57 protein-coding genes and 1 rRNA gene (1 of these 58 running past the window's edge) are annotated in these 57,671 nt (G+C 41.4%); 31 read left to right on the top strand and 27 right to left on the bottom strand.

The genetic code is table 11. The features are described from left to right. Positions 1–113: ribosomal RNA gene (locus AAEU31_RS18985) — 16S ribosomal RNA — on the bottom strand; the annotation flags it as partial. Positions 114–647: 534 nt separating this feature from the next. Between AAEU31_RS18985 and AAEU31_RS18990 the strand changes: the two genes are divergently transcribed. After that, positions 648–1,181, top strand: a complete 534-nt coding sequence (locus AAEU31_RS18990) for a gamma carbonic anhydrase family protein (protein WP_058583694.1) — start codon at positions 648–650, stop codon at positions 1,179–1,181. Here AAEU31_RS18990 and AAEU31_RS18995 read toward each other — a convergent pair. Further along, the gene (locus AAEU31_RS18995) at positions 1,178–1,432 is read right to left on the bottom strand and encodes a DUF1488 family protein (protein ID WP_175080899.1); all 255 of its coding nucleotides are present in this window, start codon (positions 1,430–1,432) and stop codon (positions 1,178–1,180) included. The genes AAEU31_RS18990 and AAEU31_RS18995 overlap by 4 nt on opposite strands. Beyond that, complete coding sequence (gene aroE / locus AAEU31_RS19000; RefSeq protein ID WP_421968035.1) at positions 1,429–2,253, bottom strand: shikimate dehydrogenase; 825 nt, start codon at positions 2,251–2,253, stop codon at positions 1,429–1,431. The genes AAEU31_RS18995 and aroE overlap by 4 nt, the downstream gene beginning before the upstream one ends. 41 nt (positions 2,254–2,294) lie before the next feature. Between aroE and AAEU31_RS19005 the strand changes: the two genes are divergently transcribed. From AAEU31_RS19005 to AAEU31_RS19015, 3 genes are all read left to right on the top strand, one after another. Beyond that, on the top strand, positions 2,295–2,726 hold the full coding sequence (locus AAEU31_RS19005) for a group II truncated hemoglobin (protein ID WP_054554758.1): 432 nt from the start codon (positions 2,295–2,297) through the stop codon (positions 2,724–2,726). 81 nt (positions 2,727–2,807) lie between these two features. Beyond that, a complete protein-coding gene (locus tag AAEU31_RS19010; protein ID WP_135923109.1) occupies positions 2,808–4,403 on the top strand; it encodes a methyl-accepting chemotaxis protein in 1,596 nt (531 codons plus the stop codon). A gap of 66 nt (positions 4,404–4,469) precedes the next feature. Next, positions 4,470–4,922 (top strand): hypothetical protein, encoded by a 453-nt coding sequence (locus AAEU31_RS19015; RefSeq protein WP_421968036.1) that lies wholly within the window; start codon positions 4,470–4,472, stop codon positions 4,920–4,922. Here the strand turns inward: AAEU31_RS19015 and hemF are convergent. The 6 genes from hemF to AAEU31_RS19045 all read right to left on the bottom strand — a co-directional run bounded on the left by hemF (position 4,919) and on the right by AAEU31_RS19045 (position 9,826). After that, on the bottom strand, positions 4,919–5,869 hold the full coding sequence (gene hemF, locus AAEU31_RS19020) for an oxygen-dependent coproporphyrinogen oxidase (RefSeq protein WP_135923108.1): 951 nt from the start codon (positions 5,867–5,869) through the stop codon (positions 4,919–4,921). The genes AAEU31_RS19015 and hemF overlap by 4 nt on opposite strands. Before the next feature lie 2 nt (positions 5,870–5,871). After that, a complete protein-coding gene (gene tsaC, locus AAEU31_RS19025; RefSeq protein WP_135923107.1) occupies positions 5,872–6,438 on the bottom strand; it encodes an L-threonylcarbamoyladenylate synthase type 1 TsaC in 567 nt (188 codons plus the stop codon). 34 nt (positions 6,439–6,472) lie between these two features. Further along, a complete protein-coding gene (locus AAEU31_RS19030; protein WP_135923106.1) occupies positions 6,473–7,042 on the bottom strand; it encodes a DNA topoisomerase family protein in 570 nt (189 codons plus the stop codon). A gap of 71 nt (positions 7,043–7,113) precedes the next feature. Beyond that, positions 7,114–7,587, bottom strand: a complete 474-nt coding sequence (locus AAEU31_RS19035) for a DUF494 family protein (RefSeq protein WP_054563780.1) — start codon at positions 7,585–7,587, stop codon at positions 7,114–7,116. Further along, positions 7,580–8,677: a DNA-processing protein DprA gene (gene dprA, locus AAEU31_RS19040; protein WP_421968037.1), complete on the bottom strand. Its 1,098-nt coding sequence runs from the start codon at positions 8,675–8,677 to the stop codon at positions 7,580–7,582. Before dprA ends, AAEU31_RS19035 begins: the two co-directional genes overlap by 8 nt. Before the next feature lie 30 nt (positions 8,678–8,707). Then, the gene (locus tag AAEU31_RS19045) at positions 8,708–9,826 is read right to left on the bottom strand and encodes a LysM peptidoglycan-binding domain-containing protein (RefSeq protein ID WP_135923104.1); all 1,119 of its coding nucleotides are present in this window, start codon (positions 9,824–9,826) and stop codon (positions 8,708–8,710) included. A 118-nt stretch (positions 9,827–9,944) separates the two neighbouring features. On the opposite strand from AAEU31_RS19045, the gene def reads away from it, so the two are divergent. From def to trkA, 4 genes are read left to right on the top strand one after another with little or no spacing between them, the layout of a single operon-like run. Continuing rightward, entirely contained in the window at positions 9,945–10,454 is a 510-nt protein-coding gene (def, locus tag AAEU31_RS19050; protein WP_135923103.1) for a peptide deformylase, read from the top strand. Positions 10,455–10,474: 20 nt separating this feature from the next. Further along, positions 10,475–11,428 (top strand): methionyl-tRNA formyltransferase, encoded by a 954-nt coding sequence (fmt, locus tag AAEU31_RS19055; protein WP_421968038.1) that lies wholly within the window; start codon positions 10,475–10,477, stop codon positions 11,426–11,428. After that, complete coding sequence (gene rsmB, locus AAEU31_RS19060; RefSeq protein WP_421968039.1) at positions 11,421–12,707, top strand: 16S rRNA (cytosine(967)-C(5))-methyltransferase RsmB; 1,287 nt, start codon at positions 11,421–11,423, stop codon at positions 12,705–12,707. The genes fmt and rsmB overlap by 8 nt, the downstream gene beginning before the upstream one ends. A 12-nt stretch (positions 12,708–12,719) precedes the next feature. Beyond that, positions 12,720–14,096, top strand: a complete 1,377-nt coding sequence (gene trkA, locus AAEU31_RS19065) for a Trk system potassium transporter TrkA (RefSeq protein WP_054563775.1) — start codon at positions 12,720–12,722, stop codon at positions 14,094–14,096. A gap of 84 nt (positions 14,097–14,180) precedes the next feature. Here the strand turns inward: trkA and AAEU31_RS19070 are convergent, their stop codons facing one another. The 9 genes from AAEU31_RS19070 to AAEU31_RS19110 form a co-directional block, all read right to left on the bottom strand. Beyond that, positions 14,181–14,399 carry an EF-hand domain-containing protein gene (locus AAEU31_RS19070; RefSeq protein ID WP_421968040.1) on the bottom strand — a complete coding sequence of 73 codons (219 nt, stop codon included), beginning with the start codon at positions 14,397–14,399 and terminating at the stop codon, positions 14,181–14,183. A 102-nt stretch (positions 14,400–14,501) separates the two neighbouring features. Next, complete coding sequence (locus AAEU31_RS19075) at positions 14,502–14,717, bottom strand: EF-hand domain-containing protein (RefSeq protein WP_421968041.1); 216 nt, start codon at positions 14,715–14,717, stop codon at positions 14,502–14,504. Positions 14,718–14,852: 135 nt separating this feature from the next. Beyond that, a complete protein-coding gene (locus AAEU31_RS19080) occupies positions 14,853–15,065 on the bottom strand; it encodes an EF-hand domain-containing protein (protein WP_135923098.1) in 213 nt (70 codons plus the stop codon). 67 nt (positions 15,066–15,132) lie between these two features. Continuing rightward, positions 15,133–15,342, bottom strand: a complete 210-nt coding sequence (locus AAEU31_RS19085) for an EF-hand domain-containing protein (protein WP_421968042.1) — start codon at positions 15,340–15,342, stop codon at positions 15,133–15,135. Between the two features lie 467 nt (positions 15,343–15,809). After that, positions 15,810–16,466 carry a flagellar brake domain-containing protein gene (locus tag AAEU31_RS19090; protein WP_135923096.1) on the bottom strand — a complete coding sequence of 219 codons (657 nt, stop codon included), beginning with the start codon at positions 16,464–16,466 and terminating at the stop codon, positions 15,810–15,812. Between the two features lie 37 nt (positions 16,467–16,503). Continuing rightward, positions 16,504–17,955, bottom strand: coding sequence for a TrkH family potassium uptake protein (locus tag AAEU31_RS19095; RefSeq protein WP_135923095.1), 1,452 nt, complete (start codon positions 17,953–17,955; stop codon positions 16,504–16,506). Positions 17,956–18,052: 97 nt separating this feature from the next. After that, positions 18,053–18,670, bottom strand: coding sequence for a YigZ family protein (locus tag AAEU31_RS19100; protein ID WP_135923094.1), 618 nt, complete (start codon positions 18,668–18,670; stop codon positions 18,053–18,055). Between the two features lie 58 nt (positions 18,671–18,728). After that, positions 18,729–20,051, bottom strand: coding sequence for a Xaa-Pro dipeptidase (gene pepQ, locus AAEU31_RS19105; RefSeq protein ID WP_135923093.1), 1,323 nt, complete (start codon positions 20,049–20,051; stop codon positions 18,729–18,731). Positions 20,052–20,141: 90 nt separating this feature from the next. After that, the gene (locus AAEU31_RS19110; RefSeq protein WP_199526970.1) at positions 20,142–22,028 is read right to left on the bottom strand and encodes a transglycosylase SLT domain-containing protein; all 1,887 of its coding nucleotides are present in this window, start codon (positions 22,026–22,028) and stop codon (positions 20,142–20,144) included. 195 nt (positions 22,029–22,223) lie between these two features. On the opposite strand from AAEU31_RS19110, the gene fadB reads away from it, so the two are divergent. From fadB to tusA, 3 genes are all read left to right on the top strand, one after another. Next, on the top strand, positions 22,224–24,383 hold the full coding sequence (gene fadB / locus AAEU31_RS19115; protein WP_421968043.1) for a fatty acid oxidation complex subunit alpha FadB: 2,160 nt from the start codon (positions 22,224–22,226) through the stop codon (positions 24,381–24,383). A gap of 5 nt (positions 24,384–24,388) precedes the next feature. Next, a complete protein-coding gene (fadA, locus tag AAEU31_RS19120; RefSeq protein WP_138557619.1) occupies positions 24,389–25,555 on the top strand; it encodes an acetyl-CoA C-acyltransferase FadA in 1,167 nt (388 codons plus the stop codon). 153 nt (positions 25,556–25,708) lie between these two features. Next, positions 25,709–25,948 (top strand): sulfurtransferase TusA, encoded by a 240-nt coding sequence (tusA, locus tag AAEU31_RS19125; protein ID WP_054554785.1) that lies wholly within the window; start codon positions 25,709–25,711, stop codon positions 25,946–25,948. Between the two features lie 173 nt (positions 25,949–26,121). On the opposite strand, the gene AAEU31_RS19130 is transcribed toward tusA, so the two are convergent. The 7 genes from AAEU31_RS19130 to dnaA all read right to left on the bottom strand — a co-directional run bounded on the left by AAEU31_RS19130 (position 26,122) and on the right by dnaA (position 35,810). Next, a complete protein-coding gene (locus AAEU31_RS19130) occupies positions 26,122–26,571 on the bottom strand; it encodes an early set domain-containing protein (RefSeq protein ID WP_295510837.1) in 450 nt (149 codons plus the stop codon). Between the two features lie 61 nt (positions 26,572–26,632). Next, complete coding sequence (gene glyS, locus AAEU31_RS19135; protein WP_421968044.1) at positions 26,633–28,702, bottom strand: glycine--tRNA ligase subunit beta; 2,070 nt, start codon at positions 28,700–28,702, stop codon at positions 26,633–26,635. 8 nt (positions 28,703–28,710) lie between these two features. Next, on the bottom strand, positions 28,711–29,610 hold the full coding sequence (gene glyQ / locus AAEU31_RS19140) for a glycine--tRNA ligase subunit alpha (protein ID WP_054554789.1): 900 nt from the start codon (positions 29,608–29,610) through the stop codon (positions 28,711–28,713). Positions 29,611–29,753: 143 nt separating this feature from the next. Then, a complete protein-coding gene (gyrB, locus tag AAEU31_RS19145) occupies positions 29,754–32,180 on the bottom strand; it encodes a DNA topoisomerase (ATP-hydrolyzing) subunit B (RefSeq protein WP_199526834.1) in 2,427 nt (808 codons plus the stop codon). A 12-nt stretch (positions 32,181–32,192) separates the two neighbouring features. Continuing rightward, positions 32,193–33,287: a DNA replication/repair protein RecF gene (gene recF / locus AAEU31_RS19150; protein WP_199526835.1), complete on the bottom strand. Its 1,095-nt coding sequence runs from the start codon at positions 33,285–33,287 to the stop codon at positions 32,193–32,195. 5 nt (positions 33,288–33,292) lie between these two features. Beyond that, a complete protein-coding gene (gene dnaN / locus AAEU31_RS19155; protein ID WP_199526836.1) occupies positions 33,293–34,396 on the bottom strand; it encodes a DNA polymerase III subunit beta in 1,104 nt (367 codons plus the stop codon). Between the two features lie 13 nt (positions 34,397–34,409). Further along, positions 34,410–35,810, bottom strand: coding sequence for a chromosomal replication initiator protein DnaA (dnaA, locus tag AAEU31_RS19160; RefSeq protein ID WP_135923085.1), 1,401 nt, complete (start codon positions 35,808–35,810; stop codon positions 34,410–34,412). A gap of 506 nt (positions 35,811–36,316) precedes the next feature. Here dnaA and rpmH point away from each other — a divergent pair. The 4 genes from rpmH (at position 36,317) to yidC (ending at position 38,922) form a co-directional block, all read left to right on the top strand. Then, positions 36,317–36,451 (top strand): 50S ribosomal protein L34, encoded by a 135-nt coding sequence (rpmH, locus tag AAEU31_RS19165; protein ID WP_008488847.1) that lies wholly within the window; start codon positions 36,317–36,319, stop codon positions 36,449–36,451. Positions 36,452–36,458: 7 nt separating this feature from the next. Next, positions 36,459–36,881, top strand: a complete 423-nt coding sequence (gene rnpA, locus AAEU31_RS19170; protein WP_138557625.1) for a ribonuclease P protein component — start codon at positions 36,459–36,461, stop codon at positions 36,879–36,881. Positions 36,882–37,009: 128 nt separating this feature from the next. Next, a complete protein-coding gene (gene yidD, locus AAEU31_RS19175; RefSeq protein WP_054563758.1) occupies positions 37,010–37,282 on the top strand; it encodes a membrane protein insertion efficiency factor YidD in 273 nt (90 codons plus the stop codon). 8 nt (positions 37,283–37,290) lie between these two features. Continuing rightward, on the top strand, positions 37,291–38,922 hold the full coding sequence (gene yidC / locus AAEU31_RS19180; RefSeq protein ID WP_421968045.1) for a membrane protein insertase YidC: 1,632 nt from the start codon (positions 37,291–37,293) through the stop codon (positions 38,920–38,922). A 57-nt stretch (positions 38,923–38,979) separates the two neighbouring features. On the opposite strand, the gene AAEU31_RS19185 is transcribed toward yidC, so the two are convergent. Together AAEU31_RS19185 and AAEU31_RS19190 are read right to left on the bottom strand one after the other, a co-directional pair. Then, positions 38,980–40,185: a PepSY-associated TM helix domain-containing protein gene (locus AAEU31_RS19185; RefSeq protein ID WP_421968046.1), complete on the bottom strand. Its 1,206-nt coding sequence runs from the start codon at positions 40,183–40,185 to the stop codon at positions 38,980–38,982. Positions 40,186–40,194: 9 nt separating this feature from the next. Continuing rightward, complete coding sequence (locus AAEU31_RS19190; RefSeq protein WP_421968047.1) at positions 40,195–42,339, bottom strand: TonB-dependent siderophore receptor; 2,145 nt, start codon at positions 42,337–42,339, stop codon at positions 40,195–40,197. 209 nt (positions 42,340–42,548) lie between these two features. Here AAEU31_RS19190 and mnmE point away from each other — a divergent pair, with 209 nt between their 5' ends. The 16 genes from mnmE to AAEU31_RS19270 form a co-directional block, all read left to right on the top strand. Next, positions 42,549–43,913 carry a tRNA uridine-5-carboxymethylaminomethyl(34) synthesis GTPase MnmE gene (mnmE, locus tag AAEU31_RS19195; RefSeq protein ID WP_421968048.1) on the top strand — a complete coding sequence of 455 codons (1,365 nt, stop codon included), beginning with the start codon at positions 42,549–42,551 and terminating at the stop codon, positions 43,911–43,913. 337 nt (positions 43,914–44,250) lie between these two features. After that, positions 44,251–44,991, top strand: a complete 741-nt coding sequence (locus AAEU31_RS19200) for an isocitrate lyase/PEP mutase family protein (RefSeq protein WP_421968049.1) — start codon at positions 44,251–44,253, stop codon at positions 44,989–44,991. Between the two features lie 586 nt (positions 44,992–45,577). Beyond that, positions 45,578–46,027 carry an FMN-binding protein MioC gene (gene mioC / locus AAEU31_RS19205; RefSeq protein WP_199526843.1) on the top strand — a complete coding sequence of 150 codons (450 nt, stop codon included), beginning with the start codon at positions 45,578–45,580 and terminating at the stop codon, positions 46,025–46,027. Between the two features lie 428 nt (positions 46,028–46,455). Next, positions 46,456–48,345, top strand: coding sequence for a tRNA uridine-5-carboxymethylaminomethyl(34) synthesis enzyme MnmG (gene mnmG, locus AAEU31_RS19210; protein WP_138557631.1), 1,890 nt, complete (start codon positions 46,456–46,458; stop codon positions 48,343–48,345). A gap of 15 nt (positions 48,346–48,360) precedes the next feature. Continuing rightward, entirely contained in the window at positions 48,361–48,981 is a 621-nt protein-coding gene (rsmG, locus tag AAEU31_RS19215; RefSeq protein ID WP_421968050.1) for a 16S rRNA (guanine(527)-N(7))-methyltransferase RsmG, read from the top strand. A gap of 13 nt (positions 48,982–48,994) precedes the next feature. Then, a complete protein-coding gene (locus AAEU31_RS19220; RefSeq protein ID WP_063701404.1) occupies positions 48,995–49,780 on the top strand; it encodes a ParA family protein in 786 nt (261 codons plus the stop codon). A 20-nt stretch (positions 49,781–49,800) separates the two neighbouring features. Next, positions 49,801–50,712, top strand: coding sequence for a ParB/RepB/Spo0J family partition protein (locus AAEU31_RS19225; protein ID WP_135923076.1), 912 nt, complete (start codon positions 49,801–49,803; stop codon positions 50,710–50,712). A gap of 160 nt (positions 50,713–50,872) precedes the next feature. Beyond that, complete coding sequence (locus AAEU31_RS19230) at positions 50,873–51,253, top strand: ATP synthase subunit I (RefSeq protein WP_135923075.1); 381 nt, start codon at positions 50,873–50,875, stop codon at positions 51,251–51,253. Between the two features lie 15 nt (positions 51,254–51,268). Next, positions 51,269–52,126: a F0F1 ATP synthase subunit A gene (atpB, locus tag AAEU31_RS19235; RefSeq protein ID WP_054554806.1), complete on the top strand. Its 858-nt coding sequence runs from the start codon at positions 51,269–51,271 to the stop codon at positions 52,124–52,126. Between the two features lie 56 nt (positions 52,127–52,182). Beyond that, positions 52,183–52,416 (top strand): F0F1 ATP synthase subunit C, encoded by a 234-nt coding sequence (gene atpE / locus AAEU31_RS19240; RefSeq protein WP_010561330.1) that lies wholly within the window; start codon positions 52,183–52,185, stop codon positions 52,414–52,416. 42 nt (positions 52,417–52,458) lie between these two features. Beyond that, positions 52,459–52,929 carry a F0F1 ATP synthase subunit B gene (gene atpF, locus AAEU31_RS19245; RefSeq protein ID WP_054554807.1) on the top strand — a complete coding sequence of 157 codons (471 nt, stop codon included), beginning with the start codon at positions 52,459–52,461 and terminating at the stop codon, positions 52,927–52,929. A 16-nt stretch (positions 52,930–52,945) separates the two neighbouring features. Beyond that, positions 52,946–53,479 (top strand): F0F1 ATP synthase subunit delta, encoded by a 534-nt coding sequence (atpH, locus tag AAEU31_RS19250; RefSeq protein ID WP_135923074.1) that lies wholly within the window; start codon positions 52,946–52,948, stop codon positions 53,477–53,479. A 14-nt stretch (positions 53,480–53,493) separates the two neighbouring features. Continuing rightward, entirely contained in the window at positions 53,494–55,035 is a 1,542-nt protein-coding gene (atpA, locus tag AAEU31_RS19255; protein ID WP_421968051.1) for a F0F1 ATP synthase subunit alpha, read from the top strand. 59 nt (positions 55,036–55,094) lie between these two features. After that, a complete protein-coding gene (gene atpG / locus AAEU31_RS19260) occupies positions 55,095–55,955 on the top strand; it encodes a F0F1 ATP synthase subunit gamma (protein WP_235384038.1) in 861 nt (286 codons plus the stop codon). Between the two features lie 32 nt (positions 55,956–55,987). Beyond that, entirely contained in the window at positions 55,988–57,373 is a 1,386-nt protein-coding gene (gene atpD, locus AAEU31_RS19265; RefSeq protein ID WP_036973717.1) for a F0F1 ATP synthase subunit beta, read from the top strand. A 13-nt stretch (positions 57,374–57,386) separates the two neighbouring features. Continuing rightward, on the top strand, positions 57,387–57,671 hold the 5' portion of the coding sequence (locus AAEU31_RS19270; protein ID WP_135923073.1) for a F0F1 ATP synthase subunit epsilon. 138 nt of this gene lie beyond the right edge of the window; 285 of the gene's 423 nt are visible here — the first part of the coding sequence; it begins with the start codon at positions 57,387–57,389; the stop codon falls past the right edge of the window.

A 57,671-nucleotide genomic window follows, 5' to 3' on the forward strand; every position in this document is an offset into this window, starting at 1 on the left:
CCCGTCCGCCGCTCGTCAGCAAAGTAGCAAGCTACTCTCTGTTACCGCTCGACTTGCATGTGTTAGGCCTGCCGCCAGCGTTCAATCTGAGCCATGATCAAACTCTTCAATTAAAAGTTTTTTGAAACCGAAGTTTCGTGCTCAATGAATTCTGTATAAATTGACTATATAGTCACTCATAAGAAATTGAGACTCTAAATTTTTTTGCGTCATCTAGCGAACTAGAATCTACTGTTAGAACTCAACCTGTACGAGTGCCCACACAGATGATTGCTTTATATTGTTAAAGAACGTTGCGACGTTGTCGCTAGGGATGCGTATAATACATCCTTAATTTTTCGAGTCAACACTTAATTTCAAACTTTCTTTCGATAATTTGAAACCGAAGTTTCACTTAACTCTCTGCCACGTTGTTCAGCGTCTTTCGTTGCTGCCCGCCGTGTCAGTGGGGTCGCATTATAGGGAGATGGATTTTTTACGCAAGCACTTTTTTCAATAAAATTTAAAAAAATGCACTGTTCGCTCAGCTTTTGAACTAAACACCCTAAAACTGAGTGTTTTACAGTCAATTTAGGTCTGTTTTGGTGTATTTATTTGCGCCGCTGTTACACTAGACTGAGCGCATTTTAAAAATTAAAGGTGAATTTATGACTATCCGTTCTTATAAAGGGATCACTCCGACATACGATAATAGTGTTTATATTGATGAGTCATCAGTTTTAGTGGGTGATATTTCGCTTGGCAAGGATTCAAGTGTTTGGCCTCTCGTTGCTGCCCGTGGTGATGTTAACTATATACGTATCGGTGAACGTACGAACATTCAAGACGGCAGTGTTTTACATTTAACTCGTGCCTCTAAGTCAAACCCCGATGGTTACCCGCTTATTATTGGTGATGATGTCACTGTTGGTCATAAAGTAATGCTACACGGCTGCCAACTTGGTAATCGTATACTTGTTGGCATGGGTGCAATTGTAATGGACAACGCAGTTGTTGAAGATGATGTGATCATTGGTGGTGGTTCACTGGTACCACCTAATAAGCGTTTAGAGTCAGGTTACCTCTATGTAGGTAGCCCGGTTAAACAGGCTCGCCCTTTAACAGAGCAAGAGCGCGCCTTTTTAAAAATCTCTGCTGATAATTATGTTCAGCTTAAAGATGAATACTTAGCTGAGGGCTAAAACACTTCGGTTAATTCAATTTGTCCTGCCGAGTTATACTGCTCATCTTCGATCAGTTGCTCGGCGAGCTCTTCGTAATCGAAACGATAAGATTCAAAGTAATTAACCGCACTGCTCTGATCTGCAAAATCATACTTGCTGGTATCAATGACACACTCCACCATCAAGCCACTTACTTGTGCGAAGAATACCAACTGCTTTTCTTCAGGCTTCAATTCGAGTCTGTCTATAAATTGGATAGCTTGATTCACGCAATTTCTCCTGCTTTAAGCGCGGTAACAACGGGAATAATTTCTGGCATTTTATTGCGCCATACAAAATAAGCTTGTGCTGCTTGACCAACCAGCATGCCACAACCATCGAGTGTTAAACATGCCGAGTTAATAGACTTAACCCAACTAATAAATGCGGTATCATCATTGGCATAAAACATATCGTAAGCGCACTGACACTTAGCAACGTACTCTTCTGCTATACCTGGCAAGTCTCCCGTTACACTACTTGAAGTAGAATTAATAACCACATCATAGTTGTTTGCTGGGATATCATTTAAACCAAAGCCCTGCACATCTATTTCACCATTAAAATGACTCGCTAGCGCCTGCGCCTTTTCAGCGGTACGGTTTGCTATTGTTAAGCTTTCGATTTGCTCATTCAATAATGGCTGAATGACACCTCGCGCCGCACCACCTGCTCCAATAAGCAGTACTCGCTGACCTTTTAAGGTGACATTATTGGCTAAAAGGTCTTTAACAAGCCCTACACCATCTGTGTTATCGCCAAGTAGGCTACCATCTTCGAGTTGTTTAATAGTGTTAACTGCTCCAGCAATTTTCGCTTGCTCTGTGAGTTTATCGACCATGGCAAACGCCTGCTCTTTAAATGGCAATGTAACATTGGCCCCTTTACCACCGGCAGCGAAAAACTCAGCGACAGTTTTTTCAAATGCATCTGTTGGTGCTAAAATGGCGCTGTATTGTATTTGCTCGTTTAATGATGCAGCAAATTGTGCGTGTATTGCGGGTGATTTCGAATGTTTGATTGGATTTCCAAAAACCGCGTATTTATCCATAGTGAAGCAACCTCTTCGCCCTGTTGAGCTTTATTAATATTATGATTAAACGACTTTTTTCTAAATCGAAACCAACGCCTGAAACGCCTACCCCAGAGAAAACACCTTACGAAATTATTGGCGGTGAAGCAGGCGCTCGAGCAATTGCAAACCGATTTTACGACATAATGGCCACAGATGAATACGCCAAACCATTATATGATATGCATCCTCAACCTTTAGATAGAATTCGCCAAGTATTCTTTGAGTTTTTATCGGGCTGGCTGGGCGGCCCGGACCTATTCGTTGAAAAATATGGTCACCCAATGCTCAGAAAGCGTCACATGCCTTTCCCTATTGATCAAGACTTACGTGACCAATGGATGCATTGTATGAATAAAACGCTCGATATCGAAATTGATAACCCACTACTTCGCGAAGGGTTAAGACAATCGTTATCGCAACTCGCCAGCCATATGATTAATCAAAATTAACTAAGCTTTGCGCTATATCAATGTACGCTTTTTCTAAATAAAGATAATAAAATTTCCTTAATTTAGAAAAAGCGTCGTTGAATGAAGTCTATCCAATTTAAAATTTATGCCTTGCTGGCTGTAACCGGGCTATTGGTTTTATTTGCCAGTATATTTAGTAGCGCCCAGCAACAACATGAATTAGCACAAGATACTGTTGAAAATAACATAAAGCTGCTTGCCGATAATTACTTTGACTCCATTAACACCATGATGCTGACTGGCACTATGGCTAACCGCGAAATTCTGAGTACTAAATTAAGAAGCCACCCTAATATTGAAGATGCCCATATCATACGTAGTCCGATCGTTAATAAAATTTATGGCCCCGGTAATGCAAACCAAGTAGCTGTGAATGATGCTGAGCGTCAAGCATTAACAGGCAATGAAGCACTTTTTATTGACCAAGATACAAGCACGATGACTTACCTTAAACCGATGTTTGCCAGAAGTGACTATAAAGGTACTAACTGTTTGGGGTGTCACCAAGCACAGGAAGGTGATGTATTAGGTGTAGTAAAAATTAGTTATTCGTTGGCTGATATTGAACAAGAAGTTTCAAAAAACACGTTAATGAACACGCTGCTATTAACGGCGATTTTCATTACTGCATTTACACTGCTGGCGGTGATGTTTAGAAAAATATTTATCAAACGCTTAAAAGTCATTAGCCATACCATGCATTTGGCAACGACCAATAAAGATCTAAGCCTAAAAATTGATGACAACAATAATGACGAGCTTAGTTCACTTGCCACCAGCTTTAATCACATGATTGGTGCATTTAAAGATAATATTGCCCAAGTTTCCCACTCTTCTAAGGTGTTGATCCACTCTGCCGAAAGCATTTATGCCTCCGCGGATGCAACAGAGCAGGCGATTTTAAAGCAAAAGCAAGGTACAGACTCAGTAGCAGCTGCCATTAATGAGCTCGAAAGCTCATCAAGCGAAGTTAAAAATACGACACATTTTGCGTCTGAGAAGTCTGAGCATAGTAATCAGCTTGCACAGCAAAGCTTACACGTTGCTGAGCATACAGAGCAAAGTATTAATCAACTTGCGGCTGATGTGAGAGCTGCAGCTGATCAAGTAACTCAACTACAAACCCAAACGCTAGACGTTGGCAAAGTACTTGAGGTGATCAGTAGCATTGCTGAACAAACTAACTTACTTGCACTTAATGCTGCGATTGAGGCGGCTCGTGCTGGTGAAGCTGGCCGTGGCTTTGCTGTGGTAGCTGACGAAGTGCGCACTCTTGCAACTCGTACTCATGACTCAACGGATGAAATTCGCCGCACTATCGACAAACTGCAAAGTGAAGCTGCGCAAACCGTTAATACGATGAATAACTCTTGTGAAGAAGCAGACGAGAGAGCAGTTCAAGTTAAGCAGGTAGCAAAAGCATTACGTGATATTTCTTCACAAATGAGCGAGATAAACCAACTTAACGTGCAAATTGCTGATGCCACTGAACAGCAGAACCTTGCAGCTGAAGAAATTAACCAAAGCGTTATTGCTATCAGTGATAATGCCGAGCATTCATTGGTTGATGCGCATGAAAACCAAAAGGTCAGTGAAGAGCTGTTGTCGTTAGCACGCTCACTGGATGAACAAGTGAGACGCTTTAAATTAAGCTAAATTGCGAGTTTTTCATGCAACTGCTAGAGTTGTTATGAATATTTCATAGTAAATAAGGATGTTTAAATGAAATTTATAACAACTCTTTTAGTCTGCGTTGGGGTTATTGCGGCACTACTGTTTACCTATCAGCACAGCGTAAACGATTCCTCAGTTCAAATAAGCACTATTGATGAATATATTTATCATGATGATATTCAACAGATTGCTCAATCACTGCTTAGCCAGGGTAAAACATCACTCAGTGATAAACATAAACAAAGCATTGTTGATGGTTTTGAAAAGCTTATTCAGCATCCAGAGTATTATGAAGTAAAACTCGACTTTTATGCCTGTGATATAAACCAATGTCTAACGCAAATCAGTGCTCCCATCAATACTCCCAAAGAAGAGTTAGAGATATTAAAAGCTGAGGTGTTATTTAGCGTATTGCCAGAGCTGCCGAGTAGCGAACGGGTCGTCACCCTCGTCGAAGGTGACAACACAATGTTGATTAGAGTGGTTTCAATATTTGATTAAAGCTGCCACTGACGTGCAACTAGGTCTGACTCTTGTGTATTTAACCAATCTTGTGGGCGTAAATAGTACTGATACAGCTTAGCCTCAGGGCTGTCTGCAGCTGGTACATAGTTATATTCCCAACGTGCCAATGGCGGCATCGACATTAAGATAGACTCAGTACGCCCACCGGTTTGTAAGCCAAATAATGTTCCGCGGTCCCAAACAAGGTTAAACTCAACATAACGACCACGACGATACAGTTGGAAATCGCGTTGTTGCTCAGTTGTTGGTGTGTCTTTGCGGCGCTCAATAATGGGTAGGTAAGCGTCTAAATAACCATTTCCTACCGCTTGCATAAAGGCAAAGCTTTGCTCAAAGCCAAGCTCATTTAAATCATCAAAGAATAAGCCACCAACACCACGAGTTTCACCACGGTGTTTTAAATAAAAGTAATCATCACACCACGTTTTATATTTGTCGTAAACCTCTGTACCAAATGGCTGACATAAATCGCTTGCCACCTGATGCCAGTGTTGTACATCTTCAAATACAGGGTAATAAGGGGTTAAATCAAAACCGCCACCAAACCACCAAATTGGCTCTTCGCCTTCTTTTTCGGCAATGAAGAATCGTACGTTGGCATGGCTAGTCGGAATATGAGGGTTATTAGGGTGGATCACTAATGACACACCACACGCATGAAAACTACGACCAGCGAGCTCAGGACGATGTGCTGTTGCAGAGGCTGGCATTGAAGCACCAAACACATGCGAATAGTTTACCCCGCCCTGTTCAATGACATTGCCACCTTGGATAACACGAGTACGGCCACCACCGCCTTCTGCACGTTGCCAATTATCTTCAACAAACTTTGCTTTGCCATCGGCACTTTCGAGGCCCTGACAAATTGTGTCTTGTAAGGCCATTAAATAGGTTTTAACTTGTTCGAGTAGCTCGCTTTGCATGTTTATCCTCTAAATACTTTGCCGGTCGCTGCGTCTTTGATCACGCTTGGTTGAGTGTTACCGCCGAGGGGCTCATCTACGTAGAAGTCAACCATATCAGTAAACTCTGCTTTTGCCTGTTCAATACTCATAACTGTAGGCTGGCCAGTTAAATTTGCACTTGTAGAAACAAGCGGTTTACCAAATTGTTGGCACAGGGCTTTTACTGTTGGATGATCAGTTACACGTACCGCAATAGTATCAAACTGACCTGTTAACCACTTTGGCGTTTCTTTTGCTGCTGGCATCACCCAGGTAATCGCACCTGGCCATTGCGAGAATATATCTGCACGCTTATCCATTGGGATTTTGGCATCATCAACATACTTTAATAACTGACCATAGTTATCAGCAATTAAAATTAAGCCTTTTTCAACTGGGCGCTGTTTAATAGCTAATAGCTTTTCAACCGCAGCTTGATCATCAGGATCGCAACCAAGACCAAATACAGCTTCGGTTGGATATACAATTACACCGCCTTGTTGCAAAGCATCAATAGCACTGGCAGGTTGTGCAACAGGTTCAGACAACGGAACTCTCCTCAATATGCGAATAACAAGTGTATTAAGATTCAACTAACTTATGCATACACGACTTCTGCGGGCATTGTAGCACAACACCTGAGGCAGTTTTCTTTTCAGTCATAATTGGCCATTGGCAAGCTGGGCAAGGCTTTGCAACGGGTTTATGATTTAATGTGTATTTACAGCGTGGATAGCAATCACAAGAATAAAAGGTTTTGCCAAACTTATTACTACGCGCAACGAGTTGGCCTTTTTTGCACTTTGGGCATGCTGGCAATACTGGTGCATCATCGGGCTCTTCATCATGAGCAATATAATGACAATCTGGATAGCCTGTGCAGCCTATAAACATGCCATAGCGACCATTTTTAATTACCAATGGCTTGCCACACTCAGGACAGGCACTGTCTTCAAGGACTTTTATCTGTTGGCTATCATGATGTGCTAATGGGCGAATGTAGTCACACTTTGGGTAACTGGCACAGCCTAAAAACGGTCCTGACTTTGAGTTGCGCATAACCAACTCAGAACCGCATTTAGGGCAAACCTCATACTCTTTTTCTAATGCATGTTTATCTGCAGAAAAAAGAGAATGGTCGATTTTACTCATAAGATTCCTGTGGGGTTGGCTAATTTTCGCCTAATATACCCAAACTCAACAAAGATACAAGCAAAGTCTACTCAGTGTAAGACGTCGGCTGGTTCGTCAAATATTAAGTCTTCCATTTGCGCATAAGCTTGCTCTGAACCTGGCACATTAAATAGCACCATTAACACTACCCACTTTAGATCTTCCAAAGAAATAAATGGCTTATCTAGAGCGCAAAGTCTATCAATGACCATTTCTCGAGTAACGGTGTTGATAACACCGATTTGCTCTATAAACATTAAAAATCCACGACACTCAACGCTCAGCATTTGACACTCACTATCAGTGTAAATACGCATTGCATGCTGCGGCTGTGCATTTAGATACGGATATATATCACTTTGTTGCAGATCAGCTAGCTGCTCTAACCAATCAAGTGCTTTGTAAATTTCGGGCTTATTAAAACCTGCACGAACTAACTCATCAGTAAGCTCGTTCTCTTCTGTAAAGATTTCAGCTTCGCTATGAATGTAGTTTTCAAAAAGATACATGAGGATGTCAAACATATTTATGTCCTCCAAGTCTTATATAACCGTCTAGCACTCGCTCAACTTTATCGGCAAGTTCTAGGTCAAGCAACCGAGCTTGTACTTCATCGACTGGTAATTGGCTACGCTGCGTTATTTGATCAACACTTGTGACCTCATACCCGATACTGTTGAAGACAGGACAGTTAGGCTCATTTGCACTAGGCTGTTCTATACTATATAGACTGTTTTCACAGAAAAAGCTCACTTCATCAAGAATATCACTTATATTTTCTGTGAGTTTAGCTCCTTGCTTAATCAAAAAGTGGCTCGCTTCAGACAAAGGACTTTTAATTGATCCCGGTACTGCAAAGACTTCTTTATTTTGCTCTAACGCATAGCGTACGGTAACAAGTGAACCACTTTTTATCTGCGCCTCGACTATAAGTACACCTAAAGAAAGGCCGGAGATAATACGGTTTCGACGTGGAAAATTAGTAGCACTAGCTGCCGTGCCAGGTAAGAACTCCGACACTAATAAACCACGTTCAGCCACCTGTTTAATCAACAATTTATTTCGTTTGGGGTAGGCAATATCAATTCCTGTTCCAAGCACAGCAATTGTGTTGCCGGTACCGGCTAATGCACCTTTATGCGCCGCACTATCAATACCCATAGCCATTCCAGAGGTAATTGTCATGCCAGCCAGTGAAAGTTGATGAGCAAACTCTGCGGCTATTTCAAGACCTATTGGTGTAGCATTACGGCTACCAACAATAGCTATTTGCGGTGACAGCAGTAGATCCGTGTTACCTAAACAAAACAGTAATAAAGGTGCACTCGCTATTTGTTTAAGTAACGGCGGATAATCGTCATCAAAGTAACTCACAACCTTAATTTGCAACTGCTCAATTTGTGTTTCATGGTGAGCCACTAACTGCCAGTCAGTATTTACTAAATTATCAGCTTGCGCCTGCGATAAACCAAGCTGCTGTAACTGTAGGCTAGTGAGTGAAAATAACTCACTAAGCGGATGCTTTTGACTTAATGCTATAAGGCTTTTGATCCCTAGGCCTTTACATAAATAAAAGGCAAGCCAATGGGATAGCTTGCCTGAAACCTGTACCATGCTCCCTCCTTAGAGCCTCCAGATTGTGAGTTAGTTTAGAACTGCATAATCCCCAACTCGAATTGGATGCTGGTTTTTTACTATTAATGCGTAGCTAACGTTGTCATATACTTTAAACACCATTAACTCACCCACTTTTTCCTTTGGCATATGCCATACATTACTGTCTTCATCGCTTTCAATACCAAAAAACTCATTTGTATCTGAAATTAGTTTTTCAAGACTGCTAGAGTCTTCGCGATAACGTGGGCCCTCTCGACCATCAAAAACTTCTGGTGATTGGCGCTGAATATCTAGCACAAAACCAGGTTCAACTTTATCGGCGCCCAAGTTTAGTACCACAATATCCATGGTACTAAATTCACGCAACTCATTGGCTGACGCGATAATCGTGCCATTCATTGTCGTATCTGGGCGTTTCATAGTGAAGTATGCAGGTAACATTTGCCCTTCCATAGCGGGCATCAAGAAATCGTGTGGTTTTATTTCTTGTTTAACTAACTCAACTTTAACTGAGGCAGGCACCCCATTAGCAACATCTCCACTTCTGAATGCGCGTACAATAGCAACTAACTCAGCTTTGTGTGCCAAAACGTCTTTAGATTCAGGATCAACCAACTTATCACCTTGGCGGTACACACCATATGCCTCGTTAAGATGCAGATCGCCTTTAACATATAAAACATGCCCCATGGTGTTCATTTTTGTATTGACGCTAGCACCAAGCACATATGGCTGTTCGGCGATACCATCTGTACTAATAGCTTGCTGATAAGTGAGGTATGGACGCAACAACTCAAGTGGTAATGTAGGGACGGCTTGCTTACCTTTCGGCGTAATTCGCCCTTCAGGAGACAGCTTTTTATAGCGTGCATTTTTAACCAAACGAGGATTACCATCTTTATCGTAAATTAAAGAAAGCGCATCCCCCGGATAAATAAGGTGAGGATTCGCGATTTGCGGATTCATTTGCCACAAATCAGGCCATTGCCATGGCTGGTCAAGATACACACCTGAAATATCCCAAAGTGTATCACCTTTCTTTACAATATATTGTTTTGGAGCGTCTTTTTTGATCGTTAACACATCAGCAGCTGCTGGAAAAGCACAGCTAATGGCTAGCAAAGCCGCAACTAGTGAGTATCTCATTTGGCTTCCTTGAGTTGTTTTTTGATTATTATCAACCAAAACCTGTTAAAGGTGAACACGAATGGCTAAAATAAGAGCATACAATACCCTAAATGAATCACAAGTGTAAAAGGTAACTATGGCTAGGTTAGAAGTTTTGAGATTTCCGGATGAGCGTTTACGTACAATCGCGAAAGAAGTACCAGAAGTAAACGATGAAGTTCGTCAAATTGTCAAAGACATGCTTGAAACAATGTATGACGAAAACGGTATCGGCTTAGCTGCAACGCAAGTAGATATCCACCAGCGAATTGTGGTGATCGATGTATCAGAAGAGCGCGACCAACCGTTAGTATTAATTAACCCAGAAATCACCAAGAAAGATGGCTCAACGGTAAGTGAAGAAGGCTGTTTGTCAGTGCCTTATTCATATGCAAAAGTTGACCGCGCAGAGACAGTAACTGTAAAAGCGCTAAATGAAAATGGTGAAGAGTTCAGCCTAGATGCTGACGAGCTATTAGCTATTTGTATTCAGCACGAGCTTGATCACCTTAAAGGCACCCTATTTATTGATTATCTATCGCCTTTAAAGCGCCAACGTATCCGTAAAAAGCTTGAAAAAGAAGCAAAGCTGGCTGCAAAACAATAAGTTAATCAATAGGAATTTCTGTGACACAACCATTACGCATTATTTTTGCTGGTACGCCAGATTTTGCTGCGCGCCATTTACAAGCATTGATCGACTCAGAGCACGACGTTGTTGGTGTTTATAGCCAACCTGATCGCCCTGCGGGCCGCGGTAAAAAGCTTAAAGCCAGTGAAGTTAAAGAGCTAGCACTTGCTCATAACTTACCTGTATTTCAACCGCAATCGTTAAAATCAGCTGAAGCGCTTGCAGAGCTTACAAGCCTAAACGCAGACATCATGATTGTGGTGGCATACGGCTTATTATTACCAAAAGCAATTTTAGACGCGCCACGCTTAGGCTGTTTAAATGTGCATGGTTCTATTTTACCGCGCTGGCGTGGTGCAGCACCGATTCAACGTGCTATTTGGGCTGGCGATAATGAAACCGGTGTAACAATAATGCAAATGGATGAAGGCTTAGATACCGGTGACATGCTGCACATCAGCCGCTGCCCGATTGATAGCACAGAAACCAGTAGCTCTTTATACGATAAGCTGGCTGCGCTTGGTCCAGATGCACTGATCAGCACGATTAATCATCTTGCTGCAGGTGAAATCACAGCAGAAAAGCAAGATGACGCACAGGCAAATTACGCCAAGAAGCTTTCAAAAGACGAGGCTAATATTGATTGGTCAATGGATGCTGCGCAAATTGAGCGTAATATCCGTGCCTTTAACCCTTGGCCAGTTTGCTTTACCGAAATGGCTGGGCAAACAGTAAAGATTTGGCAAGCTGAAGTGGTAACACAAAGTGCACAGGCAGGTAAAATCATCGCTGCTGATAAACAAGGCATTACAGTCGCCTGCGGGCAAGATGCACTTAAAATCACCCTTCTTCAACCGCAAGGTAAAAAGCCAATGGCAGTGAGCGATTTCTTAAATGGCCGCAGTGATTGGGTTGAACCGGGTACAACATTAGGCCAAAACAATGAGTAATGTAAGAGCACTCGCTGCTGAGACTCTCTATAACGTAGTTGATAAAGGTGCATCATTAAATCAAGAGCTACCTTTTGCCAGCCAAGGTTTATCGCCTAAAGACAAGGCCCTTTTACAACAAATTTGCTACGGTGTGCTGCGCTATTTACCTAGTTTAGAGAATTATTGCCAGCAACTTTTAGATCAACCCTTAAAAGGTAAGCGCCGTATTTTCCAGTTTTTGTTGTATGTGGGTATTTACCAACTTCAACATATGCGTGTGCCGCCTCATGCGGCTATTAGCGAAACAGTAAATGCACTTCAGCAAATGCGCGCACTAGGTTTAAAAGGCCTGATCAACGCGATTTTACGTAGTTTTCAACGTGAACAAGCAGAGCTTGAAGAAAAAGCGCAGCAAATTCCTGTTTGCAAATTTAACCACCCAGGTTGGTTTATCAAACAACTAACTGCGGCTTACCCAGACAACTGGCAAGAGATCCTTGAAGCCAACCAACAACAAGCACCTATGTGGTTACGTGTAAACCAAGCGCAATACAGCACTCAAGAATACAGCGAGATGCTTAAAGCCAATGATATTGAGCACACCTTAAATCCTGACTTTCCTGATGGAATTAAACTCGCAAAACCGTGTGATGTATACGCACTGCCAGAATTTGATACCGGTGCCTGCTCAGTGCAAGATGCGGCAGCTCAGTTAGCGGCACGTTTTCTTGAGCCACAAAATGATGATGTTATTTTAGATGCGTGCGCGGCCCCTGGTGGCAAAACCTGCCATATTCTAGAGCTTGCCGATGCCGACGTATTAGCACTTGATAGCGATAGCGAACGTCTTGAACGCGTTAAACAAAATCTTGTACGCATTGGTTTAACTGCCGATCTACAATGTGCTGATGCTTCACAACCACATATTTGGTGGGATGAGCAGCAATTCGATCGTATATTACTTGATGTGCCTTGCTCAGCAACAGGTGTAATTCGTCGTCATCCTGATATTAAGTGGTTACGACGTGCATCTGATATTGAAGAGCTGGCAAATTTACAAGGCGATATCCTCAATAGCATCTGGCCACTACTTAAGCCTGGTGGTACGTTAGTTTACGCGACCTGCTCTGTATTACCGCAAGAGAACCAACAACAAGTTGCTAAGTTCCTTGCTAATAATCAAAGTGCTGAACATGTACCTCTGCATGAAAACGACACCCCTACTTTACCTGGCCTGCAATTATTGCCTGGTGAAAGTGACGGTTTCTACTATGCAAAGCTAGTTAAAAAACACTAATAAGAACACGCTATGAAAATAATCATACTCGGTGCCGGACAAGTTGGTGGCACATTGGCAGAAAACCTCGTTGGTGAGCAAAATGAGATCACCGTTGTCGATATCGACGGTAACCGTTTGCGAGAGTTACAAGACAAGTACGACTTACAAGGTGTTACTGGCCACAGTGCGCATCCCGATGTATTGCGCCGTGCAGGTGCAGAAGACGCCGATATGATTATTGCCGTAACCAGTTCTGACGAAGTGAACATGGTCGCTTGCCAAGTCGCTTATAGTATTTTTAACACTCCAACCAAAATAGCCCGAATTCGCTCAGAGCAATACTTAAAGTATCGCGAAAAGCTATTCCATAACGATGACTTACCTGTTGATCACTATATTGCGCCTGAAGCGTTGGTTACTAAGTATATTCGTCGCTTAATCGATTATCCGGGCGCTTTACAGGTATTACAATTTGCCGATGGCATGTTATCGCTAGTTGCGGTGAAAGCGTATTACGGCGGTTTACTGGTTGGTTATGCTCTTTCAGCCTTGAAAGAACACATTCCGAATGTCGAAACTCGCGTAGCGGCTATTTATCGTCAAGGTAAAGCAATTAAACCGCTTGGCACAACCGTTATCGAAGCGGACGATGAAGTGTTCTTTATCGCTGCAACCAAGCATATTCGAGCGGTAATGAATGAGCTGCAAAAGCTCGAACGTTCATACAAAAAGATCATGATTGCCGGTGGTGGTAACATCGGTGCAGGACTTGCTCGTTCACTCGAGAAAAATCACAGTGTTAAATTACTTGAGCGGAATAAAGAGCGAGCTGCGCAGTTATCCGAAATGCTTGATAACACCGTGGTGTTTTGTGGCGATGCCTCTGATCAAGAGCTGTTATCAGAAGAACATATCGAGCAGGTTGATGTGTTCATTGCGGTAACTAACGACGATGAAGCAAATATTATGTCTGCGATGCTGGCAAAGCGTATGGGCGCACAAAAGACCATGGTGCTTATTCAGCGTGGTGCTTATGTCGACTTAGTACAAGGTGGTGAAATTGATATTGCTATTTCGCCTCAGCAAGCAACCATCTCGGCGCTGCTAACACACGTTCGTCGTGGTGACATCGTTAATGTTTATTCATTGCGTAAAGGCGCAGCAGAAGCCATTGAAGCGGTTGCTCATGGTGATGAGCATACTTCTAAAGTTGTTGGCCGAGCAATTGCTGATATCAAACTACCCGCAGGTACGACTATTGGCGCAATAGTACGTAACGACGACGTACTGATTGCCCATGACGATACGGTTATTCAGTCTGGTGACCACGTAATCATGTTCTTGATTGATAAAAAGCACATTACGGTTGTTGAAAAGCTGTTCCAAGTCAGTGCTATCTTCTTGTAAGTAAAAGCTTATAAACGAAAAAAGCAGCCATCACAGCTGCTTTACGACTCTTGAAGTGAAAGTACCTAACTTTTCTAAAAGATTCTATTGGATTTGAGCGAACTCTTCTTTTGATAGTTCGCCATTACCATCGCTGTCTAGCTCTGGGAATAACTTTTCAAGCTGTGTATTTGCAGATGCTTCTTCTTTACTGATCACACCATCGCCGTCAGTATCAAATGTTGCAAAGCTTACGCCCTGTGCAAAAGCTGCTGATGATATTGCTAATGCTAAAATTGCGATTGTTGTGCTTAACTGTTTCATGATAACTACCTCAAAATTTGAAAAGAGTGAAATCCGTTTCTGAGATCCCTGTTTAGTGGAAACTGAGTAATAACAACTTGTACAAATAAGTACAAGTATCAATTATTCTGCATTTGCAAACTCTGCTTCTGTAAGAACGCCGTCGCCATCAACATCTAATGTTTTGAACTGCGACATGATGTTTGCATCAACGGCCGCTTCGCTTTTGCTGATCACGCCGTTACCGTCTACATCTAAGGTATCAAAGTCTGTTGCTGCAAATGCTGCCGATGAAGATACAAGTGCAATAAGTGCTAAGGTTTTATTAACTGTTTTCATAATCATATTCCTTCAATATTAAGTGTTAGCTGATCGCACTTCCGGTATTGTCCTTTTTCATGGATTCCCTTATCCATTTAGGCTGTCTTTGGCAGCACAGAACTGATCAGCTAAGTAAACTGTTATTTAATTGCATTAAGCTTTTGAGAACTCTTGTTTCGATAACTCGCCGTTACCGTCAGTGTCTAGTTCACTGAATTTGCTCATTAACTCTGCATCAACAGACGCTTCGCTTTGGCTGATTACACCATCGCCATCAACGTCTAGGGTATCGAAATCACTCATCGCAAATGCTGCTGATGAAGATACTAGTGCCATAAGTGCAAGTGTTTTATTTACTGTGTTCATAATGTCATTCCTTCAAAGTGTGTTGTCTGAGTTAGAAAGTCCTTTTCAGTGTGTCCTTACAATGAAATTAAGCTTTTGAATACTCTTCTTTAGAAAGCTCACCGTTACCATCTGTATCTAGATCTTTAAATTGACTCATTAGTGCTTCACTTACAGATGCTTCACTTTTGCTGATAGCGCCATCACCATTAACATCTAATGTGTCAAAATCTGCAGCAAACGCTGCTGAAGATGTTGCTAGAGCTACCAGTGCTAAAGTTTTATGTAATGTTTTCATAATCACTATTCCTTCAATGTTGTCTCAACTTTGATAAAGGATATATTCCTGAATCAGTTTTTCTCTGTGTTCGCTAGGACTATTTCAACTTCGATGCCAATGTTTAAAAAGCCATAAAAATCAATAGCTTTTACGTTAAAACATGGTTTTTAATAAAAATTAGTCGATTTTTTTGTTGCTATTTTGCAACAGAGTGAATGGTAGTTTTTTTACATCATTTAAAATCAATTACTTATAAGATTTAAAATGGAGACAGTGGGTGTAATACAGGATCAGAAAAGCAAAATTTTCTGAGTTTGAATATAAACTCAATCTGAACGAAGAAATTAAAATAAAAAAACGAAAATAAAAACCACATTCAAAATATTGATTTTTAAGGTAAATTTAAATTTATTATGAATTAATTTAGGTGTTGGCAGGATAAAAACATGAAAAGTCGCCACTTTGTTGCAAAATGGCGACTTCTGCTATTTTTCAAGTACAGACAAGTCGATTAAATGTTCTTTCATAAAGCCTTTCATTTCATCTTTACTCGAATCTAACTGAATACCTAAAATAAAACCTGCCGCTCTTTTACGTACTCGACATACAGTGCCATTAAACTCCCGTTTACTTAGCACAACCTTACACTCTTGCCCTTTGAGCTGGCTCAAGTCTTCTTTACTGTCGATATCAAACTGCACGCCAGTGAGAGAAATATCTTTAATGAGGCCTTCGAGTGTTTGCTCTTTGATCAGTAAGTTTGCAGAAAATAGTGTGGGAATTCGCGTTTCACTTCTTAAACTATAAAGCTGCACTTGCTGTGGAAAGTTTAGAAAAATTAAGCGATGAGGATGCGATGAAATTGCACTAACCTGCTGACGAAACGCAATGACTTGACCACCACCCGTCTCAAGTACAGCACGTATTATAATCATTACAGCATCTTTAATGTATTCATGTGCATTCGCTATCCGCTTTATAGATGGGTAATTTAAGATTATATATTGATCATTTAACAAACCAATAAACTCTGTTTTTACGCGTTTACTATCAGTTGGTGTGGTGATTTCAATATCAACCAAACTACCAGCAGGAATGCAGCCCAGTTTTTCAAGATTAATTTGTTTTTGTGTCTTCGGCATTGTTTCGCCTCCACTAACAGAAAATCACATACTCGTTTTATCCACGCCAGAAGGTTGGAGTAAATAACACTAACAAGGTAAATATTTCTAGACGACCAAACACCATAGCTATCGTTAATAGCCATTTGGCTGAATCTGAAATGGCACCATAATGCGCAGCAACTTCACCTAACCCTGGGCCTAAGTTATTTAGACACGCGGCCGTTGCAGAGAATGCACTTATATTGTCCATACCCGTCCCCATCAATGCCAGCATGATGATCACAAACACCAAAGCATAGGCAGAAAAGAACCCCCAAACGGCTTCGACTACTTTATCGGGCAACGCTTTTCGGCCCAGTTTAATAGAGTAAATAGCCCTAGGATGCACAAGTCGATTTAGCTCGCGAATACCTTGTAAATAAAGTAAGAACACACGTACTACTTTCATGCCGCCGCCAGTAGAACCTGCACAGCCACCAATAAAGCTTGAAAAGATAAGTAGAATAGGTAAAAACAAAGGCCATGCCGAAAAATTATCGGTAGCAAAGCCCGCGGTGGTACTCATTGATACCGCTTGGAACATAGCTTGGTCGAGAGTCTCATCACCATCGGCATAAATGTTATTCGATGACAATACCGTAAAACAGACAATCACCAATGCTAATTGAATGAGTAAGAACACTTTAAATTCAGGGTCGCGTAAATAAACACGAATACTGCGTGATGATACCGCCGCATAGTGAAGTGAGAAGTTAATTGCTGCAATAAGCAAAAACACCACACAAATAAAATTAATGACAGGGCTATCGAACTGCCCCATTGACGCGTCATAAGTAGAAAAGCCACCAATCGCAATAGTAGAGAACGCATGACAAATCGCATCAAACCAATCCATACCCGCAGCCCAGTACGCTAAAGTACAGGCAATTGTTAGCGATACATAAATATACCAAAGATGCTTTGCTGTATCGGCAATACGCGGCGTCATTTTAGAGTCTTTAACAGGTCCTGGGGTTTCTGCACGATATAACTGCATACCACCGACCCCTAGCATAGGCAGTACCGCGACCGCGAGTACGATGATCCCCATACCACCTAACCACTGCAATTGTTGGCGATAAAAGAGTACAGACTTAGGCAGGTATTCAATTCCGGTTAGTACCGTTGCACCTGTGGTTGTTAGCCCTGAAAAGGCTTCAAATACGGAGTCAGCTAAGGAGAGGTTGGGCTCTTGTAAGAACACTAAAGGCACCGCTGCGAAGGTACCTAGTACCAGCCAGAACAAAACCACAATCAAGAAGCCTTCTCGGGCTTTTAGATCACCATGCTCATGACGGTTCGGATAGTAAGCCGCCAAACCAATCACAACACTAAAGATGAAAGCAAGAACGAATGGCACACCACCACCGTCTTTATAAATTAAAGACACCAGTGCCGGTGGCACCATGGTGATACTAAATAGTGCCACAAGTTGGCCGAGAATTTTAATTATGGTACGAAATTGCATCGAGGCGTATCGCTTTCTTATTTAATTGATTTAGCTAATACAGTTTATTGTCTTATAGGCTTAATTGTAAGTAAACGGAATGTATTATTTTTACATTTCAAACTTTTCTGAGTTTTAGCACCACTGCTCCATGAGTAAGCTCATGCACATCATTAATGGCTTGCTCAGCTTGCCGACTATCAATCTCTATTTGCCAAGTAATGTTTTCAGCAAATTGCTTATCAATATTAAGCACTTGATATTTACTTTTTAGTAACTGCTCTATTGCCCCTTGTGCGCTGTAGTCACTGTGGCCAATTAACTCAATACTCGGAACTTTCGTGATGGTTTTAAGCTCACGCATAGCATTATTTAAACTACCGCCATAAGCACGTACTAGACCGCCTGTACCAAGCTTAATACCACCAAAATAACGTGTTACTACCGCCGTTATTTCACCGATACCCGATCCAGTTAACACATTAAGCATGGGCTTGCCGGCAGTGCCATTTGGCTCTCCATCATCCGAAAAACCATAAACATGACTACCCCCTGGGTTGCCTGCAACATGCGCCCAACAATTATGTCGTGCATCACTGTATTTATCTTGGATTTCTTTAATAAAGGCTTTTGCAGCCGCTAGATCTGGGGTGTGGGCAATATGCACAATAAAGGTGCTTTTTTTAATTTCTTCTTGGTAAAAAACCGGCTCAGCCGGATATTGATATTCAGACATAATTGTTTATCTAAAAAAATGGGGCCAAGCGGCCCCGACATTCACTAACATGTAACGATTAATCTAAGTGTAGATCACGGGTCATGTTTTCTAAGCTATCTTCATGAACGATAATGTTATCTTCAATACGGATACCGCCAAATGGCTTGAACTCTTCAACTTTTTCCCAGTTAATGAATTGCTTGTTATCAGTTTGCGCAAGGTCACCAAGTAATGATTCGATGAAGTATAAACCTGGTTCAATTGTAAACACTTGGTTTTTCTCGATTAAACGAGTACAACGAAGGAAAGGATGACCCTCTGGCGGTGCCTGATGCGTCCCCTTATCATCGGCCATAAAGCCGCCCATATCATGAACTTGCAAGCCTAAATGATGACCAAGACCATGTGGGAAGAAGGTTGAAGTAATACCACGCTCAACAATCTCAGCAGCTGGTAACTTCACAATATTAAAGTCGCTCAGTACTTGTGCTACACGTTGATGACAATCTAAATGCAGTTCGCCATATAACAAACCTGGCTTTAAAGACTTACCTAAAGCAATTTGATGTTCAGTCATTACCTTGATTAAGTCACTAAATTCGCCTGACTTTTTAAAATCATAGGTACGCGTGATGTCTGCCGCATAACCATTAAAGTTAGCACCCGCATCAATTAAGAAAGAACGATGGCTTTGCGGTGCTTGAGGCTCAAAATGGGTGTAATGCAAAATCGCACAGTTTTCATTAAGCGCAACAATATTGCCGTATGGCATTTCGTTTTCACTCTGACGCGTTGCCATGAGATAAGCTTGCTGAATATCAAACTCTGAACCACCAGCAAAGAAAGTATCGCGTGCTGCTTTGTGACCCTCTACTGCGATACGGTTGGCTTGACGCAAACACTCAAGTTCGTATTGCGTTTTATAAGCACGATTGTAATGCAAGTAGTTCATTACTGGCTCAGGGTTCATAATGCTAAAGCCCAGCGCTTGAGCAACCTCTAAATATTCACCGATATAGGCAAATTTAGCCTTGTCGTAAGGAAGCAGTTTCTCTACCTGATCTGGCTGAACTAACAATTCAATATCAAAATACTCAGCCCAAAAATCACGAGGCTCATCGGGTACCTTGTGCCAAAAATCAACAGGACGATAAAAGATTAATTTAGGTTTTGCTGTACCATCCACCACAATCCAGCAGTGTGGATTATCAATCACCGGTAACCAGGCTTTAAATTGTGGATTCACTTTAAACGGATAATACATGTCATCTAAAAACTGGCGCTTAGCTTGACCTGAGTGAATCACCAACCCTTCTAAACCTTCACGCTCTGTAATAGTTCGAGTACGCTGTTGTAAGGTTGCAATGTGTTCGGCGTATAACACCGCTAATTTATCCATAGTAAACCCATTTTAGTAAATTTAACTTGTTGTCAGTCTATCATAGTCGGCTATATCCCCCAACAGAGGCAATTTAGCAACATATATAAACTAACCACCCATAGTCATATCAAGAATTGGCGCCAATACATTACCATCTCGACCAAGACGCGTATGGTATACCTGCCTATACGCAAAAACATTTTTTACATAGTTGCGCGTTTCTGTGTAAGGAATTAACTCTATCCATAACTCTGCTGGCATTGCTTGCTCTGGTATCCAGCGCTTAATTCTATGATAACCCGCATTATAAGAAGCCGTAGCTAAGATCTCATTGCCATGATTTTTCTTTTTCAAATACTGTAGATATTGACTACCTAAACGAATATTTGTTCGCGGTTGATATAACTGTTTTCGAGATACAGCGCTTTTATTCATATATTTCGCTGTACTTGGTAACAATTGCATCAAACCGTAAGCATTGGCATGAGAGCGAGCATCAGGAGCAAACGAACTTTCACGTCGTGAAATTGCAATACTCCACGCAACATCTATATGACTGCGATTACTGTAGTTTTCAAAAATATTTTTAAAGGCAAATGGAAAGCGCAGCTCGACATAATCCCATTCTTTTATTTGTGCCAAGGTATAAATAGTGCTGTCATACCAGTCAAGCTCTGCCGCGAGCATCGAAGCCGCGAGCTTTTCTTCTTTGGTTGATGTATCTGTTAAATAATTCCACTCACGACGCGCAGATGTGAAACGTTCAAGCTCATAAAGCGCTCGAGCCCGTTTAAAACCAGGTGCATTTGCAACCTCAAGCTTGAGTTGATCACTTACTTGTAATCCTTTGTTATTTAAGCTTACAGGAATACCTAACCGAGCAGATGCTAAAAACCCATAATAATCACGCTCTTTTGCCACTGTTTGCCAAATGGCACGAGCTCGTTCGACTTCGCCACGCTGATTTAAGCTATATGCCAACCAATATTGCTGCCCTAAACTTAAATTTTCTTTACCGGTAAAAAAGGCAGCGATCCCTGACCAATCTTGTCTTTCAAGCATGTTAGCAAGCTGCCATTGCATAAGTTTACTTGTTTGCCGCTCTTTCGGTACTTTGTTAAGCCAAAAACGCGCTTGATTATGACCACTTGAAGCGAGCGATAAAGCAAAGCTGTAATACACATCCGCTTTTTGTTCATCCGTATAGGTGAACATTTTATCGAGTTTTTCCCACGCCCTTAGTGCTAAATCTTTATCTCGCCAAACTAAACGCTTCACACCATAAAGTGCTATTTGTCCCTCTTTGGCTGTTTTCTTTTTAAATCGATATAAGCCAGCTGATGCACTTGGGTCTCTTCGCACTGTTAAATATAAATCAGCTAAATATTGTTCATTGCGAGGAAGTAAGGTTTTTAAATAAGGAATTAAACTTGCTGATCCACCTTCAGCCGCTAATGTAATGCGTTGCCAAACTCGTTGCTGGGTTTGGTAGCCTTTTTTCTTCCATAAGGAAAAAAGCTGATCACATTCTTTCGGTTGTGAATCTCCCACCACCCATAAATCAGTCACCTGATTCATAATAGCTTTTTCAGGTGCACCCAAATCTAATTGAAAACTCAAATATGGGCAGGTCAGTTCGTTATTACTGGTTTCTCGATAATTACGAATATACGCTGCTTTTTTATTATTCTGTTTTAAGTACTCAAGCCACGTTTTTCGCACAGGCCATTCTAAAGGCGTATTTTGATAAACGTTTAAAAAGTTTTCGATTTCAGTTTGATGCTTAAGGCTTGGGTTACGCTGCCAATAAGCCATTTCAACATAAGGCTTTAATGGGTGATTAAGCCCATTTGCCGCCTCTTTCATGTCTTGATAATCACCGTAACGGGCCTTTTTTTCTGCTTTTAAGAAAGCGTCATGTTTATCGTTGGCGTCGGCTGCAAAAAAAGGAAAAAGTAATGCGGCAGCCGTCCAACCAAGGAGTTGTTTTTTCATGATGACCTTTAACAAAAATTAAAGAATAACTAACAAAAAAGTTCCACTACACCTTAGCATCAAACCAGCTATATTTTAATCAATCGCGATAAAGCGTAGTAATTTTTTCGTTGCATTTTCATTTTAAAGCAAGCACACTGATTGAAATGCAAACTCATCGTACCAGTCTTAGTTAATAAACTAGGGAGAATAATAATGTTATATAAAAGCGATTCATTTGAAGTTGCTTTCATCAAGGACAACATCGCCGAGTTTAAGTTCTGTGCTGACGGCTCAGTAAACAAACTTTCGCAGCAAACCTTGCAAGATTGCGCTTTAGCATTAAAAGAATTGGCAACAAACTCAGATATCAAAGGCATGGTGTTCACCAGCGATAAAGATCATTTCATTATCGGCGCCGACATTTTCGAATTTTTACCTACTTTCACTAAACCTCAAGAAGAACTTGTTGCATGGATCAAAAATGCAACTGACGTTTTTGATGCAATTGAAGATTTACCTTTCCCAACGCTAAGTGCTGTAAACGGCATGGCGCTTGGCGGTGGATGTGAGTGGGCACTTGCTACCGATTACCGCGTTGCTAGCTCTAACGCTAAAATTGGCCTACCTGAAGTTAAACTAGGCATCATGCCTGGTTTTGGTGGTACAGTTCGCCTTCCACGCCTTATTGGCGCTGATAATGCGATGACATGGATCACTACAGGTAAAGAAAACCGCGCTGCTGATGCCTTAAAAGTAGGTGCTTTTGATGCAGTAGTTAGTGCTGACAAACTTCTAGAGTCAAGTATTGCAACACTTGAGCAAGCCATCGCTGGTAAGCTAGATTGGCAAGCAAAACGACAAGTAAAATTACAGCCACTGAAAATGAACCGTGTTGAGCAAGGTATGAGCTTTGCGATGGCTGAAGGCATGGTAATGGGTCAGACAAAAGGTCATTACCCAGCACCTGTTATGGCTGTAAAAACAATCAAAGCTGCTGCAAACTGTGAACGCGCTGAAGCAATGGCTATTGAAAACGCTAACTTTGCTAAACTTGCAGCAACAAGCGAAGCTGCCGCGCAAACCGGTATTTTCTTAGCTGACCAATACATTAAAGGTAAAGCGAAGAAGCAAGCTAAGCACAGTGAGCTTGAAATTAAACAAGCTGCTGTATTAGGTGCAGGTATTATGGGCGGCGGTATTGCATATCAGTCTGCTTATAAAGGCACACCTATTATCATGAAAGACATCAACCAAGATGCTCTTGATTTAGGTATGGGCGAAGCATCTAAGCTACTTGGTAAAAAAGTACAACGTGGCCACATGACAATGGATAAGATGGTTGCTACTTTAGGTAAAATCAAACCAACGCTAAACGATGCAGACCTACAAGGTGCTGATATCGTTGTTGAAGCGGTTGTTGAAAACCCTAAAGTTAAGCAAGCCGTTCTTGCTGGTCTTGAAAAAGACTTACCTGCGGGCACTATCCTAACTTCAAACACATCAACTATTCGTATTGATGAGTTAGCGTCTGCTCTTGAAAAACCAGAAAACTTCTGCGGTATGCACTTCTTTAACCCAGTGCCAAAAATGCCATTAGTAGAAATCATTCGTGGTGAAAAAACATCAGAAGCAACAATTAATGCCGTTGTTGATTACGCATTAAAACTTGGTAAATCACCAATTGTTGTAAACGACTGCCCTGGTTTCTTTGTAAACCGCGTGCTATTCCCTTACTTTGCAGGCTTCAGCAAACTAGTTGTTGAAGGTGCTGACTTCGCAAAAGTTGATAAAGTGATGGAAAACGTATTTGGCTGGCCTATGGGTCCTGCTTATCTGCTTGATGTTGTGGGTATCGATACAGCTTACCACTGCACTGGCGTAATGGCTGACGGCTTCCCTGAGCGTATGGCTCGTCAAGACAAAGACCCAGTAACTGTATTTGCAAACGAAAAACGTTTTGGTCAGAAAAATGGCGCTGGTTTCTACCAATATGCACCTGACCGTCGCGGTCGTCTTAAAAAATCGCAAGATGCAACAGCAACTGAGCTACTAAGTGCTATCACTGATGCACCTAAAGATTTTGATAAACAAGAAATCATCGACCGTTGTATGGTACCTATGATCAACGAAGTGCTACTTTGTTTACAAGAAGGTATCGTAGCGTCACCACAAGAAGCTGATATGGCGCTAATTTACGGCATTGGTTTCCCTCCATTTAGAGGCGGTGCATTCCGTTACTTAGATCAAACAGGTTTAGCGAACTTTGTTGCAACAGCAGACAAGTACGCTCACTTAGGTGCGATTTACCAAGTATCAGATGAAACTCGCAAGTGGGCCGAAGAAGGCCGTGTATTCTATAAGGTGGAAGGATAAGAAACATGAATAATCCAGTAATCGTAGATTGTATCCGCACACCAATGGGTCGTTCAAAGAACGGCGTATTCAAAAACAAGCGTGCGGAAGATTTAAGTGCTCACTTAATGAAAGGCTTGTTAGACCGTAACCCAGCCGTTGATCCAGCATCAATTGATGATATTTACTGGGGCTGTGTACAACAAACTTTAGAGCAAGGCTTTAACATTGCTCGTAACGCAGCACTACTAGCCGGTATCCCACACTCAGTACCAGCAGTAACAGTTAACCGTTTATGTGGTTCATCAATGCAAGCGTTACACGATGCGGCACGTGCAATTATGACAGGCGCTGGTGATACCTATATCATTGGTGGTGTTGAGCACATGGGTCACGTACCTATGACTCACGGTAATGATTTTCACCCTGGTTTATCAACGTCTGTAGCACAAGCTGCTGGCGTAATGGGTTTAACAGCAGAATACCTTGCAACGCTGCACGGCATTAGCCGCCAGCAACAAGACGAATTTGCTTACCGTTCACACCAACGTGCACACGCTGCAACTGTTGAAGGTCGTTTCCGTCGTGAAATCCTGCCAATGGAAGGTCACGATGCAGATGGTTCTTTAATCTTAGTTGAAGACGATGAAGTAATCCGTCCTGAGACAACTGTTGAAGGTTTATCGCAACTTCGTCCAGTATTCAATCCAGCATCAGGTAGCGTAACTGCAGGTACTTCATCTGCTCTTTCTGACGGCGCATCAGCCATGCTTGTAATGAGCGAAGAGAAAGCTAAAGAACTTGGTTTACCAATTCGTGCGCGTATTAAAGCAATGGCTGTTGCAGGTTGCGATCCATCAATCATGGGTTATGGCCCTGTTCCTGCATCGCAAAAAGCACTTCAACAAGCTGGTATCACTATTGACGATATCGATGTTGCAGAGCTTAACGAAGCATTCGCAGCACAATCTCTACCAGTGTTAAAAGACCTAGGTCTGATGGATGTGGTAGATGAAAAAGTTAACCTAAATGGTGGTGCAATTGCACTTGGTCACCCACTTGGTTGTTCTGGTTCACGTATTAGCACAACGCTTGTTCACCTAATGGAAGACAAGAACGCTAAATACGGTCTAGCAACAATGTGTATTGGTTTAGGCCAAGGTATTGCAACTGTATTTGAGCGCGTAGAATAACGAGCTCACACCAAACATCTTGGTGATAAAAAGGCGCACTGATTTGCTCAGTGCGCCTTTTTTATTTGCTTTGCTTTCGCTTATTGAAACTGGCGGCAATAGAAAGTTAAAATAGCCGCTTATTAATCGTCTCTTTCATCCAAAAGGTCAGCCATGAGTTTTGATAATCCCGATCACCAATTAGATGCACTTGGCCTTCGTTGTCCAGAACCTGTGATGATGGTGCGTGGCGCAGTACGTAAAATGAAAGATGGCGAAACCTTACTTATTATCGCCGACGACCCATCAACCACCCGCGATATCCCAAGCTTTTGTACTTTTATGGATCACACACTTGTGGCAAAAGATGTAGAGCAAGCACCGTATCGATACTTAGTGAAGAAAGGGTTGTAACGAGCTCGTAGGTTGGGTTGAGAGCAACGAAACCCAACGTGTTAGAGATACCTATCTGCTGCTATATATCGAACACTCCCGATCAATAATCCGTTGCAGAGTTAGATACCCCAGCTAACTTTCAAAGTGAGTGTGCGTTGGGTATCGCTCCGCTCTACCCAACCTACCAACTTTTACTTTCGAGTTACCGTCACTTTTGGTTGATTACTATTGCGGTAATCAAAGCTCACTACATACACACCTTTTGCAGCGGGTTTAAAGCTGAAATAATTGTAGATGGTATTACAGTCGGCATTGGCAGCTTGGCCTAGAACCAATGATTGCCCTGCTGGGTCCATATCACTGTAACCACAGTTATAGCCTTCGCTAAAATCTGCATCCGCTACTTTGAATTCATACACCTTACCAGGTGTTGAAAACTTTACTTCGGTTTGGAATATACCCGGTGCAACTTGCTCTAATTGATACTGAGGCTCAGCATCCCATAGAGTAAAGTCACCACGTAAATACATAGTACGGTCGAGGTCTTTACTTGGCAGAATATCGTCAATGCTTGGCATTTGCATTTGGCTAGAACAGGCAGTTAATAAGCCTGCTAATGCTAAAGTAATTATACGTTTCATTACTGTTCCTTATGCTACAAAAAAGCCAGCACTGAGCTGGCTTTTATTAATTGGCTACTGCTTACTTCTGAAGTACAGAAATATCAGCAATATCTAAAAACAGACGGCTTAGTTGGCTTAATAATGCTAAACGGTTTTGTTTAACCGCTTCGTCATCGGCCATTACCATGACGTTATCGAAGAAGTTATCAACACTCTCACGAATACCCGCAAGTTGTGACAATGCTTCTTGGTAATCGCCATTTGCATATAAAGGTGCAAGCTCAGTTGCAAACTTAGCAACGTGTGACGCTAATACTTTTTCTGCGTCATCGCTTAATAGGCTCTCATTTACATCAACTTGTGTTGTGATGTCATTTTTAGCCAAGATATTGCTTACACGTTTATTTGCTGCTGCAAGCGCTTCTGCTGCGTCTAATGTACGGAAGTGACTTACCGCTTTAACACGACGATCGAAATCAACAGGTTTAGTTGGACGACGTGCTAGTACAGCTTGGATCACATCAACTTCGATACCTTCATCTTGATACCATGCACGAAAACGACCTAGCATAAACTCAAACACATCTGTTGATACGTTAAGGTTAGTTAGCTTTTCACCGAATAGCGTTTGTGATTTAGCAACAAGGTCTAAGATATCTAGCGGTAATGATTTTTCAACCATGATGCGAAGTGCACCAATTGCAGCACGGCGAAGTGCAAATGGGTCTTTATCACCTTTTGGCGCTTGACCAATACCGAAAATACCCACCAGCGTATCAAACTTATCAGCAATTGCGACAGCACAGCTGATCACATTTGTTGGTAAGTTATCACCCGCGAAGCGAGGCATGTATTGTTCATTTTGCGCGAGTGCAACTTCTTCAGCTTCACCGTCGTGACGCGCGTAATGCATACCCATTACACCTTGTACGTCGGTAAATTCCATGACCATTTCGGTCATTAAGTCTGTTTTACTTAACAGACCTGCACGCTTAGCAAGCTCGGCATCGGCACCTAATTGCTCAGCAATGTAACCTGCAAGCTCACTAATACGCTCAGATTTATCTTTCAGCGTACCAAGTTGCTTTTGGAATAAAACAGTATCTAGCGACTCTAAACGGCTTTCTAGCGTTTTCTTCTTATCTGTTTCGTAGAAGAACTGTGCATCGGCTAAACGAGGACGAACAACTTTTTCGTTACCCGCAATTACTACGCTTGGATCTTTACTTTCGATATTAGAAACAAATAGGAACTTGTTTAGTAAGTTGCCATCTTGATCTAATAACGGGAAGTACTTTTGATCGTCCTTCATAGTATAAATAAGCGCTTCAGAAGGAACGTCTAAGAATGCTTCTTCGAATGTTGCTGTTAGTGTTACTGGCCATTCAACCAACGATGTTACTTCTTCAAGTAAGTCTTCATCCATCGCTACTTTTGCATTTACAGCAGCTGCGGCTGCTTCAATCTGCTCACGAATTTGCTCTTTACGCGCTTCGAAGTCAGCAACAATATACGCAGACTTAAGAACATCAAACACATCATCAGCGTGGTTGATTGTTACTTTTTCTGGATGATGGAATCGGTGCCCTTGTAATTGGTTACCAACTTGCTTACCAAGGATCTCACCTTCGATTAGCGTGCTACCAAATAAAATGGTTGCTGTGTGTACAGGACGAATGAATTGCGTTTTACTCGCACCCCAACGCATTGGTTTAGGGATAGGTAATTTTGCAAGTGCCTTGTTTACAGCATCGCTCATAAGCGAAGTTGTTGCTTGACCTTCAACCTGTGCTTTATGTAATAACCAAGCACCTTTATCTGTTTCAATCGTTTCTGCATCGCTTACATCGATACCACAACCACGTGCCCAACCCATTGCTGCTTTAGTTGGGTTTCCATCGGCATCAAATGCGGCAGCTACTGCAGGACCACGCTTTTCAACTACTTTGTCACTTTGCTTTGCTTCAAGTGCTGTTACACGTAAACCTAAACGACGTGGAGATGCGTACCAGTTAACACCTTGATGTGCTAATTCTAAGCTTGCAAGTTCTGCTGTTAAGTTCTCAGCAAATGACTCAGCAAGTTTACGAAGTGCTTTCGGTGGCAACTCTTCAGTGCCAATTTCTACTAATAAATTTTCTGCTGACATGCTAATTCTTAATCCTTACAAAGCGGGAAACCAAGTGCTTCACGGGCATCATAGTAACTTTGTGCACACGCTTTAGATAAAGCACGAACACGTAAGATATAACGTTGACGTTCTGTTACTGAGATAGCGTGACGAGCGTCTAATAAGTTAAACGCATGTGATGCTTTCATTACTTGCTCATAAGCTGGTAATGGTAAGCCTGCTTCGATTAGCTTTTCACTTTCTTTCTCACAGTGATCAAACTGTGCAAATAAGAACTCAACATCCGCTTGTTCGAAGTTATAAGCTGACTGCTCTACTTCGTTTTGATGGAACACATCACCGTATGTTACACGTCCCATAGGACCGTCTGCCCATACTAGATCATAGATGCTATCTACGCCCTGTATATACATTGCTAAACGCTCTAGACCATATGTGATTTCACCCGTAACCGGTGAGCACTCTAAGCCACCTACTTGTTGGAAATAAGTGAATTGAGTTACTTCCATACCGTTTAGCCAGATTTCCCAACCTAGACCCCAAGCACCTAATGTAGGTGATTCCCAGTTGTCTTCTACAAAGCGAACTTCGTCAGTTAGCGTATCAATACCTACAGCAGCTAAAGAGCCTAAATAAAGCTCCTGGATGTTCTCTGGTGATGGTTTTAATACTACTTGGAATTGGTAGTAGTGTTGTAATCGGTTCGGGTTTTCACCATAACGACCATCAGTTGGACGGCGGCATGGTTGAACATACGCGCTCGACATTGGCTCTGGGCCAATCGACTTTAAGAACGTTAACGGATGAAATGTCCCTGCTCCCACTTCCATATCCAGTGGTTGAGCAATCACACAGCCTTGCTGTGCCCAATAGTCCTGTAAAGCCAGGATCAAACCTTGAAAGGTTTTAACGTCATATTTTTGCATATTTGGCTTATAGTATCTGGTGCGTTTAGTCTGAAAATTGCTCTCAGTATACCTTGTGTGCAGTAAGGTTTTAAGCAGTTTGTGCTTTTTCAGTAATAAAAAAAGGAGCCATGTGGCTCCTTCTTATAAATATCATTATTTGCTTATACGTCTAGGTTAACTACACGTAGCGCGTTCGTTTCGATGAAATCACGACGAGGCTCAACTTGGTCACCCATTAGTGTCGCAAACAATTGGTCAGCGGCAACAGCATCTTCGATTGTTACTTTCAACATGCGTCGTGCAGCTGGATCCATAGTTGTTTCCCAAAGCTGATCAGGGTTCATTTCACCCAATCCTTTATAGCGTTGGATATAAAGGCCACGCTTCGATTCATTGATTAACCACTCTAATGCATCCACAAAGTTATCAACAGCTAATGTTTTTTCACCACGTTGTATGTAAGCACCTTCTTCAAGTATGTTAGCAATGTTTACGCCCGTTGCTGCAATGCGTTTATAGTCACGCGATGTAATGAAGTCATGGTTTAGTACATGAGCTTTATCCACACCATGCTGACGAATATTCACAACAGGATAATACATGTTGCGCTCAGTATCGTGCTCAGTGCCGGCGTGGAAGATAGTTGCATCTTCATCACGTGCAATTAAGTCGTCAACAAGGGTTTTAGTCCACTCTTTAACTTTTGCTTCATCTGCTAAATCAGCTTCGGTAATTTCGCTTTGATAGATTAAACGTTCCATAACCGAATTTGGATATTTACGTTTTAAGCGCTCAATAACTTTAACTGTATTTTGATAATCGTGAACGATTCTTTCTAAATCTTCGCCTTCAAGTGCAGATGCACCTTCACTTGTATAAAGTGCAGCATTGTTTAATGCCAATGACGTTAAGTAATCAACAAGTGCTGGATCATCTTTAATGTAGCGTTCTTGCTTACCTTTTTTCACTTTATAAAGTGGTGGTTGCGCAATATAGATAAAGCCTTTTTCTACAATCTCTGGCATTTGACGATAGAAGAAAGTTAGCAATAATGTACGAATGTGAGAACCATCCACGTCCGCATCGGTCATGATAATGATACGATGATAACGAAGTTTTTCTGGGTCATATTCATCACGACCAATACCACAACCTAGCGCTGTGATTAATGTTGCTACTTCTTGAGAAGAAAGCATCTTATCAAAGCGTGCTTTTTCAACGTTAAGAATCTTACCTTTTAGTGGCAAGATAGCTTGGTTTTTACGGTTACGACCCTGCTTAGCTGAACCACCTGCAGAGTCACCCTCCACTATGTATAGTTCTGATAAAGCTGGATCTTTTTCTTGGCAGTCTGCCAGTTTACCTGGTAAACCCGCTAAATCCATTGCACCTTTACGGCGTGTCATTTCACGTGCTTTACGCGCTGCTTCACGAGCACGTGCTGCATCAATGATTTTACCTACAACCGTTTTAGCATCAACAGGGTTTTCTAATAAGAACTCTGTTAGTTTTTCTGCCATCGCTTGTTCTACAGCAGACTTAACTTCACTTGATACTAGTTTATCCTTGGTTTGTGATGAGAACTTAGGATCAGGAACTTTAACACTTACAACTGCAGTTAAGCCTTCACGAGCATCATCACCCGTTGCGTTGCTGGTTGTTTTCGCTTTTTTGTTAAAGCCTTCTTTTTCCATGTAGTTATTTAGCGTACGCGTTAATGCCGCTCTAAAGCCAGCTAAGTGCGTACCACCATCACGTTGTGGAATATTGTTTGTGAAACAGTAAATGCTTTCTTGGAAACCATCGTTCCACTGCATTGAAACTTCTACACTAATACCGTCTTCTTCACGCTCATGGGTAAAGTGGAAAACACTTTTATGTACAGGTGTTTTATTACGGTTTAGATATTCTACGAACGCTTGAATACCACCTTCGTATTTAAAGTGATCTGTTTTAGTTTCTTCACGCTCATCAGTAAGAATGATACTTACACCTGAGTTTAAGAAAGAAAGCTCACGTAAGCGCTTCGCTAAAATGTCGTAGTGGAAATTCAGGTCAGTAAACGTTTCACCACTTGGCCAAAAACGTAACTCAGTACCTGTGTCATTTGCTTCACCAATCACAGCTAATGGTGCATCTGGCACACCCATAGTGTAAGTTTGTTGGTGAATTTTTCCTTCTCGACGAATAGTTAGTTGTAGTTTTTCAGAAAGTGCATTTACTACTGATACACCTACACCGTGTAAGCCACCAGATACTTTATATGAGTTATCATCGAACTTACCACCAGCGTGAAGTACCGTCATAATAACTTCGGCAGCTGATACACCTTCTTCTTCATGAATTGACGTAGGAATACCACGACCGTTATCTCTTACAGAGACAGAACCGTCTAAGTGAATCGTTACAAAAATATCATCACAATGACCAGCTAAGGCTTCATCGATAGAGTTATCAACAACCTCAAACACCATATGGTGTAAGCCTGTACCGTCATCGGTGTCCCCTATATACATTCCTGGACGCTTTCTTACTGCGTCTAATCCTTTTAGTACTTTAATACTCGACGAATCGTAATTCTCAGACATGGTTAATCCCACTTATCTTGTTATTAGGTTGCCATGTTTCACGTGGAACATTTTTAGTTCTCGTTGCATGGGTTCCACCACAGCAGAAATACTTTCAGATAAAATCGATGAGATAAAAAGTTGTGAATCGCAGTGTGTCAAAAGTTGACCCACTTTTTCTTTTGTATCTTCACCTAACTCTGAAGGTAAGTCATCTATTAGCAATATAGATTGCTTATTAGTTTCTGACTCAATTAAGCTATTTTGCGTCACTTTTAACGCATAAAGCAATAGCTTCAATTGACCGCGCGAAAATGTATTTTCTACGCTATTACCAGAAACGCTAAAACTAAAATCAGCTTTATGCGGGCCTTTACTTGTGAAACCTTGCTTGGCATCACGCTCAAAGCTTTGCTCAAGAGCTTCTGAGAGCATTTCACTCTCTTTCCAACCCGCATTGAAGTTAATTTGTAAATCGCTTACTAGCGTTAATTCTGCACACATTTTATCAAAAAATTGCTGCTTAAACCTACTTATATACGCGATTCTTAGATTATTTATTTGTTCAGCTAGTCTAACAAATTCTTTATCCCAAAACTTGATCTGTTGAAAATAATCTCGTGGCTTACTCTTTAGTAATGCATTCCGTTGCTTTAGTACTTTGTTAAAAGATTGCCACAAATAAAAGAAGTCATGTTCCACGTGGAACAATCCCAAATCGAGAAATTTTCTACGCTCTTTTGGGCCACCAAAAAACAAGGAATAACTTTCTGGCGTAATAACTTGAACAGGCATTAATTGAGCCAATTCAGATATTTTACGACTCGTTTTACCTTGAATTTTTAAAGATGTTTCACCCGCTTGGTTTTTGCTTATACCAATGGGAATAGACAAATCATGTAATGCTTTACGACCGTGGATCACAAACTTGTCTTGTTGATGCTGAATGATATTTTTGTGCTTGGCGGTACGAAATGATTTACCGTGAGAAAGGAAATAAATAGCCTCAAGGAGACTGGTTTTTCCGCTGCCATTCTCGCCGTAAATAATATTAATCCCATTTACTGGCTCGAGTGTCAGCGCCTCAATATTCCGAAAATTATTGAGGCTTAAATGACTTAAACTCATAAAGTCTATAAACGCATCGGCATAACAACATACATTGCTTCTTCGTCACCAGCACCTTCTATTAATGCACTACTATTTGAATCAGCAAGTGTAAAAGTAACATCTTCTGTTTTTAAGGTATTTAAAACATCAAGAACATATGAAACGTTAAAACCAATTTCTAGCTCACCGCCTTGATACATTACTTCAACTACTTCCTCAGCTTGTTCTTGCTCAGGGTTGTTTGCCGTAATCTTTAATAAACCTTCAGACAGATTTAAACGAACACCACGAAATTTTTCATTTGATAAAATAGACACACGTTGGAAAGCACTGCGTAACCACTCACGATTAGCAGTAATCACTTTGTCACCACCACGCGGCAATACACGACGATAGTCAGGAAAACGACCATCAACAAGTTTACTGGTAAATGTGAACTCTGTATCAATAATACGAATATGGTTAGCACCAAATTGAATGGTTACTAACTCATCATCAGCTACCATTAGGCGCATAATTTCTTGCACACCCTTTCGTGGAATAATTAGCTGACGTTGTGTATTCAAAGATTGCGGTAATTGCTTTTGTGCAATCGCTAAACGGTGGCCATCTGTAGCAACCGTTTTTATGTCAGTGTTATCAACTTCAAATGACATACCATTTAAGTAATAACGTACGTCTTGATTCGCCATAGAAAAATGTGTGCTTTCAAGAAGCTTACGTAATTCTAAGCGAGTCAGTTGAAACTCAACTTCACCATCCCACTGCTCAAGATTAGGAAAGTCTTCTGCAGCAAGAGTTGTTAAAGAAAAGCGGCTTTTACCACTGGTTAGTAGCAATTGGTGATCTTGGCTACTTAAAGTAAGGTCTGAGCCATCAGGTAAACTTTTACAAATATCGAGTAACTTTTTAGCCGGCAAGGTTAATTTTGTATCAGATGTGTCTTCACCAACGAACACACTCGCCACTAACTCAATTTCAAGATCGGTACCCGTCATCGAAAGTTGCCCGTTTTCTACAACTAACAGTACATTCGATAAAATCGGTAAGGTGTGCTTACGCTCAATCGCACCAGACACTTGAACTAAAGGTTTTAAAAATTGCTCTCTTGATATTGTTATTTGCATAATAAAGTCGGCCTTAAGATGACAAGGTTCTTATTAAGTTTTGATAATCTTCTTTCACTTCGTGGCTTTCATCACGTAGTGATTTAACTTTACGACAAGCGTGTAATACAGTTGTATGATCGCGACCACCAAAGGCGTCGCCAATCTCAGGTAAACTGTGATTTGTAAGTTCTTTTGATAATGCCATTGCTACTTGGCGTGGTCTTGCTACTGAACGACTACGGCGTTTCGATAGTAAATCTGACACACGAATACGATAATACTCAGCAACAGTGCGTTGAATATTGTCTATCGTTACCAGTTTATCTTGCAGCGCAAGTAAGTCACGTAGGGCTTCTTTTACAAAGTCGATCGAAATTGGACGACCAGTAAAGTTTGCATTAGCAATAACGCGGTTTAACGCCCCTTCTAATTCACGCACATTTGAACGCAATTTCTTAGCGATGAAAAAGGCAACTTCATGGGGTAAGTTAATTTTACTTTGCTGCGCTTTTTTCATCAAAATGGCAACCCGCGTCTCAAGTTCTGGCGGCTCAATTGCAATGGTTAAGCCCCAGCCAAAACGTGATTTAAGGCGGTCTTCAACCCCTTCTATCTCTTTTGGATAGCGGTCTGAAGTTAATATAATCTGTTGATTTCCTTCAAGTAAAGCATTGAAGGTATGAAAGAACTCTTCTTGTGAGCGCTCTTTATTAGCGAAAAATTGAATATCATCGATCATCAATGCATCAACACTTCGGTAATAACGTTTAAACTCTTCGATGGCATTATTTTGCAGCGCTTTAACCATGTCTTGCACAAATCGCTCTGAGTGCATGTAGACAATTTTCGCGTCTGGCTTATTAGCCATAATACCGTTACCAACGGCGTGTAATAAGTGAGTTTTACCTAAGCCCGTACCACCATATATAAATACAGGGTTAAATGCCGAACCTGGGTTATCTGCTACTTGAGTCGCTGCGGCTTTTGCTAATTGGTTTGATTTACCTTCAACAAAGCTATCAAAGGTATAATTTTCTTTAATGTTTGATTTATAACCTGATTTTGGCGCAGGCTCTACTGCTGCTTTTTCAGGTTTTGGTTGGAGTTTTTCGGCAGTGTGCTGTGCACTCACTGGTGCGCTTGCTTCTGATGCAGCCGGTGCTGATGCCGCTTGGGCATTTAAAATTGGTTTACTACCTACATCAAAACGAAGTTCAGGCGCTTCATCACCACAAATTTCAACGAGTAGTTCATTAATACGGTTTAAGTACTTTTCTCTCACCCAATCTAAAACAAAACGGTTAGGTGCATATATAGTCAACGTATCTTCGGTACTTTCTGCTTGAAGTGGCCTTACCCACATACTGAACTGCTGTGAAGGCAATTCATCTTGCAATACATATAAACAACTTTGCCAAACCGACAGATACACTATTAAACTCCCAGAGATTTAATTATTATTCCCGTTCATCTTTAATGATGGAAAATCAAACATTTATTGCTAATATTTGACCAATATTTCTGGCCAAGACCGACTATTATGAAGGTACTTTATCCACAAGTACAAGATTGATTTTTATTTAAAATATGATCTCGCACAAAGAAAATACTAAACCATTGATTATTGTATAAAATATTTTTTAACTCCGAATAGTGATCATAGCAAATTAAGGGGCAGATCGCGATCAAATTCTACGATCGAATTCGCTTTTCCCAAGCTTTTATTCACTTTTTATACAGAGGCTGTGGAAAACTTCTTATTTATGATGATCCTATATGATCACGAAATAAGATCCTTTATAATTACGGCCTCTGCAGCGTTTTAATGATTGACTTTTGTTGTCTTCATCTATAATATCTCGCGCTCGCAATGGCACCTGTGCCAGGATCGCGACCTGCATAGGATGTTTTAACCTTAACCGATCGGATGGAATTGTTATGAAAAGAACTTTTCAACCTAGCGTTTTAAAACGCAAACGTACACACGGTTTCCGTGCTCGTATGGCAACAGCAAATGGCCGTAAAGTATTAGCTCGTCGTCGTGCTAAAGGCCGTAAAGTTCTTTCTGCTTAATATATAAGTGGAAGACTTTAGCTTCAGCAGGGAGTTACGTCTGTTAACTCCCTCGCATTACTCTCGAATCTTTAATGAACCAGCACGCGCTGCGACTCCTTTCTTTACCCTATTAGCTAAACGCAATGACCAAACTAATCCTCGATTAGGTCTTACGGTCGCCAAAAAACGCGTTAAAAAAGCCTGTCAACGTAATCGAATTAAACGACTTGCTCGCGAAAGTTTCCGTTTAAATCAACATAAACTCGATAACATTGATATTGTGCTGATGGTTAAAAGTGGTATAGATGAACAGTCAAACGAAGAGCTGACAAAACAACTGAATAAATTGTGGCGAAAAATAAATGAGCGCTGCAAGCCAGGTGCGCCAAAACCACCACCATTCAAAAAACGCCCCAAGAAATCAGCTAATTCTAATAATCAAGCTTGATAGCAATAGAATTACAGGCTTAATTAAGGTATCTTTAGCTCACCTTTTAATCATGCATTTAAAATTCTTCGCTAGGAATTTAAATTCATGGTATCCATTGACTAAATTAACGCAGGGGCTGACACATCATGAGGTTACTTAAACCACTTGTTGCTATTCCAAAGCGCTGTTTAGTCATGTTAATTCGAGGCTATCAAAAGTGGATAAGCCCGTTATTAGGCCCGCATTGTCGTTTTAATCCAACTTGCTCTAGTTACGCAATTCAAGCAATTAATTTGCACGGAAGTGTAAAAGGCAGTTGGTTAGCTGTTAAACGCATATTAAAATGCCATCCTTTACATGCTGGTGGGGATGATCCCGTACCGGCAAAAAATCATATTAACCACCAACACGAGAAATAAGAGCTGTTATGGAATCGCAACGCACGTTTTTATTAATCGGCTTGATGCTTGTGTCGTTTTTATTATTCCAAGAATGGAATAACGACTACAATGCACCAAAAGCTGATCCAAGTGCCACAACACAAACACTAGGCGCAACTACACCAGAATCTGATGACTTTATTCCAGCATCATCTGACGGTGAAGTACCAACTGCTACTACAGCAAAGCGCTCAGTTATCGATGTAACAACTGATGTATACACTGTTAAAATTGACACCCGTGGTGGTGACATTATTGAAGCAGACCTACTTCAGTACGAAGAGACAAAAGGCAGTGATACCCCTTTCATGCTACTTGGTGAGTTTGATGGCAACCAATACTTCTCACAAAGTGGCTTAATTGGTTTAAATGGCCCAGATGCAACTGTTGCTGGTCGCCCTGTTTATAAAACCACTCAAAAAGCGTTCACTTTAAATGGTGATGAACTGCGTGTACCACTTGAGTTTACCGACAGCAAAGGTGTGACGTTTACTAAAACCTATATATTCAGAAAAGGCGACTACGCTGTAGGTTTAGAGTACACAGTAAACAACGTAACAGCTGATCCAATTCAAGTTCAGTTATACACGCAAGTAAAACGCACAGTACAAGAAAAAGGTAGCTTAGTAGATCAAAACTACTTAGGTGCAGCATACGGTACTGAAGAAGAGCCATACGAAAAGTATAGCTTCTCAGACATGGCTGATAAAAACCTTAACATCACCACAGCTGGTGGCTACATTGCATTTATTCAACACTACTTTGTAAGTGCATGGGTACCTAAGCAAGATCAACAAAATACCCTTTACAGCAAGTTAGTAGCTGGTAATGCGGCAATTATTGGTACTAAGGGTGAAGCAGTTAACGTACAAGCAGGTACGCAAGCGACACTTACTTCTACTTACTACATGGGCCCGAAAGAGTCTGATGTACTAGAAGCGATTCACCCAGACTTAGACCTAACTGTAGACTATGGTTGGTTGTGGTTTATCTCACAACCATTATTCGTACTACTTAAGTGGTTACACAGCATCCTAGGTAACTGGGGTCTAGCTATCATTGCAATCACGGTTATCGTTAAAACAGCAATGTACCCGCTTACTAAAGCACAATACACGTCAATGGCGAAGATGCGTGCCTTACAGCCTAAAATGGCTGCACTAAAAGAGAAGTATGGTGATGACCGTCAAAAATTCGGTCAAGCGATGATGGAAATGTACCGCAAAGAAAAAGTGAACCCTATGGGTGGCTGTTTCCCACTGTTACTACAAATGCCAATCTTCTTAGCATTATTCTACGTATTCTTAGAATCAACTGAGCTACGTCATGCTGAATTCATTTTATGGTTAAATGACTTATCAGCAATGGACCCATACTACGTATTACCGGTTTTATTTGGTTTAAGTATGTTCATCACTCAAAAGCTGCAACCTATGACAGTTACTGATCCTATGCAGCAAAAAATGATGACCTTTATGCCAGTAGTATTCTCAATTTTCTTCTTATGGTTCCCATCTGGCCTAGTACTTTACTGGTTAGTATCGAACCTTATCTCAATCGCACAGATGCTAATCATCTACCGCGGTATGGAGAAAAAAGGTATTAAGGTAAGAGGCTAAACTCTTAACCCAACAAAAAAGGCGCTAATTAGCGCCTTTTTTAATACCTGAAAAAATTTAACCGAGGATAGGAGAATATACCTGATTAGGCACACTACGCTCAGTAAAGCTCAAACTTGTTGTTAGTAGCGAAGCAACCACCAAACCGATTGCAATCCCCCCAGATACTCCAAGCCACTTTACAGCTGTTGTTTTACGCTTAACCCTAAGCCAACTCATATAAATGCCAGCAGCACTTATAAAGCTCATCAACGCACCAAACAACCCCCAAATAAGTTTAGTACCAACTCCTGCAAAGTTACCAAAGTGCAGCGGATCAGCGGTATCTGAAATTCGGGCTACAATAGGTAATTGTTCGCCTATTTGTATACCTAGTAACTCACCCGAGCTTGGTTTTAAATAAACACGGTTAGCACGCAGACGCAGTAAAATATCATCGTTATAACCACGCACTTCAATAGGCTGATCCGCTTTATTTGGATAACGAATATAGCGAATATCAAGGCTCGGAAACGCCTGTTGAGCGGCCTTATAAGCTGCAGTTAAGCTAATTGGCGATATATCTTTACTAGGGCTTTGTTTTTTAAACTCACTTACCGCTTGTGGCGCAGAAACAGTATGCGACACTTTAGCTGTTTGCAGCCCATGCTCTACCAGATACCAAACACCTGTAATGGCCATCACTGCGATAAACCATAAACTCCAAAGCCCTAACAGTTTGTGCCAATCAGCCCAACTACTGCGTTTATCAAGACTAAGCGCAGCAGGCTTTTTCATAAAACCTTGCCACCAGCGCCGATACACATAAAAACTCGAGACCAATAAAATAACGAGTAACATACTCAAACTGGTAACGATTAATTTACCCGTCCAGCCCATCGACAAATTCATATGCCAATTACGTAAAAACCGCGATATCCGCGCCCACTCTCCTTCACCAAGTAAGCGGCCCGTTGCAGCATCTAAATAAACAAAACGAAATGAATCACCGACTTTAAGAGCCGCTTCAGTGGCAAGGTAATCTTGTTTATGACGTTGGATATAAAGTAATTGACCCTGTGGATAATGCTTATTTAGGGTGTTTTCGATAGCCTGATAGTTAGTCGAGGCTGAAGAAGATAAAGCACGATACTTAGCGTCTGTTAAGTATTCGAGTTCATGACTTAACGTAGCGAGTGTCCCCGATACGCAGGTAACAAAAAGCAGGACTCCAACAAAGAGTCCTGCCCAGGAATGTAAATTAAACCAACTTTTAGCGTTCACACGCCACCATTAAAAGCTGTATTTAGCACTTAAATAGACACGGCGTGGTTCACCAGGAAAGTGCCCTGTTCGCTCAATAAAGCCACTGCTTGCGTATTCTTTATCAAACAGGTTTTTAACTGATAATTGCCATTGCCAGTTATCAACGGTTGTTTGCCATGCCATGTTGTAAATCGTATAAGGTTTAACGCGTTGGCCACCTAAACTAAGTTGTTCATCAACATAATCTAAACCCGCAGAAATAGATGACGATAAGCTAGGTAACTCATAGCGTGTCCAGATACCTAGGGTATTTTGCGGCGCGTTGGCAAATTTATCGCTATCAGGAATTTGGTTACGAATGCTGTCGTTTGCTTTAGTAATACGGGTATCATTATAGGCATAGCTTGCAGTAACCACCCAACGCTCAGTGATGTCACCCACTACTTCGAGTTCAAAACCTTTACTTTGTACTTCACCAACGGCAACTAAGTCATCAACACCATCACCCGCAACATCACCTAATAAACTAGGTTGCAGGATATTTTCGCGGACAATATCGTACACAGCCATATTAACAGCAAGCGTGTCATCTAATAATTTGGTTCTTAAACCTAACTCATTAATACGGCTAGTCTCTGGCGAGAAAGGGCCACCCTTCGCAGTTTCTTGATCACTGGCACTTTGCGGCACAAACCCAGTGCCATGCAGTGCATAAGGGAAGAACATATTGTTAATGTTATAGCTGGTACCAATGCGGTAAGTTAAATCGCTATCAGAAAACTCGGTTTGATTTAACAGATCTTTATCTTCAAAACGGTCATATCTTAAGCCAGCTGTGACGCTCCAATTAGCGGTGATATCAAGTTGGTCTTGCAAGTACGCGCCAAAGCGGGTGCTATTCGTTTTCCCAAGCCTTGGTGTAATACTATCAAGATCATAATCATCGGCAGAGGTTAAACCATATTCAGGATCGTTAAGATCAAGACCAGGAACTGGGCCACCTTTACTTTGCTGCGTAGCTGTACGGTACACACTTTCAAAATCATGTTCATACCAGTCACTACCAAACAGTACTTGATGCTGCATGTTGGCAAATGCAAACTCCGCAATCGCATTGGCAGTTAAACTAAAGCCGTTGTTCTCACGTACTTGATCACGAAACTCACGATGACTCCAATCAACAATACCGTCGTCGTTAGTATCTACTAGACCTCTTGGCTCATGGTAGTTTTGCACTTCTTTGTTATCAAAATAGCGTGCCGTGACATCTGTACGCCAAACATCATTAAAATCGTGTTTTAAAGTCGCCTGATAAACATGCGCTTCAACATTTTGAAAGTCTGTTGCCTCGTTATGGTTCCAGCTAATGTCAGTTAGAAAATTGCCATTATCATCAGCAGGGACACCACGTAAACGTGCCCCACCCAACTCCTGCTCTATATAGGTATACTGCGTGGTTAATTCAGTTGCACTATTTATAAGCCACGTATATCCAAGGTCAACAATGGTATTATCGCTGCTAGTATTTGCACGGAATGGTTTTTCAGTATCACGGTAGATACCAACACGATAAGCATGGTTATCAAGTGATTCACTCAGCGTTCCAGTGCTTTCTAATGCACCACTGAAGAAATCATCATTACCCACTTCAACTTCAATACTGTGCTCACTAGTGAATTTAGGCTTCTTAGTTACATAGTTAATAATACCGCCCGGATTACCGCTACCATAAATGGCGCCAGCAGGGCCTTTTAAAACCGCAACTTGTTCGATATTAAATAACTGCGGCACAGCAAAACCATTGAAAGGGTCGCCCTTTACGCCATCATATAAAATCTCATCTTGGCGAAAACCACGAAATGTCACGCCGGAATAACTAAAGGCATTAACACCAGCAATATTGCTATAAAGGTCGGTAATTTGGCGAGCAGCCTGATCGTTAATCAGCTCCTGCGGCAAAATTTGAATTGACTGAGGTATTTTTTCTAACGGTGTATTAGTACGAGTAGCAAAACTTGACTCAGTTGGTCGATATAAAGAAAACGCACGGCCAACAACTTCTATTTTTTCGATCTCTTTAGAATCGTTTTGATCAGTAGAAACTTCAGTTTGAGCATGGGCAACGCCCGAAAAACCAGCAGCAAGTGCAATAAAAACAGCAGAAAGACGCATAATAAAAAAGGACACAATTAAGAATGCGCAACATGGTAATGAATATAATTATCATTTGCAATGACGATTTATTATTAATTAAAGCTAAATAAAGTATTACTTACATCAAACTTTTGCTATTTCATTACTCAAACAGCTATTCGCATGAAATTAAGCCATAGGTTACAATAGAGCCAGCATTCATTCTTTTATTGGCATTATTTCATCGCATGATTAATCAAGACACAATTGCAGCACAAGCGACCGCACCAGGACGTGGTGGGGTTGGTATTATTCGCGTCTCTGGTAGCTTAGCTAAAACAGTGGCAGAGCACATTATTGGCCGTTGTCCTAAAACACGTTACGCAGACTATGTGCCTTTTAAAAGCTTGAGCGGTGAACAGCTTGACCAAGGTATTGCTATTTACTTTCAAGGTCCAAATTCATTTACCGGTGAAGACGTACTTGAACTACAAGGTCATGGCGGCCCTGTTGTACTTGATATGCTATTAAAAGAAATTAGCCAAATTGACGGTGTACGTTTAGCAAAACCGGGTGAGTTCTCTGAGCGCGCATTTATGAATGACAAGCTTGATTTAACTCAAGCAGAGGCAATTGCCGATTTAATCAATGCAACCAGTGAACAGGCAGCAAAAAGCGCCCTACAATCACTGCAAGGTGAATTTTCTAAACATATCGAAACGCTGGTGGAAAAAGTCATTCACCTACGTATGTATGTAGAAGCCGCGATTGATTTTCCTGATGAAGAAATCGACTTTTTATCAGACGGTAAAGTTTCAGCAGATCTTGATGCCATTATTGAGCAACTCGATAATGTAACTCAGCAAGCTAAACAAGGTAGCATCATGCGTGAAGGTATGCGTGTTGTTATTGCGGGTCGCCCTAACGCTGGTAAATCAAGTCTACTCAATGCATTAGCTGGCCGTGATGCAGCCATCGTTACCGAAATAGCCGGTACAACACGTGACGTATTACGTGAACATATCCACATTGATGGTATGCCACTGCATATTATTGATACCGCAGGCCTACGTGAAAGCCCAGATAAAGTAGAGCAAATTGGTATTGAGCGCGCATGGGACGAAATTAACCAAGCCGATCGCGTACTATTTATGTTAGACGGCACAGATACATCAGCCACTGATCCCCATGATATTTGGCCAGAGTTTATGGCCAAGTTACCTGAGGGAATGGGTGTTACTGTGATCCGTAATAAAGCCGATATTTCCGGCGAAAGTGTCGGTATGGATGAGCATGATCAATATCCTGTGATCCGTTTAAGTGCTAAAAATGCTGAAGGTATAGAGTTAGTTCGTACTCACTTAAAGGCATGTATAGGTTTTCAAGGGGCAACTGAAGGTGGATTCATGGCACGCCGTCGTCACTTAGATGCACTGGACCACGCAGCCTTTCATTTAAACACCGGTAAAGAGCAATTAGAGATGCATATTGCTGGTGAGATCTTGGCTGAAGAGTTACGCCTAACTCAACAGTTCTTAAATGAGATAACGGGTGAATTTACTTCTGATGACTTGCTAGGGAAAATCTTTAGTTCGTTCTGTATCGGTAAATAAATTCCGGTCATCAATATTATAAAAAAGAGTCGCAAGGCTAATGTCGATCAGTTAAGGAAAAGCTAATAAAATAAAGGGCTACAGCGATGATTTATAAAAATCTAACTGTAGCCCTTTTGCTATATGGTTTTTAGCTAATTTTGTCGCTACCTGCGTTAAGCAGTCTTAACTGAATAATACTCACATATTTATTCAAAAACTGCTTAACTGACTGGCATTGGTCGCAAGGCTCTTTTTTATTTTTAATCCAGCAATTAATTATCGGTTCAGGGCCGAAACCAGCCAGTATTAAACTCAGTTTCCATTAGTCTAGTGATGTCATTAAACGGAGGACATCATGGACAAATATCAACTATTTCACCAACTACACCACCAGCCAACAGGCTTTGTACTTGCTAATGCGTGGGATCTTAGTTCTGCACAATTCATTCAAGCTGCGGGGGCTAAAGCCCTAGCAACAACCAGCTGGGGCATTGCTGCCAGCTTAGGTTTAGCGGATGGTGAAAACATCTCTTTTCAAACTCAATTAGCGCTGGTTAAAAGCTTGACTAAACACATACACATTCCACTCACTGTCGATATAGAGTCAGGCTACAGTAACGATCCGCTGCAAATTAGCCAAAACGTTTTAGCGTTAGCAAGATTAGGGATTGTAGGTATCAACATTGAAGACTCAAACAAAGACACTAACGCACTCAGATCTATCGAACAGCAATGCACTATTATTAGTGAGATAAAGAAAGTACTTAACGAAAATGGCTTCGGTAGTTTATTTATCAACGCCAGAACCGATACCTTCTTTGTTAGTGATCGCCCTTTTCAAGCAACATTAGAACGCGCAAAAGCCTATCAAAATGCTGGTGCAGATGGTCTATTTGTACCTGGCCTTACAAACATAGAGCAAATAACCAGCTTAACAAACGCGATAGATATGCCACTAAATGTGATGGCAATGAGCAATTTTAACTCAGCAAAAGCGGCTTTCGCTGGTGGCGCTACACGTTTTTCATTGGGTAATTCGCTCTATGATCTAGTGGGTAATACAATTAAAAGCACCTTAATTCAGCTCGAAAGTTAACTTGGTAAACAAAAAAATCAGATCAAAACAGCTTTTAAGATCGAGTTTGTCTAAAAATGTTATCCACATTTGGGGTATTTTTAGATCTGAAAGCTGATTTGATCATAAAAAATCGCTGATATTTGAGCTCGCTGATGATCAACAGCCATTTTTTATAATTAATTTTCTTAAAAACGGCCTTTATATGTGCTGTTTTAAGTTTTTTTCGATCTATTTTATTGATCACAATTTACAAACCGATCGTTATCAACAAGCGATCTATCCACAAAACGATCACACTCAGCACGACTTACAGATCTAACCAATCTTTCTCTTTGCGACGGCTAAAGATCAATAACTTAGCAAAGTTATACAGTTTACAAAATCAAACTTGATCAGAACTTTCCCCAAAATTATTAACAGCTTGATCAAAGGGTTAAACTCGCTAAAAAATTAAAAAAACTATTAAAAACAGTAAATTGTAAAAACAAATAAGTTTAAGCACGTATTTTAACCATAAAAACTTATTCAGATCGTAATTCAACGCTTTACTCACACCCTAAGTTCGTTATCATGTGGCCACTTATTTCTATACATGATCAAGCACATGCAATCAGTAAATATCATCGTTGGCAGCCAAATGGGATCGGCAGAGTACGTGGCAGAACAGCTCGCTGAAGCCCTTGAACAACAAGGGATCCAAGTTAAGCTGCATGAGCAGCCGGTATTTGATGATATTGATCAGCAAGACACAATCTGGTTGTTATGCACTTCAACTTATGGCGCCGGAGACTATCCAGATAATTTATTGCCATTTATTGAATCAGTTAACCAACAAGTTGATCTAAAAGAATTAAACTACAGTGTGGTCGGTTTGGGTGACACCAGTTACGACACCTATAACTATGCAGCTCGTAACCTAGATGAGTTATTAGCAAGTAAAGGTGCAACACGCGTGGCAACGCGCTTAGAGCTTAATATTCTTGATGAAGAACTACCCGAGGACACAGCATTAGCTTGGTTGCCAAGCTGGATCGAAGCGGTGGGTCTTAATTAAGCCGATCGATGATGATCGTGTTTTAAAAGTTATCAACAATTTACTGATAATTTAGATCGAATTGTGGATAAACACTGATCTAACTGCGATTTTAAGGTAGTTTATCCCTTGGATAAGATCCACTCGATATTGCCCTGTGTATAAATAGGCCTTTTGATCAAAGCTTGTTCCCCGTAAGATCCGATCATATTAACACCTTTAGATCTGCGTTAAGATCATGTTTTAAATAGTAAAGCAAACATTATCAACAGATCTAGCCGTTACTAGTAGTAAAAGTAATAAAAGATCTCTTTAAAAGATCCTTTATATTATTAGAGATCACCCACTTAGATCTTGAGTACTGTTTAATCATTTATCTTCTCTAAATTTCTAGGTAGAATACGCTCCCTTTACAAAGTTTTGCTGGTCGATTAAGTAGGATCCCATAAATGATTTTTCACGAACGTTTTGATGTTATTGTTGTAGGTGGTGGACATGCAGGTACTGAAGCTGCATTAGCATCTGCTCGCATGGGCATGAATACCCTATTGCTAACTCATAATATGGATACCCTTGGTCAAATGTCTTGTAATCCGGCAATTGGCGGTATTGGTAAAGGCCATTTAGTAAAAGAGATCGATGCTCTAGGTGGTGCTATGGCACAAGCAATCGATAAAGGCGGTATTCAATTTCGTACTTTAAACTCATCTAAAGGCCCTGCTGTTCGTGCTACACGTGCGCAAGCTGACCGTGCTTTGTATAAAGCCGCTATCCAACACACTTTACAACATCAAGAAAATTTAAAGATCTTCCAGCAATCATGTGACGATCTGATTGTTGAAGGCGATCGTGTAATGGGTGTGGTAACACAAATGGGTCTTCGTTTTAGTGCCCCATCAGTTGTACTTACTGTAGGTACTTTTTTAGGTGGTCAGATCCATATTGGTTTAGAGAATTTCAAAGGGGGTCGTGCTGGTGATCCACCTTCAATTGCACTTGCAGAGCGCTTACGTGAATTACCATTTCGTGTTGATCGCTTAAAAACAGGCACGCCTCCGCGTATTGATGCACGCACTGTTGATTTTAGCAAGATGCAAGAACAGCCAGGTGATACTCCAACGCCGGTATTCTCGTTTATGGGTAAACAGTCAGATCACCCACAGCAGATCCCGTGCTACATCACCTATACAAATGAAAAAACTCATGATGTGATCCGCAACAACCTACATCGTTCACCTATGTATTCAGGTGTTATTGAAGGTATTGGTCCTCGTTACTGCCCTTCAATTGAAGATAAGATCGTACGTTTTGCTGATAAAGACAAACATCAAATCTTTGTTGAACCTGAAGGTTTAACATCATACGAATTATATCCAAATGGTATCTCGACGAGTTTACCGTTTGATGTACAACTTGAAATTGTGCAATCAATCACTGGTTTTGAAAATGCACATATTTGTCGTCCTGGTTACGCAATTGAATATGATTTCTTTGATCCGCGCGACTTAAAACAGTCATTAGAAACTAAGTTTATTAATGGTTTATTCTTCGCAGGCCAAATCAATGGTACAACGGGTTATGAAGAAGCTGGCGCGCAAGGCTTAATTGCTGGTATGAACGCGGCATTACAAGTACAAGGAAAAGAGTCTTGGACACCACGCCGTGATGAAGCATACACAGGTGTACTAATTGACGACCTAGCAACATTAGGTACTAAAGAACCGTACCGTATGTTTACTAGCCGTGCTGAATACCGTTTATTACTTCGTGAAGACAATGCTGATATTCGTTTAACTGCAAAAGGTCGTGAACTTGGTTTAGTTGATGATGCTCGTTGGGCTGCCTTTAACGAAAAAATGGAAATCATCGAAAAAGAAACGCAACGTTTAAAAGAAACGTGGATCCACAAAGATCACGTTGCTGTCGATCAAGTAAATGCGTTATTAAAAACGCCACTGACTCGTGAAGCGAGCCTTGAAGATCTGATCCGCCGTCCTGAAATTCGTTATACCGATTTAATGGCGATCGATGGTTTAGGTTCTGAGTTTGATAACCAAGCTGCACTTGAGCAAGTTGAAATTCATACTAAATACGCAGGTTACATTGCTCGCCAACAAGACGAGATCAATAAGCAATTGCGTCATGAACAAACTGTATTACCAAAAGACTTTGATTATTCAACTGTTTCTGGTTTATCAAATGAGGTTATTGCGAAGCTTACTGATAGTCGTCCAGATACAATTGGCCAAGCATCGCGTATTTCAGGTATCACCCCTGCTGCTATTTCGCTATTATTAGTCTATCTGAAAAAGCAAGGCTTACTGCGCAAGACTGCGTAGTTGGTGAGGAATACAGTGTTACAACAACAATTAACTTCACTGTTAGCGCAAACTGAAATTGCGCTAACAGAAAAACAGCAACAACAACTTGTGCAATATGTTGAATTATTAGACAAGTGGAACAAAGCGTATAATTTAACCTCTGTTCGTTTACCTGAAGAGATGATGGTTAAGCATATTATGGATAGCTTAGTTGTTGCACCACACCTTAAAGGCAAACATTACATCGATGTTGGTACGGGTCCTGGTTTACCGGGTATCGTATTAGCCATCGCCCTACCTGATACACAATTTATTTTGTTAGATAGTTTAGGTAAGCGCATACGCTTTTTGATGCAGGTAAAACATGCACTTGGCCTTGAAAATGTAACCCCAGTGCAGTCTAGAGTTGAAGAATATCAACCAAGTGTTAAATTAGATGGTGTATTAAGTCGTGCATTCGCCTCTTTACAAGATATGGTTGACTGGTGTGCGCACTTGATTGATCATTCAGGCAAATTTATCGCTTTAAAAGGCGTATTTCCGAGCGAAGAACTAGACTCATTACCTAAAGGTATTAAGTTTGACGAAAAAATCAGCTTGGAAGTACCTGAGTTAGATGCGCAAAGACATCTAATCATTCTATCTAAAGACTAGGGATCAGAGCACTGTGGCAAAAGTCATCGCATTAGCAAACCAAAAAGGTGGTGTTGGTAAAACAACCACCGCTGTGAATCTCGCGGCATCGATGGCCGCGACGAAGCGTAAAGTGTTATTAATCGATCTTGATCCGCAAGGTAACGCAACCATGGGGAGCGGTGTCGATAAATATGGTGATGTTGCGACTATTTACGATTTATTGATTGAAGAGACACCAATCGAAGAAGTCATCAATAAAGAAACCTCAGGTGAGTACCACTTAATTGCTGCTAATGGTGATGTGACTGCCGCTGAAGTTAAATTAATGGAATTGTTTGCTCGCGAAGTACGTTTACGTAATGCGTTAGAAAAAATTCAAGATCAATACGACTTCATTTTTATTGACTGCCCGCCTTCACTAAATATGCTGACTGTTAATGCAATGGCTGCCGCAGACTCAATTTTAGTTCCAATGCAATGTGAGTACTATGCCCTTGAAGGTTTAACGGCGTTAATGGATACCATTACGCAACTTTCTAAGTTAGTAAATCCAGCGTTAACAATTGAAGGGATTTTGCGCACCATGTATGATCCGCGCAATCGCCTTGCAAATGACGTATCTGAACAACTAAAACAACATTTTGGCGATAAAGTATATCGTACCGTTATCCCACGTAATGTCCGTTTAGCAGAAGCGCCGAGCTTTGGTGCCCCTGCCATGTATTATGACCGTGCATCAAGTGGCGCTAAAGCATACTTAGCCCTAGCCGGCGAAATGTTACGTAGAAAAGAGAAAACATCTTCAGCAGTAGCCTAACTTCGAGGTAAAAAAATAACATGTCTGCTAAAAAACGCGGTTTAGGCCGAGGACTCGACGCTTTATTAAGTTCATCAAAACCAGCCCAAAGTGCAAATAATCAGCAACAAGCGACAACCACACCAGAGCAAGTCTCTGAGGTAGTTGCTGAGCAAAAAAATGGTGAACTGCAAAAGCTAGCGATAGAGTTTTTACAATCGGGTAAATATCAACCACGTAAAGACATGTCTGAAGAAGCACTTGAAGAGTTAGCCAGCTCAATTCGTGCCCAAGGTATTATTCAGCCAATCGTTGTGCGCCAAATTGGTGCAGATAAATACGAAATTATTGCAGGTGAGCGTCGTTGGCGTGCTGCACAATTAGCAAAATTAGACACCGTACCGTGTATCATCAAAGATGTACCCGATGAAGCTGCGGTAGCTATTGCACTTATTGAAAATATTCAACGTGAAGACTTAAATGCGATGGAAGAAGCGATTGCATTAAATCGTTTGCTAAATGAGTTTGAACTTACCCATCAACAGGTCGCCGAAGCGGTTGGCAAGTCTCGTACAACAGTAACAAATTTGCTTCGCTTAAATAATTTAAATGAAGATGTAAAAATATTGTTAGAACATGGTGATATTGAAATGGGCCATGCACGCTGTTTATTAGGCCTTGAAGGTGAAGCGCAATCAGATGCAGCACGACTAGCAGTAGCTAAAGCGTTAACTGTTCGCGAAACCGAAAAGCTAGTGCGTTCTATTTTAGAACCAGCGCCAAAAAAAGAAGTGCAAGAAAAAGATCCTGATGTCAAACAGTTAGAACAAAAACTTGCTGAAAATTTAGGCGCAAAAGTAGAAATAAACTACAATAAAAAAGGCAAGGGAAAGCTGGTTATTTCGTATACAACACTTGATGAGCTAGATGGCATTTTAAGCCGTATAAATTAAGACTATTCCCGTCATTAATTAATAACATGTCCAAAAAGAGACATTTGTGGTGTTTTTGCACTACAAAGGGTCGACTCAAGTTGCAAAACTGGTAGGAATCAGTATAATTTCGCCAGTTTTCATACCCTGACAATTTGAACGTTTACAAGGTTAATAAAACGTGACTAATAAGTTAGCAAAGCCTTATAGGCTTGCCGCATTTAAATTAATTTGTCTTCAGGGTATCGTAGCGCTCATCGCTGCAGTAGTTGTTTTTATAGGTTGGGGAGTCAATGCCGGCCAGTCAGCAGTTGCTGGCGGGGCTGTAGCAATACTCCCTAATTTTGTATTTGCCGTCTATGCATTCAGATATGTGGGTGCAAGTCGAGTAAATCAAGTGTATGCCTCGCTAAAGCGCGGCAACGGATTAAAATTTATGCTAACAATCGTGTTGTTCGCACTGATACTGAAGTCTTACACGGTCATTTTGTTACCGTTTTTCTGTGTTTATGTATTGGTGTTATTTTGCGGATTGTTTGCGCCCGTTTTTTTTAATCATTAACTTTTGGGATATAACATGGCTGCAGAAGAAGTAACTCTATCAAGCCATATTCAGCACCACTTAACTAACGCTAAGATGTGCTCGACCGACGCTGGTCTTGCCTTCAACAAAGCGTGTGCAGACAGTGGTTTCTGGACATGGAATATAGATACCCTCGCATGGTCAATCGGTTTAGGTCTTGTATTTTTATGGATCTTCCGTAGTGCCGCTAAAAAAGCAAATACCGGTGTACCTGGTAAATTTCAGTGTTTCATTGAAATGATCGTTGAGTTCGTTGGCGACAACGTACGCGATACTTACCACGGTAAAAGTGCCCTAATCGCTCCATTAGCTCTAACGATTTTCGTTTGGGTGTTCTTAATGAACTTAATGGACTTAATTCCGGTTGATTTCCTACCTGCATTCGCTGGCTTCGTTGGTGAACAAGCATTCGGTATGGATTCTCACGACGTTTACATGAAGATTGTACCAACAACAGACATCAACATGACTGCTGCACTTGCTATTGGTGTATTCATTCTGATGATCGGTTACGCAATCAAAATCAAAGGGATTGGCGGTTTCTTAGCAGAACTTACGCTTCACCCATTTAGCTCAAATAACAAGCTAGCGATGGTGTTTTTAATCCCGTGTAACTTATTACTAGAAACAATCGCTTTAGTAGCTAAGCCGTTCTCGTTAGCGCTGCGTTTATTCGGTAACTTATATGCTGGCGAGTTGATTTTCATCTTGATCGGCGCAGTTGGTTTAATGCAACTACCGTTGCACTTTATTTGGGCTGTATTCCACATCTTAGTAATCGTACTGCAAGCATTCGTATTCATGATGCTAACAATCGTTTACCTAAGCATGGCAAGCTCAGATAATCACTAATTTTATACACTTTTAAATTTTAACTTTAATTTACAATTGAAACTTTGGAGAAAAAAATGGAACTAATGATTGGTCTTAAGTATATCGCTGTTGCTCTACTTATCGGCTTCGGTGCAATCGGTACTGCTATCGGCTTCGGTAACATGGGTGGTAAATTCCTAGAAGCTTGTGCTCGTCAACCTGAACTTGCACCTTCATTACAAGTTAAGATGTTCATCCTTGCTGGTCTAATCGATGCTGTAGCTATGATCGGTGTTGGTATCGCAATGGTATTGTTGTTCGTACTTTAATATTATTTTTTGAACAGCTTACTATTTTAAGGAGGAGCGGTCGTGAACTTAACAGCCACTCTTATCGGTGAATTAATTGCATTTACGGTTTTCGTACTTTTCTGTATGAAATACGTATGGCCACCACTAAATGGTGCAATTGAAGCTCGCCAGAAGAAAATCGAAGATGGTTTAGCTGCCTCTGATAGAGCCGAAAAAGACTTAGAACTTGCGCAAAAGAAAGCTGCTGAGCAGCTTAAAGAGGCAAAAGCTCAAGCGGCTGATATCATTGAACAAGCTAAAAAGCGTGCCACGCTTATCGTTGACGAAGAAACTGTTCGTGGTCAACAAGAGCGTGAAAAAATTATTGCTCAAGGGCACTCTGAAATCGAAGCAGAGCGTAACCGTGTAACAGAAGAACTACGTAAACAAGTAGCGACGCTGGCCGTGGTTGGTGCTGAGAAGATTTTAGAGCGCGAAATCAATCAAGCCGCACACAGTGACATCGTTGAAAAACTTGTCGCTGAGCTGTAATTAGGAGGGTATGAGCATGTCTGAATTGGCTACTATCGCTCGCCCATACGCTAAAGCGGCTTTTGAACTTGCCGTTGAAAAAGGCACTGTTGAAAGTTGGAACGACATGCTGTTCTTTGCTGGCCAAGTTGCCAGCAATGAGCAAGCCGCTGCCGCGCTAGCTGGATTGCCTACTGCTACTGAAAAAGCAGATCTGTTTATCAAGATCTGTGCAGAGCAGCTCAACGAACAAGGTCAGAACCTAATCAAGGTGATGGCTGAAAATGGACGTTTAGTTGCACTGCCAGCTGTTGCAGAGTTATTCGCTGAATTAAAAGCGGACTACGACAAAGAAATCGACGTTGATGTGGTTTCTGCAACACCGCTTGCTGCTGAGCAGCAAGTATCATTGGTAGCGGCACTTGAAAAACGTTTCGCACGCAAAGTTAAGCTGAATTGTAGTGAAGATACTACAGTGGTTGGCGGCCTTATTATCAAGGCGGGTGACACTGTAATCGACGGCTCAGTACGTGGCAAATTAGCCCGCTTAGCTACATCACTACAATCGTAATTGGGAAAAAGAGCATGCAACTTAATTCCACTGAAATTTCAGATCTGATCAAACAACGTATTGAGCAGTTCGAAGTTGTAAGTGAAGCTCGTAACGAAGGTACTATTGTATCTGTTACTGACGGTATCATCCGCATCCACGGTCTTGCTGACTGTATGCAAGGTGAAATGATCGAGCTTCCTGGCAACCGTTATGCTATCGCACTAAACCTTGAGCGTGACTCAGTAGGTGCAGTAGTTATGGGTCCTTACGCTGACCTTAAAGAAGGCGTAAAAGTTAAATCAACTGGTCGTATCTTAGAGGTTCCTGTTGGTCGTGGTCTACTTGGTCGTGTTGTTAACACACTAGGTGCACCTATCGATGGTAAAGGCGCTTTAGACAACGACGGTTATGAACCTGTTGAGAAAATCGCACCAGGCGTTATCGAACGTCAATCAGTAGATGAGCCAGTACAAACTGGTTATAAATCTATCGATGCGATGATCCCAGTAGGTCGTGGTCAACGTGAGCTTGTGATCGGTGACCGCCAAACTGGTAAAACTGCATTAGCAATCGATGCTATCATCAACCAAAAAGGTACAGGCGTTAAGTGTGTGTACGTTGCAGTTGGTCAAAAAGCATCTACAATCGCTAACGTAGTACGTAAATTAGAAGAGCACGGTGCATTAGAAAACACTATCGTTGTTGTTGCATCTGCTTCTGAATCTGCGGCACTTCAGTACTTAGCACCATTCTCTGGTTGTACTATGGGTGAATACTTCCGTGACCGTGGTGAAGACGCGCTAATCGTATATGATGATTTATCTAAGCAAGCTGTTGCTTACCGTCAAATCTCATTACTACTTAAGCGTCCACCAGGTCGTGAAGCATACCCAGGTGACGTATTCTACCTTCACTCACGTCTTCTAGAGCGTGCATCACGTGTAAACGCTGATTACGTTGAGAAGTTCACTAACGGTGAAGTGAAAGGTAAAACAGGTTCATTGACGGCATTGCCAATCATTGAAACTCAAGGCGGCGACGTTTCTGCGTTCGTACCGACAAACGTTATCTCTATCACCGATGGTCAGATCTTCTTAGAAACTGACTTATTCAACTCAGGTATCCGTCCAGCTGTTAACGCTGGTATCTCGGTATCTCGTGTTGGTGGTGCAGCGCAAACTAAAATCGTTAAGAAACTAGGTGGTGGTATCCGTCTAGCGTTAGCTCAGTACCGTGAATTAGCTGCGTTCTCGCAGTTCGCGTCTGACCTTGACGATGCAACACGTGCTCAATTAGAGCATGGTGAGCGCGTAACAGAGTTAATGAAGCAGAAACAGTACGCACCAATGTCTGTTGCTGAAATGTCTCTGTCGCTATTTGCTGCTGAAAAAGGCTACCTAAAAGACATCGAAATCGCGAAAATCATGGATTTCGAAGCTGGCCTAATTTCTTATGCAAACAGCACATACGCAGAGCTAATGGCTCAAATCAATGAAACTGGTAACTACAACGCTGAGATTGAAGCTCAACTTAAAGAACTTCTAGAGAAGTTCAAGTCGACGCAAACTTGGTAATTTAGTTATGAATGGTGAGCTTTAGGCAACTAAAGCCCACCTGATTCGGAGAGAGAGTCATGGCCAGCGGAAAAGAGATTAAAAGCAAGATCGGGAGTATCAAGAATACTCAAAAGATCACCAGCGCAATGGAAATGGTTGCTGCGTCTAAAATGAAAAAAGCGCAGGAACGTGTGGCGTCAAGCCGTCCATACGCTGAAAACTTACGCCAAGTGATTGGTCGTGTTGCTCAAGCAAATCTTGATTTTACTCACCCTTTCTTAGAAGAGCGTGAAGTAAAACGAGTTGGTTATATTGTTATCTCTACTGACCGTGGTCTATGTGGTGGCTTGAACTCAAACGAGTTCAAAAAAGTTGCCCTAGACGTTAAAGCGTGGAAAGAAAAAGGCGTTGAAGCTGAATTTACTACTTTAGGTAGCAAAGCAGCTGGCTTTTTCCAACGTTTCGGCGGTAAGTTAGTCGCTAAAAAAGCGAGCTTAGGAGATACACCTTCACTACAAGACGTTATTGGTCCTGTAAAGACAATGCTAGATGCATACTCTGAAGGTAAAATTGACCGCTTATACGTAGTATTTAACAAGTTCGTTAATACTATGAAGCAAGAGCCAACAATCGATCAGTTACTCCCTTTGCCAAAAGCTGAAGAAGAAGTATCTCAACATTCTTGGGATTACTTATATGAGCCAAACCCAGATGCGATTTTAGAAGCTCTGTTAGTACGCTTTATTGAGTCTCAAGTATACCAAGGTGTAGTTGAGAACGCTGCCTCTGAACAGGCTGCCCGTATGGTTGCAATGAAAGCTGCAACTGATAACGCAGGCGACCTTATGGATGAGTTACAGCTTGTTTATAACAAGGCTCGTCAAGCTGCAATCACACAAGAAATTAGTGAGATTGTTGGCGGTTCGGCAGCAGTTTAACGCTTCGGCAAAGTTTAATGAGAGGAATAGACATGAGTTTAGGTAAGGTCGTCCAAATTATCGGCGCCGTTGTGGATATCGAATTTCCACAAGACAACGTGCCAGCCGTATATGACGCACTAAAAGTAACAGATGGCGACTTAGCGGGTTTAACTTTAGAAGTTCAACAACAGCTAGGTGGCGGTGTGGTACGTGGTATCGCACTTGGTACTACTGACGGTTTACGTCGTGGTACTTCAGTAGAAGGCACTGGTCAGCCAATTCACGTTCCAGTAGGTACGAAGACACTAGGTCGTATCATGGACGTATTAGGTAACCCTATTGATGAAGCTGGTCCAATTGGTGAAGAAGAGCGTATGTCTATTCACCGTGCAGCACCTTCTTATGAAGAACAATCAAGTTCAGTAGAACTTTTAGAGACTGGTATCAAGGTAATCGACCTTGTATGTCCATTCGCTAAAGGTGGTAAAGTTGGTCTATTCGGTGGTGCCGGTGTTGGTAAAACCGTAAATATGATGGAACTTATCCGTAACATCGCAATCGAGCACAGCGGTTATTCAGTATTCGCAGGTGTTGGTGAGCGTACTCGTGAGGGTAATGACTTCTACCATGAGATGAACGACTCAAACGTACTAGACAAAGTATCTCTAGTATACGGTCAAATGAATGAGCCACCGGGTAACCGTTTACGCGTAGCGTTAACAGGTCTTACTATGGCTGAGAAGTTCCGTGACGAAGGTCGTGACGTACTTTTCTTCGTTGATAACATCTACCGTTATACTCTAGCGGGTACAGAGGTATCAGCACTTCTAGGTCGTATGCCTTCAGCAGTAGGTTACCAACCAACTCTTGCTGAAGAAATGGGTGTACTTCAAGAGCGTATCGCATCTACTAAGACGGGTTCAATCACTTCAATCCAAGCGGTATACGTACCTGCGGATGACTTAACTGACCCATCTCCAGCAACAACGTTTGCTCACTTAGATGCAACAGTAGTACTTTCTCGTGATATCGCTTCACTTGGTATCTACCCTGCGGTAGACCCACTTGATTCATCTTCACGTCAACTTGACCCACTAGTAATCGGTCAAGAGCACTACGATACTGCGCGTGGCGTTCAAACAGTTCTTCAACGTTATAAAGAACTTAAAGACATCATCGCAATCCTAGGTATGGACGAGCTTTCTGACGAAGATAAGCAAGTTGTATCTCGTGCACGTAAAATCCAGCGTTTCCTATCTCAGCCGTTCTTCGTTGCTGAGGTATTCACAGGCGCGCCTGGTAAATACGTGTCACTTAAAGACACAATTGCTGGCTTCAAAGGTATCTTAAACGGTGAGTTTGATGATATGCCAGAGCAAGCGTTCTACATGGTTGGCTCTATTGAAGAAGCTCAAGAAAAAGCCAAAAGCATGTAATTAGGAGGGTAGTATGGCGGCTATGACTGTACATCTTGACGTAGTAAGCGCAGAAGAGAGCTTGTTCTCTGGTCTGGTTGAATCGATTCAAGTGAGTGGTAGTGAAGGTGACCTTGGTGTTAACTATGGCCACGCTCCATTATTAACTGCCCTAAAACCTGGTATGGTACGTTTAGTTAAGCAATTTGGTCACGAAGACGTGATGTATATTGCTGGCGGCACGCTAGAAGTTCAACCGGATCGCATCACAATTCTTGCAGATACTGCAGTACGTGGTGAAGACCTAGATGAGCAAGCG

The sequence above is a fragment of the Pseudoalteromonas thalassia genome, from assembly GCF_049257215.1.
GTDB classification, from domain to species: domain Bacteria; phylum Pseudomonadota; class Gammaproteobacteria; order Enterobacterales; family Alteromonadaceae; genus Pseudoalteromonas; species Pseudoalteromonas lipolytica_C.

What these genes read in the sequence shown, in the direction of transcription:
- AAEU31_RS18990 (WP_058583694.1), top strand. Translation starts at nt 648, where the DNA reads ATGACTATCCGTTCTTATAAAGGGATCACTCCGACATACGATAATAGT.
- aroE (WP_421968035.1), bottom strand. Translation starts at nt 2,253, where the DNA reads ATGGATAAATACGCGGTTTTTGGAAATCCAATCAAACATTCGAAATCA.
- AAEU31_RS19005 (WP_054554758.1), top strand. Translation starts at nt 2,295, where the DNA reads ATGATTAAACGACTTTTTTCTAAATCGAAACCAACGCCTGAAACGCCT.
- AAEU31_RS19010 (WP_135923109.1), top strand. Translation starts at nt 2,808, where the DNA reads ATGAAGTCTATCCAATTTAAAATTTATGCCTTGCTGGCTGTAACCGGG.
- AAEU31_RS19015 (WP_421968036.1), top strand. Translation starts at nt 4,470, where the DNA reads ATGAAATTTATAACAACTCTTTTAGTCTGCGTTGGGGTTATTGCGGCA.
- hemF (WP_135923108.1), bottom strand. Translation starts at nt 5,869, where the DNA reads ATGCAAAGCGAGCTACTCGAACAAGTTAAAACCTATTTAATGGCCTTA.
- AAEU31_RS19030 (WP_135923106.1), bottom strand. Translation starts at nt 7,042, where the DNA reads ATGAGTAAAATCGACCATTCTCTTTTTTCTGCAGATAAACATGCATTA.
- AAEU31_RS19035 (WP_054563780.1), bottom strand. Translation starts at nt 7,587, where the DNA reads ATGTTTGACATCCTCATGTATCTTTTTGAAAACTACATTCATAGCGAA.
- dprA (WP_421968037.1), bottom strand. Translation starts at nt 8,677, where the DNA reads ATGGTACAGGTTTCAGGCAAGCTATCCCATTGGCTTGCCTTTTATTTA.
- AAEU31_RS19045 (WP_135923104.1), bottom strand. Translation starts at nt 9,826, where the DNA reads ATGAGATACTCACTAGTTGCGGCTTTGCTAGCCATTAGCTGTGCTTTT.
- def (WP_135923103.1), top strand. Translation starts at nt 9,945, where the DNA reads ATGGCTAGGTTAGAAGTTTTGAGATTTCCGGATGAGCGTTTACGTACA.
- rsmB (WP_421968039.1), top strand. Translation starts at nt 11,421, where the DNA reads ATGAGTAATGTAAGAGCACTCGCTGCTGAGACTCTCTATAACGTAGTT.
- trkA (WP_054563775.1), top strand. Translation starts at nt 12,720, where the DNA reads ATGAAAATAATCATACTCGGTGCCGGACAAGTTGGTGGCACATTGGCA.
- AAEU31_RS19070 (WP_421968040.1), bottom strand. Translation starts at nt 14,399, where the DNA reads ATGAAACAGTTAAGCACAACAATCGCAATTTTAGCATTAGCAATATCA.
- AAEU31_RS19075 (WP_421968041.1), bottom strand. Translation starts at nt 14,717, where the DNA reads ATGAAAACAGTTAATAAAACCTTAGCACTTATTGCACTTGTATCTTCA.
- AAEU31_RS19080 (WP_135923098.1), bottom strand. Translation starts at nt 15,065, where the DNA reads ATGAACACAGTAAATAAAACACTTGCACTTATGGCACTAGTATCTTCA.
- AAEU31_RS19085 (WP_421968042.1), bottom strand. Translation starts at nt 15,342, where the DNA reads ATGAAAACATTACATAAAACTTTAGCACTGGTAGCTCTAGCAACATCT.
- AAEU31_RS19090 (WP_135923096.1), bottom strand. Translation starts at nt 16,466, where the DNA reads ATGCCGAAGACACAAAAACAAATTAATCTTGAAAAACTGGGCTGCATT.
- AAEU31_RS19095 (WP_135923095.1), bottom strand. Translation starts at nt 17,955, where the DNA reads ATGCAATTTCGTACCATAATTAAAATTCTCGGCCAACTTGTGGCACTA.
- AAEU31_RS19100 (WP_135923094.1), bottom strand. Translation starts at nt 18,670, where the DNA reads ATGTCTGAATATCAATATCCGGCTGAGCCGGTTTTTTACCAAGAAGAA.
- pepQ (WP_135923093.1), bottom strand. Translation starts at nt 20,051, where the DNA reads ATGGATAAATTAGCGGTGTTATACGCCGAACACATTGCAACCTTACAA.
- AAEU31_RS19110 (WP_199526970.1), bottom strand. Translation starts at nt 22,028, where the DNA reads ATGAAAAAACAACTCCTTGGTTGGACGGCTGCCGCATTACTTTTTCCT.
- fadB (WP_421968043.1), top strand. Translation starts at nt 22,224, where the DNA reads ATGTTATATAAAAGCGATTCATTTGAAGTTGCTTTCATCAAGGACAAC.
- fadA (WP_138557619.1), top strand. Translation starts at nt 24,389, where the DNA reads ATGAATAATCCAGTAATCGTAGATTGTATCCGCACACCAATGGGTCGT.
- tusA (WP_054554785.1), top strand. Translation starts at nt 25,709, where the DNA reads ATGAGTTTTGATAATCCCGATCACCAATTAGATGCACTTGGCCTTCGT.
- AAEU31_RS19130 (WP_295510837.1), bottom strand. Translation starts at nt 26,571, where the DNA reads ATGAAACGTATAATTACTTTAGCATTAGCAGGCTTATTAACTGCCTGT.
- glyS (WP_421968044.1), bottom strand. Translation starts at nt 28,702, where the DNA reads ATGTCAGCAGAAAATTTATTAGTAGAAATTGGCACTGAAGAGTTGCCA.
- glyQ (WP_054554789.1), bottom strand. Translation starts at nt 29,610, where the DNA reads ATGCAAAAATATGACGTTAAAACCTTTCAAGGTTTGATCCTGGCTTTA.
- gyrB (WP_199526834.1), bottom strand. Translation starts at nt 32,180, where the DNA reads ATGTCTGAGAATTACGATTCGTCGAGTATTAAAGTACTAAAAGGATTA.
- recF (WP_199526835.1), bottom strand. Translation starts at nt 33,287, where the DNA reads ATGAGTTTAAGTCATTTAAGCCTCAATAATTTTCGGAATATTGAGGCG.
- dnaN (WP_199526836.1), bottom strand. Translation starts at nt 34,396, where the DNA reads ATGCAAATAACAATATCAAGAGAGCAATTTTTAAAACCTTTAGTTCAA.
- rpmH (WP_008488847.1), top strand. Translation starts at nt 36,317, where the DNA reads ATGAAAAGAACTTTTCAACCTAGCGTTTTAAAACGCAAACGTACACAC.
- yidD (WP_054563758.1), top strand. Translation starts at nt 37,010, where the DNA reads ATGAGGTTACTTAAACCACTTGTTGCTATTCCAAAGCGCTGTTTAGTC.
- yidC (WP_421968045.1), top strand. Translation starts at nt 37,291, where the DNA reads ATGGAATCGCAACGCACGTTTTTATTAATCGGCTTGATGCTTGTGTCG.
- AAEU31_RS19190 (WP_421968047.1), bottom strand. Translation starts at nt 42,339, where the DNA reads ATGCGTCTTTCTGCTGTTTTTATTGCACTTGCTGCTGGTTTTTCGGGC.
- mnmE (WP_421968048.1), top strand. Translation starts at nt 42,549, where the DNA reads ATGATTAATCAAGACACAATTGCAGCACAAGCGACCGCACCAGGACGT.
- AAEU31_RS19200 (WP_421968049.1), top strand. Translation starts at nt 44,251, where the DNA reads ATGGACAAATATCAACTATTTCACCAACTACACCACCAGCCAACAGGC.
- mioC (WP_199526843.1), top strand. Translation starts at nt 45,578, where the DNA reads ATGCAATCAGTAAATATCATCGTTGGCAGCCAAATGGGATCGGCAGAG.
- mnmG (WP_138557631.1), top strand. Translation starts at nt 46,456, where the DNA reads ATGATTTTTCACGAACGTTTTGATGTTATTGTTGTAGGTGGTGGACAT.
- AAEU31_RS19225 (WP_135923076.1), top strand. Translation starts at nt 49,801, where the DNA reads ATGTCTGCTAAAAAACGCGGTTTAGGCCGAGGACTCGACGCTTTATTA.
- atpB (WP_054554806.1), top strand. Translation starts at nt 51,269, where the DNA reads ATGGCTGCAGAAGAAGTAACTCTATCAAGCCATATTCAGCACCACTTA.
- atpE (WP_010561330.1), top strand. Translation starts at nt 52,183, where the DNA reads ATGGAACTAATGATTGGTCTTAAGTATATCGCTGTTGCTCTACTTATC.
- atpH (WP_135923074.1), top strand. Translation starts at nt 52,946, where the DNA reads ATGTCTGAATTGGCTACTATCGCTCGCCCATACGCTAAAGCGGCTTTT.
- atpA (WP_421968051.1), top strand. Translation starts at nt 53,494, where the DNA reads ATGCAACTTAATTCCACTGAAATTTCAGATCTGATCAAACAACGTATT.
- atpG (WP_235384038.1), top strand. Translation starts at nt 55,095, where the DNA reads ATGGCCAGCGGAAAAGAGATTAAAAGCAAGATCGGGAGTATCAAGAAT.
- atpD (WP_036973717.1), top strand. Translation starts at nt 55,988, where the DNA reads ATGAGTTTAGGTAAGGTCGTCCAAATTATCGGCGCCGTTGTGGATATC.